The organism is Variovorax sp. Varisp46, from assembly GCF_059491885.1.
Window position 1 is genome coordinate 1,842,596 of record NZ_CP168515.1, and the last position, 56,020, is coordinate 1,898,615.

A 56,020-nucleotide genomic window follows, 5' to 3' on the forward strand; every position below is an offset into this window, starting at 1 on the left:
TACGCCTTGATACCTTGCTGCGCAGGGGCGCGTCCGGGGCACAAACCCATGCCAGCCTATCGCCGCATTAGGGAAATGCCCGCTTTTCGCAGCTTGAAAAGCCTAAAATGGGTCGCAATTGCGTACCCATAGCGCGTTTTTCATCTGTCTGTCACGCGCTTTAGCCTGGAGCTTCGTTTGAACAATCAGTGGTTTTCCAAAGTTGCCGTATGGCTCGTCATTGCCATGGTGTTGTTCACTGTGTTCAAGCAGTTCGACACCCGCGGCGGCGTCGGTTCGGGGACAGTCAGCTATTCCGAGTTCCTGGACCAGGTCCGGAACAACCAGGTCAAGAGCGCCATCATTCCTGAAGGCGCCGCCGGCGGTGAAATCGTCGCCGTCACCAACGACGATCGCAAGATCCGCACGACCGCCACGGTGCTCGACCGCGGGCTCGTGGGCGATCTGATCGACCACAACGTCAAGTTCGACGTCAAGCCGCGCGAAGAGGGCTCGCTCCTCATGACGCTGCTGGTCAGCTGGGGGCCGATGCTGCTGCTGATCGGCGTCTGGATCTACTTCATGCGACAGATGCAGGGCGGCGGCAAGGGCGGGGCGTTCAGCTTCGGCAAGAGCAAGGCCCGCATGATGGACGAGAACAACAACACGGTCACTTTTGCCGACGTCGCGGGCTGCGACGAGGCCAAGGAAGAGGTCCGTGAAGTGGTCGACTTCCTGAAAGACCCGCAGCGCTTCCAGAAGCTCGGCGGCCGCATTCCGCGTGGTCTGCTGCTGGTCGGTCCCCCAGGCACCGGCAAGACGCTGCTGGCCAAGTCGATCGCCGGTGAAGCCAAGGTGCCTTTCTTCTCGATCTCGGGTTCCGACTTCGTTGAAATGTTCGTCGGCGTCGGCGCCGCCCGTGTCCGCGACATGTTCGAGAACGCCAAGAAGAACGCGCCCTGCATCATCTTCATCGACGAAATCGATGCGGTGGGCCGTCAGCGCGGCGCCGGTCTCGGCGGCGGCAACGACGAGCGGGAGCAAACCCTCAACCAGATGCTGGTCGAGATGGACGGTTTCGAAACCAACCTCGGCGTGATCGTGGTGGCTGCCACCAACCGCCCCGACATCCTGGACGCCGCTTTGCTGCGTCCCGGCCGCTTCGACCGCCAGGTCTACGTCACGCTGCCCGACATCCGCGGCCGCGAGCAGATCCTCGGCGTGCACATGCGCAAGGTCCCGCTGGGCCAGGACGTGAACCCGAGCGTGATCGCCCGCGGCACGCCCGGCATGTCGGGTGCCGACCTGGCCAACCTCTGCAACGAAGCCGCCCTGATGGCCGCACGCCGCAATGCGCGCGTGGTCGAGATGCAGGACTTCGAGAAGGCCAAGGACAAGATCTTCATGGGCCCCGAGCGCAAGAGCATGGTCATGCCCGAGGAAGAGCGCCGCAACACGGCCTACCACGAGTCCGGCCACGCCCTCATCGGCAAGCTGCTGCCCAAGTGCGACCCGGTCCACAAGGTCACGATCATTCCGCGCGGCCGTGCCCTCGGCGTGACCATGAGCCTGCCTTCGCAGGACCGCTACAGCTACGACCGTGAATACATGCTCAACCAGATCAGCATGCTGTTCGGCGGCCGCATCGCCGAGGAAGTGTTCATGCACCAGATGACCACGGGCGCCAGCAACGACTTCGAGCGCGCGACCTCCATTGCCCGCGACATGGTCACGCGCTACGGCATGACCGATGCGCTGGGCCCGATGGTCTACGCCGAGAACGAAGGCGAAGTGTTTCTGGGCCGCTCGGTCACCAAGACCACGAACATGAGCGAACAGACCATGGAAAAGGTCGACAGCGAGGTGCGCCGCATCATCGACGAGCAGTACGCCCTGGCGCGTCGCCTGATCGAAGAGAACAGCGACAAGATGCACGCCATGGCCAAGGCGCTGCTCGAATGGGAAACCATCGACAGCGAACAGCTCGACGACATCATGGCCGGCCGTGCGCCGCGCCCGCCCAAGGATTGGACGCCGCGCATCCCGCCCTCGGGCAGTGGCGGCAGCGGCGGCACGCCGGCGGTCAATCCCGACCCGGCGCCCACTGCGGCTTGAAGTGGACTTGGCAGCAAGCAACAACGGGGCCTCTGGCCCCGTTTTCCATGGAGAGGTCTGGCAGACCTCACGCTTTCGCATCGACCTCGCGCAGCCGCGCGTGATGGGCATCGTCAACGTCACGCCCGACTCCTTCTCCGATGGCGGTGCCCACGCTTCCACCGGCAGCGCGCTGAAGCACTGCGAGCAGCTGCTGAAGGAGGGCGCCGACATCCTCGACGTCGGCGGTGAATCGACCCGCCCAGGGAGCCCCGCGGTGCCGCTCGAGGCCGAGCTGGCACGCGTGCTGCCCGTGGTGCGCGAGGCAGTGAAGCTGAACGCGCCGATCTCCATCGACACCTACAAGCCCGAGGTCATGCGTGCCGTGCTCGATCTGGGCGCTGACATCGTCAACGACATCTGGGCGCTGCGCCAGCCGGGCGCGCGCGAAGCCGTCTCGGCGCACCCTTCGTGCGGCATCTGCCTGATGCACATGCATCGGGACCCGCAGACCATGCAGGCCGTGCCCATGGCGGGCGACGTGATCCCGGCAGTGCTGTCTTTCCTCGGGGAGCAGGCGCAACTTCTTCGTGCGGCGGGAGTCGATTCTTCGCGCATCATGCTCGACCCCGGCGTTGGGTTCGGCAAGACCGTGATGCAGAATTTCGCCTTGCTGGCGCGCCAGCGCGAGTTGCTCGCCGGCGGTTACCCGCTGCTGCTGGGCTGGTCGCGCAAGTCGTCCATCGGCGCCGTCACGGGCATCGAGGCGGCGGGCGAGCGCATGGTACCCAGCGTCGCCGCGGCGGTGCTGGCCGTGGACCGCGGCGCGGCCGTGGTGCGCGTGCATGACGTGCGCGACACAGTGGCCGCCCTCGCCGTGTGGCGAGCAATGAAGGCGGCACAAGAACCACAACAAAGAAAAGAGGAAACCACATGACCCGCAAATATTTCGGCACCGACGGCATCCGCGGCACTGTCGGCCAGGCGCCCATCACGCCCGATTTCGTGCTGCGCCTCGCACATGCCGTGGGCCGCGTGCTCAAGAGAACCCAGGCGCGTCCCACGGTGCTGATCGGCAAGGACACGCGCATCTCGGGCTACATGCTTGAGTCGGCGCTCGAGTCGGGCTTCAATTCGGCGGGCGTCGATGTGGTGCTGCTCGGCCCGTTGCCGACGCCCGGCGTGGCGTACCTCACGCGCGCCCAGCGCGCGAGCCTGGGCGTGGTGATCAGCGCGAGCCACAACGCCTACCCCGATAACGGCATCAAGTTCTTCAGCGCGCAGGGCACCAAGCTCGACGACGCCTGGGAACTGGCTGTCGAGGCGGCATTGGAGGAAGCGCCGGTATGGGCAGCCTCCGCCGACCTGGGCAAGGCTCGCCGCCTCAACGACGCGCCGGGGCGCTACATCGAGTTCTGCAAGAGCACCTTCGCCAACGACCTGACCCTGCGCGACATGAAGCTGGTCGTCGACGCGGCGCACGGCGCGGCGTATCAGGTCGCGCCCAACGTGTTCCACGAACTGGGTGCGGAGGTCAGCAGCATCGGCGTTTCGCCCGACGGGCTCAACATCAACAAGGGCTTCGGCGCCACGCATCCACAGGCCTTGGTGACCGCGGTGACGACGCAGCAGGCCGACTATGGCATCGCCCTCGACGGCGACGCCGACCGCCTGCAGCTGGTGGATGCCAGCGGGCGCCTGTTCAATGGCGACGAGCTGCTCTACCTCATGGTGGCCGAGCGCATCGCGCGCGGCGAGAAGCCGGCGGGCGTGGTCGGCACGCTCATGACCAACAAGGCCGTCGAAGTGGCGCTGCGCGGGCAGGGCATCGAGTTCGTGCGTGCCAAGGTCGGCGACCGCTACGTGCTCGAAGAGCTGGACAAGCGCGGCTGGCTGCTGGGCGGCGAAGGTTCCGGCCATCTGCTGGCGCTCGATCGCCACACCACGGGCGATGGCATCGTGAGCGCGCTGCAGGTGCTGCAGGCCTGCGTGCGCAGCGGCAAGACAGTGGCGCAGCTGCTCGAAGGCGTCACGCTGTTCCCGCAGACGCTGATCAACGTGCGCCTGTCTCCGGACCAGGACTGGAAGTCCAACAAGGCGCTCGCGAGCGAAACCCAGCGCATCGAGGCGGAACTTGGCGACAGCGGCCGCGTGCTGATCCGTGCGAGCGGCACCGAGCCGCTGGTGCGGGTGATGGTCGAGGCGCGCGATGCGGCACAAGCCGACTCGTACGCCCAGCGCCTGGCGGCCACGCTGGGCTGACCGGCGCGCATCGCATGTCGACGCCTGGCCACGCCGCGATCGCGACCCTGATCGCCGACTATCGCAATCCCGCGCACGCCGAGGCTGTCGTGTCTCTGCTGGACAGCTATGCCCGCGATCCGGCTGGTGGCGGCACGCCGCTCGACGCGGCCGTGCGCGAAGCCTTGCCTGCGGCGCTGGCAGCGCGCCCGCAGGCCTTCAGCGTGCTGGCCTACGACGGTGAGCGGGCCGTGGGCCTCATCAACTGCATCGAAGGCTTCTCGACCTTTGCCTGCAAGCCGCTGGTGAACGTGCACGATGTGGTCGTGCTGGCCGGCCATCGCGGGCAGCGCGTGGCGCAGAAGATGTTCGCTCAGGTGGAGCAGGAGGCGCGCAGGCGCGGCGCCTGCAAGCTCACGCTCGAAGTGCTGTCGGGCAACGCGCCCGCGCTGCGCGCCTATGAACGCGACGGGTTCGTGAGCTATCAGCTCGATCCGGCGTTCGGCAGGGCCGTCTTCCTGCAGAAGAAGCTCTGAAAAGAAAAAGGGCCGAGGCGTACCTGTCGCCGTCGGCCCTTATCCCAACCCTCTCCCCCCGGGGAAGAGGGGGCAAGTCAGATCAGAAACGTGTTACCGGCATTTCGGCATCGCCCGCCTTGGTCGGGGCGTACTTGCCCAGCTCCCACTTGGCGATTGCATTGCGGTGCACTTCGTCCGGGCCGTCCGCAAAGCGCAGCGTGCGCGCACCGGCATAGGCGGCCGCAAGCGGGAAGTCGTCGCACATGCCGCCGCCGCCGTGGACCTGCATGGCCCAGTCGATCACCTGGCAGGCCATCGACGGCGCGACCACCTTGATCATGGCGATCTCGTTCTTGGCGACCTTGTTGCCGGCCACGTCCATCAGCCAGGCGGCCTTCAGCGTGAGCAAGCGAGCCATGTCGATCTTGCAACGGGCTTCGGCGATGCGTTCCTGCGTCACGGTCTGCGAGGCCACGGTCTTGCCGAAGGCCACGCGCGACGAGGCGCGCTTGCACATCAGTTCGAGCGCGCGCTCGGCCAGGCCGATCAGGCGCATGCAGTGGTGGATGCGTCCAGGGCCGAGGCGGCCCTGGGCGATTTCGAAGCCACGGCCTTCGCCGAGCAGAATGTTGTTGACGGGCACGCGCACGTTCTCGAAGTACATCTCGACGTGGCCGTGCGGCGCATCGTCGTAGCCCATCACGTTCAGTGGGCGCACGATGCGGATGCCCTTGGCATCGGCCGGCACGATGACCATGCTCTGCTGCGAGTGGCGCGGCGCATCGGGGTCGCTCTTGCCCATGGTGATGAAGACGGCGCAGCGCGGGTCGGCCGCACCCGAAATCCACCATTTGTGACCGTTGATCACGTATTCGTCGCCCTGGCGTTCGATGCGCGTGGCGATGTTGGTGGCATCGCTCGATGCCACTTCGGGCTCGGTCATCGCGAAGGCCGAGCGAATCTGACCTTCGAGCAGCGGCTTGAGCCAGCGGGCCTTGATTTCTTCCGAGCCGTAGCGCGCGATGGTCTCCATGTTGCCGGTGTCGGGCGCCGAGCAGTTGAAGGCTTCGCTCGCCCATGGCACCGCGCCCATGATCTCGGCCAGCGGGGCGTATTCCTGGTTGGTCAGCCCCGCGCCCTCATAGCCCGAGGCGGCGGCGCTGTCGACCGGCAGGAACAGGTTCCACAGGCCCTGGGCCTTGGCCTTTTCCTTGAGCTTCTCGACGGTCTTGAGAGCCGACCAGCGCTTGCCGGCGACCGTGTTGGCGGCCAGTTCGGCGTGGTACTCGGCTTCGGCCGGATAGATGTGGTCGTCCATGAATGCCTGGACGCGTTTCTGCAGGTCTTTGGTCTTGGCCGAGTATTCGAAATCCATCTTCGTCTCCTGGTGGGTGTGGGGCGGCTTATGCCTTTTGGGCAAACTGCCAGGCCATTTCGGCCATGGGGCGGGCGCCGCGGGCCGAAGCCACGGCTTGCTCGCTCGACGCGGTGCCGGCCTCGACCCGCTTGGCAATGCCTTGCAGGATCGCGGCCATGCGGAACAGGTTGTAGGCCTGGTAGAAATTCCAGTCGGGCGCCAGCGCCTCGGGTGTGCTGATGCGGGTGCGTTCGCAATAACGGCGGATGTATTCGCTCTCGGTGGGAATCCCCAGCGCGGCGACGTCCACACCGCCGATGCCGCGGCCCGTGGCGGGCGGCATGTGCCAGGACATGCAGTGGTAGCTGAAGTCCGCCAGCGGGTGGCCCAGCGTGGAGAGTTCCCAGTCGAGCACCGCGATGATCCGCGGCTCGGTGGCGTGGAACATCACGTTGTCGAGGCGATAGTCGCCATGGACGATCGACACCTTGCTCTCGTCGCGCGCGCTCGCCGGCATGTGGGCGGGCAGCCAGTCGATCAGGCGCTCCATGGCCTCGATGGGCTGGGAGAGTTCGCCTGCGCTGTCGGCCGAGGCCTTGTACTGCTTGCTCCAGCGGCCGATCTGGCGCTCGAAGTAGTTGCCGGGCTTGCCGTAGTCGGCCAGGCCGCGGGCGGTGAAGTCGACCGTGTGCAGCGCCGCGATGACGCGGTTCATCTCGTCGTAGTGGGCCGCGCGTTCGGCATTGCTGAAGCCGGGCAGCGACTGGTCCCACAGCACGCGGCCCTGCATGAACTCCATGACGTAGAAGGCGCGGCCGATGATGGCCTCGTCTTCGCACAGGCAGTACATGCGTGGCACGGGCACATCGGTGCCGGCCAGGCCGCTCATCACCTTGAACTCGCGCTCTACCGCGTGGGCCGAGGGCAGCAGCTTGGCGACCGGACCCGGCTTGGCGCGCATCACATAGCTTTGCGACGGCGTGACGAGCTTGTAGGTCGGGTTCGACTGGCCGCCCTTGAACATCTCGACCGCGAGCGGACCCTTGAACCCCTCGAGGTTCTTCTCGAGCCAGGCCGCGAGCGCGTCGACGTCGAAAGCGTGCTGTTGCGAGACGGCACGGGTGCCGATGAAGTTGGAGAAGTCCTGGCTCATGTCTGCGTCTGGCTTTTCAGTTCTCGGCTTCGGAAATGCGCCTCAAGGCTGCGCGGTCCAGCACGACCAGGCCGCCCTGTTCGATGCGGATGCTGCCCTCGCGCTCCATGGTCTTGAGTTCCTGGTTGACCCGCTGGCGCGATGCGCCCAGCAGCTGCGCCAGCTCTTCCTGCGCCAGCTGCAGGCCGATGCGCATCTGGTTGCCGTCTTCCAGGTTCGGCACGCCGTAGCTGCGCACGAGGTGAATGAGCTGCTTGGCCAGCCGTGCCCGCAGGGGCAGGGTGTTGAGGTCTTCCACCAGCCCGAACAGCGTGCGGATGCGGCGTGCCTGCAGCCGCATCAGCGCCTCGTACAACTCCACGTGCGAGGCCAGGATCTTCTGGAAGTCGGCGCGCGCCACGCACAGGATCGTGGTGTCGCCGTGCGAGTAGGAATCGTGCGTGCGCCGGTCCCCGTCGAACATCGCCACGTCGCCGAACCAGATGCCCGGCTCCACGTAGGTCAGCGTCACCTGCTTGCCGGAGACGGCCGTCGAACTCACGCGCACCGCGCCCTTGGCACAGGCGATCCAGTGTTCGGGAGGATCGCCGCGGGCAGCGATCAGGTCGCCGTCCTTGTAGCGTTTGACGAAGGCGCATCGGAGGATGTCGTGCCGTAGCGATGGAGATAGGGAAGAAAACCAGCGACCACTATTGATCGCTTCACGTTCTTCGATGGTAAGAATGGGGTCGTCCATTGGTCTGTCCTCTCGGCGACTGGAATGCTGGTGGGTGTCACGGGAGCGACGCCGTTTGGCGTTACTCGTACTGCGGCGGCTTCTTTTCGAGGAACGCGGCGATGCCGATGCCTGCGTTCGCATGGTGCAGGTTGCGCACGAAGTGGTCGCGCTCCTGCGAGAGCTGCGTGGCCAGCGTGGCGCCTCGCGCCTCGCTGAGCAGTTCCTTGATGCTGGCCAGCGAGTTCGGCGCGCGTGCATTGAGCTTCGCGGCCAGCGCCAGCGCACCTGCGAGCGCCTGGCCGTTTTCCGTGAGTTCGTTGACCAGGCCGAGCGCATGCAGACGCGGTGCGCCGATGCGCTCGCCGTTCATGAGCCATTCGCTCGCCAGCTGGCGCGGCAACTGCTGTCCCAGGTGCCAGCTCAGGCCGCCGTCGGGCGACAGCGCCACGTTGCTGTACGAGGCCGCGAACACCGCGTCACGGGCCGACACGACGAAGTCGCAAGCCAGCGCGAGCGAGAAGCCGGCACCGGCAGCCGCGCCTTCGACCGCTGCGATGACCGGCTTGGGAAAGGTGCGGATCGAATCGATCCAGTTGTGCAGGCCCTCGATGCTCTCGGCCTGCACCGAGCGGTCGAGCTGCCGGTTGGCCAGCAGCCGCTGCAGCGAGCCGCCGGCGCAGAACCATGCACCTTCGCCCACGATGACGACACTGCGGATCTCGGCGCTGTTCTCGGCGCCGTTGAGCGCCTCGATGCCCGCGGCATAGATTTCCGGACCCAGTGCGTTGCGCTGGGTGGGATTTGCGATCGTCAGCACCATGGTGCTGCCTTCGCTTGTGCTCTTGAGTTCGGCGGTCATGTCTGTCTATTCTTCTTCGTGCAGCAGGCTCAGGCCCAACGCGCCGCGGCGGCGCAGCCACGGGCTCGGGCGATAGCGCGGATCACCGTACACCGTCTGCAGGTTGAACAGCACTTCGAGCATGTTGGTCGGACCGTAGAGATTGCCCATGGCGAGCGGGCCGCGCGGATAGCCGAGTCCCAGCTGCACCGCGGTCTCGAGGTCGGCCGGCGTGCACACGCGCTGCTGGCACATGTCGGTGGCGATGTTGACGATGGTGCCGATCACGCGTTGCGTGACGAAGCCGCCGCTGTCGCGGATCACGCTCACGGCCTTGCCATCGCGCGCGAAGAGGGCGTGCGCGGCATCGCGGACGTCGCGGCGCGTCGCAGGGTTGGTGGCGAGTACGCGGCGCTTGGTAGCGTCGTCGTCGATGAGCATGTCGATGCCGACAGTGCGCGTGGCGTCCAGGCGCTCGACCGCTGCGACCGTGGTCACGTCGAAGCCCAGCGGCGCCACCAGGATCAGCGAATGCGGCGCGGCCGCGGCGCCGCTGTCGATCTGCGCGCCCAGCGTGTTCACCAGGCGCAGCAGCTCGGCGCGGCGTGCTGCGCGCGGAGACACCCAGACCGAAGGCGTGCCCTCGACCACCGGCGCAGGGGCCTCGGGCGCCTGCTGCATCACGCCGTCGGTGTAGCGGTAGAAGCCTTCGTTGGTCTTGCGGCCCAGGGCACCCGCAGCCAGCCGCTGCGCGGTGATCACGCTCGGTCGAAAGCGCGGCTCCTCGAAATACTGGTGGTAGATCGACTCCATCACTGGATGCGACACGTCGAGAGCCGTCAGGTCCAGCAGCTCGAACGGGCCCAGGCGAAAGCCCGCCTGGTCCTTGAGGATGCGGTCGATGGTCGCAAAGTCGGTCACTCCTTCGCCGACGATGCGCAGCGCCTCGGTGCCATAGCCGCGGCCCGCGTGGTTGACGATGAAGCCCGGCGTGTCCTGTGCCTGCACGGCGCTGTGGCCCATCTGCACCGCGTAGCCGGCCAGTTGCTTGCAGACTTCGGGCGCGGTCTTGAAGCCCGCGACCACCTCGACCACCTTCATCAACGGCACGGGGTTGAAGAAGTGGAAGCCCGCGAAGCGCTCCGGGTGCTTGAGGCCGGCGGCGATGGCCGTCACCGAGAGCGACGAGGTGTTGGTGACCAGCGTGGCGGCCTCGCTCACCGAGCCTTCGAGCTCGCGGAACAGCTTGCGCTTGACTTCGAGGTCTTCGATGACCGCTTCGATCACCAGGTCGCAGCCGGCCAGAGCCTGGATGCTGTCGATCGCCTTGACGCGGGCGATCTGGGCATCGCGCGTGGCGGCGTCGATCTTGTTCTTCTCGTGCAGCTTGTTCCATTGCGCAACGAGGGCCTCGCGGCCGCGCTCGGCGGCGCCTGCGAAACTGTCGAGCAGCAGCACTTCGCTGCCTGCCTGGGCGGCGATCTGTGCGATGCCGCGACCCATGGCGCCTGCGCCGATGACGCCGATTCGGGTGTAGTTCACTGTCATTTGCTGGAGATTGATGCTGTCGAAGACTCTGATTTTGCAGCCCCGTGCGGGTGGGGCGTGACGGGTTTAACGCGGGGGCGCGCTTTCAGGCCGCGCGGCGGCTGCGATCGATGGCCACGCTGAGCGATATGGCGACCAGCAACAGGCCAAAACCGACCCAGCTCATCCATGCCCCGGCATCGTTGGCAAGCAGCCAGCCGCCGACCGCGGCGCCCACGGCCTGCCCGGTATAGATGCCGGAGCTGTTGAGCGCCACGGAGCCTGGTGCGAGGGCCGGCGCCAGACCCACCAGACGGGCCTGCTGGGCCGAGTTGGCGGAGAAGCAGCCCAACCCCCACGGAACGAGCACGACAGCCAGCCAGGCGAGGGTGGAGGCCAGCGGCCACAGCAGCAGGCTCGAGGCGATCAGCACGGTGGTAATCAGCACCATGCGGCCGGCGCCCACACGGTCGATGAAGCGGCTGACCACCATGTTGCCGACCAGCCCGCAGGCGCCGAACAGCGCCCACATCACGCTCAGCGTGGTGGCGTCCGCGCCGAAGCCCTGCTTGAGGACCGGGCCGAAATAACTGAACAGCACGAACTGGCCGGCCCCCTGCAGCGCCGTGACCGAAACGATGCCCATCAGCACCGGGCTGCGCAGCACGCGCGACCATGCTTCGGCGGTCAGAGCGGCGGGGCGGACGCCGTTCGGCAAGGTGAGCCAGACCGCTGTCGCGCTTGCGACACTGAGCGCCGCAATGGCCAGGAAGGCCATGCGCCAGCCCAGGTGGCCGCCGATCAGCGCGCCGATGGGCAGGCCCAGCACCGAGGCCATGGACCAGCCCAGGAAGACGAAAGTGACGGCGCGTCCGCGCTGCTCCGGCGGCACCAGCATGCCGGCGCAGGCCGCGGCCTGGGGCGTGAAGATGGCTGGAGCGACCACCGTGAGCATGCGCACCGGCAGCAGGGCGCCGAAGCTCGGCATCAGCGCGCAGAGGATGTGGCCCGCGGCGTACCAGAGCAGGCTGAGCGCCAGCAATTGGCGGCGGTCCCAGCCCGCGACCGCCGCAGCCAGCAGCGGTGCGCCGACGCACATCACTGCCGCTGCGGCCGTGATCAGCTGGCCCGCGGTGGCGGCCGTGACCGAAAGGGAGGTGCTGATTTCATTGAGCGTGCCGGGCACCACCATCACGCCCGTGCCGATCACGAAATTGCCGGCGAGCAGCGCCCAGAGCGCACCCTGGGGCGCCGGCCGGTTCACCGGCGAACCTGCAGCGCGCCGGGATTCACGATGTTCGTCGGGTTGCCGTTGATGTAGCTCACCACGTTGTCGAACGCCTGACCGAAGTAGCTCTCGTAGCTCTCCTGCTCGACGTAGCCGATGTGCGGCGTACAGATGCAGTTCTCGAGCCGCAGCAGCGCATGGCCTTGCAGCGGCGGCTCGCTCTCGAACACGTCGATGGCGGCCAGCCCGGGGCGGCCGCGGTTGAGTGCGGCGAGCAGGGCGTCGGCTTCGACCAGTTCGGCGCGCGAAGTGTTGACGAACAGCGCCGTCGGCTTCATGCGCGAGAGATCTTCCAGCGTGATGAGGCCGTTGGTCTCTTCGTTGAGCCGCAGATGCACCGACAGCACGTCGGCCGCGGCAAAGAACTCGTGGCGGTTCTGTGCGACCTGGAAGCCGTCGGAGCGGGCCTTGGCGCAACTGGCTTCACGGCCCCAGATCACGACCTGCATCCCGAAAGCCTGTCCATAGCGCGCCACCAGTTGGCCGATGCGGCCATAACCCCAGATGCACAGCGTCTTGCCCTTGAGCACCGAGCCGATCCCGAAGTTGGGCGGCATCGAGGCCGACTTGAGCCCCGACTGCTGCCACGCGCCGTGCTTGAGGTTGCTGATGTACTGCGGCAGCCGGCGCATGGCGGCCATGATGAGCGCCCAGGTGAGCTCGGCAGGCGCCTGCGGCGAGCCCGAGCCCTCCGCGACCGCGACGCCACGTTCCGTGCAGGCAGTAACGTCGATGTGCCCGGCGACACGCCCCGTCTGCGAGATGAGCTTGAGCTTCGGCAGCTTTTCGATCAGCTGGCGCGAGATCTGGGTGCGCTCGCGGATCAGCACGATCACGTCGGCATCCTTGAGGCGAACCGAAAGCTGCCCGATACCCTTCACCGTATTGGTATAGACCTTGGCCGCGTACGCGTCCAGCTTGGCGGCGCAGCGCAGTTTGCGCACGGCGTCCTGGTAATCGTCGAGGATCACAATGTTCATGGCGTGCCATTGTGCCTCGCAGCATTGGAATGTCGTGCCAGTGAACGTTTGGATACCCACCCCACAGCCGCTCGCAGGGGTGTTCTGGCTCAGTGAAGGCGGGTCGAACGAGGGGCCGCGGCCGCGGTCTCGGCGGTTTCGAGTGCGGCCAGCCGGTCGAGTTCGGCGCAGACATCGGCCATGCGGCCCGAGATCACGACGCGGTTGCTGCGCTGCTGGCCCATGCCGTCGACCACGCGAACCACGCGCAACGGACGCGCCGGCGCGGTGCTGGCTGCTGCGGGCGTTGCACCGCCGCCGGCGCGGGCGGTGCAGGCAGGGCGCACCGCCACGTAGCGAAGTCCGGTCGAGGATTCGGCAGCGTCGATGCGATCCCTGCGGCGAGGACGGTGTGCCGGCATCAGGCGGCTGGCCAGCGATTGCAGCGGCATCCAGAAATCAGCGATGGCGAGGAGGGCGATTCCCATGTGAACTCCAAAAAAGTATGAGGTTGAACACAGGCAGGATTTCTTGAGTCGGCTGCGACAGGGTGATGGCGACTCTTCGCCATACGCCCGCCACCTGTCGCTGCCGGATGGGGTGCTGCAAAAAGCAGGCCGCGGGGCCTACATCAGCATGGTGTTGCGGATGAGCCCGACCGCGAGGCCTTCGATTTCGAAGGGCTCGCCGGGCTGGACGATGATGGTCGGGTAGTCGGGGTTCTCGGCGTGCAGCTCGATGACCTGCTTGTTGCGCTTCAGGCGCTTGACGGTCACTTCGTCGCCCAGGCGCGCAACCACGATCTGGCCATTGCGCGCTTCCTTGGTGGCCTGCACCGCGAGCAGGTCGCCGTCCATGATGCCGGCGTCGCGCATCGACATGCCGCGCACCTTGAGCAGGTAGTCGGGCTGGCGCTGGAACAGCGTGTGCTCGACGTAGTAGGTCTGGTCGACGTGCTCCTGCGCGAGGATGGGCGAGCCGGCTGCGACGCGGCCGATGAGCGGCAATGCCAGTTGGGCCATGCCGGGCAGCGAGAGCGAGAACTGGCCACCTTCGCGGTGGCGTGTTTCATTGAGCGAACGCAGGGCGTCGCCCTTGAGGCGGATGCCGCGCGAGGTGCCGCTCACGAGCTCGATGACACCCTTGCGCGCCAGCGCCTGCAAATGCTCTTCGGCGGCGTTGGCCGACTTGAACCCGAGCTCGGTGGCGATTTCGGCGCGCGTGGGCGGCGCACCGGTGCGTGCTATGGCGCTCTGGATCAGGTCCAGGATCTGCTGCTGGCGGGCTGTAAGCTTCACGGCGAACTGCATATGTGGTTCCTTGCGGCACTGGCTAGATATCCAGTAGCTGTATTTTTAACCAGTTTTTAAAAGTTGACAAGCTATGGTCAATTCCTCTTCGCCTGAATCGCGCCGCCGTGTCGTGGTTTTGGGCACGGGCGGCACCATTGCCGGCCGGGCCGCCAGCAGCGGCGACAACATCGGCTACACCGCGGGACAGGTCGGCGTGGCCGACCTGTTGGGCGGCATCGAGGCGCCCGAGGGCGTGTTGCTGGAAGCGGAGCAGGTCGCGCAGGTGGACAGCAAGGACATGTCGTTCGCCATCTGGCAGCAACTGGCCCGGCGCAGTGCACACTGGCTGGCGCAGGCCGACGTGGCAGGCGTCGTGATCACGCACGGCACCGACACGCTCGAAGAGACCGCATTCTTCCTGCACTCGGTGCTGGCGCCCTCCAAGCCCGTGGTACTGACCTGCGCGATGCGCCCGGCGACCGCGCTGGCGCCCGACGGACCACAGAACGTGCGCGACGCCATCAGCGTTGCCGCGACGCAGGGTGCGCGAGGCGTAGCGGTGGTGTGCGCCGGCACGATCCACAGCGGCATCGACATCCAGAAGGTGCACACCTATCGGCCTGACGCCTTTGCTTCAGGTGATGCTGGGCCCGTCGGTTATGTCGAGGAAGGGGAGGTTCGCCTTGTCCGGTCTTGGCCGGAAGGCGCTGCATCACACGCGTCGAAGGTCTTCCTGGAGGCTGCGGTTCAGTGGCCCCGCGTCGAGATCGTCACGAGCCATGCCGGCGCCAGCGGTGCTGTGATCGATGCGCTGCTGCAGTTCGGCGGTGCCGATCCCGTACGAGGACTGGTGCTTGCCGCCACTGGCAACGGCACCCTGCACCACGCGCTGGAAGCGGCTGCGCTCAAGGCGCAGGACGCAGGCGTTGCGGTTGTTCGCGCCACGCGTTGCGCCAACGGGCGCATCCTGCCGAAGGCCGGGGACGAGCTACGCGATGCCGGCGCATTGACGCCCGTGAAGGCGCGCATCGCGCTGATCCTGGAACTGCTGGGGTGAAAGCAAAACCGCCCCGTACAGGGGCGGGTTGGGAGGATCAGCTGTTCAGGGCAGCCAATGCACGTTGCGTGATCTCGTCCACCGTGCCCACACCCTTGATGGCGCGGTATTTCGGGGCGGCGGCCGGGTCGGCCTTGGCCCAGGCCGAGTAGTAGTCGACCAGCGGACGCGTCTGCTGGCTGTACACGTCGAGCCGTTTGCGCACGGTCTCTTCCTTGTCGTCCTCGCGCTGAATCAGTTCCTCGCCGGTCACGTCGTCCTTGCCTTCAACCTTGGGCGGATTGAACTTGACGTGATAGGTGCGGCCCGAGGCCGGGTGCGAGCGGCGGCCGCTCATGCGTTCGATGATGTCGCCGAAGGGCACGTCGATCTCGAGCACGTAGTCGAGCTTGACGCCCGCTGCCTTCATGGCGTCGGCCTGGGGAATGGTGCGGGGGAAGCCGTCGAACAGGAAGCCGCCGGCGCAATCGGGTTGAGCAATGCGTTCCTTCACGAGATTGATGATCAGGTCATCGCTGACCAGTGCGCCGGCGTCCATGACGGCCTTGGCCTGCAGGCCGAGCGGCGTGCCGGCCTTGACGGCGGCGCGTAGCATGTCGCCGGTCGAGATTTGGGGAATGCTGTATTTCTGGCAGATGAAAGCCGCTTGCGTGCCTTTGCCCGCCCCGGGCGCGCCCAGCAAAATTAGTCTCATGGTTTCCTCGGACGGTTCTTGGATTTTGTGTCGCACCAAGCGTCGGCCCCAGGGCTGGGCTAGGCGGAGTTGCTTCGAGGATAGCACGCGTGCCCGCGAAGAATTTCCGCTGCCGGGCAGGCTGCAGAGCGTCTCAGGCGGGGGGCGCGGCGGCAAAGACGGCACGCACGCGCGCCAGATCTTCGGGCGTGTCGATGCCCGGTCCGGGGGCGACATGGCTCACATGCACCGCGATGCGATGGCCGTGCCATAGCGCGCGCAGCTGTTCGAGTGCTTCGGTGGCCTCGACAGGCGCCGGCGGCAGCGACGGAAACTTCCGCACGAAGCCCGCGCGATAGCCGTAGATGCCGATGTGGCGCAGCGGGGCGGGCGTGGGCAGCACCGCGGGCGCCGCGCCGTTTGCGGAGCCGTCGCGCCACCACGGGATCGGTGCGCGGCTGAAGTACATGGCGTTGCCTTGCGTGTCGAGCACGGCCTTCACCACGTTGGGGTTCATGAAGTCGCCGATCGAGTCGATCTCGTGGGCCGCTGTGCTCATCGCTGCTTCCGCATGGGTGGCCAGCGTTGATGCCACGGCGTCGATCAGCGCGGGATCGATCAGTGGCTCGTCGCCCTGTACGTTGACAACGATGTCGTCGCCGTCCAGGCCAAGCTGCTCACAGGCTTCGGCCAGCCGGTCGGTGCCGCTGGGGTGGTCCTGGCGCGTCAGGATGGCTTCGACGCCGTGCGCCTTGCACGCCGCAACGATCGAAGGATCGTCGCCGGCGACCACCACGCGCGCCGCGCTGGATTCGCCGGCGCGCTGCGCCACGCGCACCACCATGGGCAAGCCAGCGATGTCGGCCAGCGGTTTGTTGGGAAGCCGTGTCGACGCCAGGCGCGCCGGCACCAGAACGGTGAAGCTCACAGCCCGAGCTCTTCGTCGGAGAGCGTGCGCGCTTCGTTCTCGAGCAGCACTGGAATGCCGTCGCGCACCGGATAGGCGAGGCGCGCGCTGCGCGAGCAGAGCTCCTGCTTCTCGGGGTTCCAGGTCAGCGGACCCTTGGTGACGGGGCAGACGAGCAGTTCAAGCAGCTTGGTATCCATCGAGCGATGATAGCTTTGCGTCGAGTGCGGTGAAGAATTCCGGCGAGGGCGCGAAGTGCAATGGCACTGCCAGCGCATCGGGCGCCTTGCGCCACACCTTGACGGCATCTTTTTCCGTGCAGACGATGGTGCGTCCGGTGGCGGCAGGGCGCTGCCAACTCCCGAAGTCAAAGTGGTCGGGCAGTGCGATGGTTTCGGCGAGCATCAGGCCGCGTGCGCGCAGCATGTCGAAGAAGGCCTCCGGCCGCGCAATGGCTGCCAGTGCCACCAGGGGCCGGCCTGCAAGGGTTGCCAGGGGCACGCGTTGTCCACCGCCGGTCAAGGCGTCGTATGCGAGCGCGCGGGTGGCGGTGTAGCCGCCGGCGAACGCGGGCCGTGCGCCGCTGTGCAACACCAGATCGCATGGCCGCGGCCAGGCTTCGCGCAACGGGCCTGCAGGCAGTCGCCAGCCGTTGCCGATGCCGCGGTCGTCGAACACGCAGATCTCGATATCGCGACCCAGTGCCAGATGCTGCAGGCCGTCGTCGCTCACGACGACCTGCGTGGCCGGGTGGCTGGCGAGCAGGGCGCGCGCCGCATCGATGCGTTTGCGCGCCACGAACACCGGCGCCTTCGTGGCATGGTGAATCAGCGCAGGTTCGTCGCCGACATCCTGTGGATCGCTGTCGCCGAGCACCTCGCGGCAATCGTCGGTGCGCCGGCCGTAGCCGCGCGACACCACGCCGACCGTCATTCCTCGCGCCTGCAGATGCTGGACGACGGCCATCACGACCGGTGTTTTCCCCGCTCCACCTGCGATCACGTTGCCGACCACGATCACCGGGACGGGCACCCGCTCGGTCCGCAGCCATCCCAGCCGATAGAGCCAGCCCCGCACCGCGAAGAGCGCGGCATAAAGCAACGACAATGGCCACAGCAGGCAAGCCAGCGGGCCTCGGCGCAGCCAGGCACGCTGCAGCCGCGAGGCGGACGGCGAACCCGCCTTGCTGCTGCTGCGGCCGTCGGAAGGCACTTAGTGCCCGGCTTGTGCCGTCGACTGGGCGGCGAAGGTGATCTGCATCATGCCGGCGCGGCGGGCGGCCTCCATCACCGTCACCACGGCCTGGTGCGGGCTGGTCGCGTCGGCGCTGATGATCACCACGCTGTCCTTGCCGCCGGTGGCCGCGGCGGCGAGGGCTGCCGTCACGGTTTCCACGCTGCGGTCGGCCACCGGGCTCTTGTTGATCGAGTAGCGGCCGTCGGCCGATACCGCCACGATCACTTCCTTCGGATAGTCACGCTGCGCGTCGACGTCTGCCGTCGGCAGCCTCAGCTGCATTTCGGTGAACTTGCTGTAGGTGGTCGACAGCATCAGGAAGATGAGGATCACCAGCAGCACGTCGATGAACGGGATCAGGTTGATCTCCGGCTCGTCGCGCGCACCATGGCGGAACTGCATGCGGGCGCGGGTCATGACAAGCCTCCGCCGGGCCGCCCCAAGGAGGCGGCGGCCCCCTCGGGGGGCAGCGCAGCACACGCAGTGGCAAGCGTGGGGGTCATCATTTGCGCAGCGCGTTCAGGTGGCGGGCGAAGCGCTCGCCGGACAGTTCGAGGTTCAGCAGGTATTCGTCGACGCGGCTGCGGAAGTAGCGCCAGAAGATCAGCGTCGGAATGGCCACGATCAGGCCGAAGGCCGTGTTGTAGAGCGCGATCGAGATGCCGTGCGCCAGCTGGGCAGGGTTGCCCGAGCCGACAGCGCCGCTGCCCGGCGACTGCGAGCCGAAGATCTCGATCATGCCGATCACCGTGCCCAGCAACCCCAGCAGCGGGGCTGCCGAGGCGATGGTGGCCAGCGCCGGCAGGTAGCGCTCCAGCTTGTGCGCCACCGTGCGGCCCGAGGCCTCCATGGCGGCACGCAGATCGTCTTCGGTACAGCGCGGGTTGGCGTTCAGCGCACGCAGGCCGGCGGCCAGCACCTGGCCGAGCATCGAGTTGCGTTCAAGTTTGGTCACGATGTCCGGGCCGGGAATGGCCCCGTGCGACACGGTGATGGTTTCGTCGAGCAGCTTCGGCGGAAGTACCCTCACGGTCTTCAGACTCGTGAAACGTTCTATAACCAGCGCGAGCGCAATAACCGAACAAGCGAGCAAGGGCCAGATTGGCCAACCCGCGGCAACTATGATGGAAAACAAGAAAAAATCCTCCGGCCCGTAGACTGCAAATGCGCGGCGATTATCCACTGAGCCCACCATCGGCACGCACCTTGTTTTTGTGTCGGCAAGGACGCACAGATTCTGTGGATAACTTTGTGATTAACCTGCTACGCAACTCGTCCGGGCCCGCATGGGGCGGCCTTTCTGCTAGAACGACTGAATTTTGAGCAGCACTTTTTTTAATGAAATCAATGGCTTGCACGAGAAATCGTGCGTTTGCCTCGCTCCAGGGGCTGACGCGGGGCCGCATGCGGCCTGTTGTGGACGAGTGGCATCTGGCCGAGCGTGCATTCTGTGAACTTGCGTGAATCGAACTCCGCGCCGGGGCCGCGCGTCTGGGCCGTCGGCGCGTTGTGCCGGGCGGTGGCCGACGCACTCGACGCGCGCTTCAATCCGGTCGCGGTGCGGGGCGAAATTTCCGGCTTCTCGCGAGCCTCAAGCGGACATTGTTACTTCTCGCTCAAGGACGAGTCCGGCCAGCTGCGCTGCGCGATGTTCCGCCGCGCTGCCGGTTTGCTCGACTTTTCGCCGCGCGATGGCGATCAGGTCGAAGTGCGTGGGCGCCTTGCGGTGTATGAGCCTCGCGGCGATCTGCAACTGGTGGTCGAGAGCTTGCGGAGGGCCGGGCAGGGTGCCCTGTTCGAGCAGTTCATGCAGCGCAAGGCTCGCCTGGAAGCCGAAGGCCTGTTCGATCCGGCGCGCAAGCGGGCGTTGCCGGCCATGCCGCGGGCGGTCGGCATTGTCACGTCGTTGGGCGCAGCGGCCTTGCACGATGTAGTGACGGCGCTGCGAAGGCGTGTTCCGCACATCCCGGTCGTGCTCGCGCCGGCGGCAGTGCAGGGAGTCGGCGCACCAGCCGAGCTGGTGCGGGCGTTGCAGTCGCTCTACCGCCTCGAACCTGCCGTCGACGTGATCCTGCTGGTGCGTGGCGGTGGCTCCATTGAAGACCTTTGGGCTTTCAACGACGAGACGCTGGCGCGCACCATCGTGCAGAGCCCGGTGCCGCTGATCAGCGGCGTGGGCCACGAAACCGACTTCACCATCGCCGATTTCTGCGCCGACCTGCGCGCGCCCACGCCCACGGCCGCGGCAGAACTGGTGAGCGCGCCACGCGACCTGTGGCTCGGTGCACTCGATCTGCTCGACGAGCGGCTCGGCGATGCGCTGGATGGGCGCCTCGACGCGCTCGGGCAGCGCATCGACCAAGCCGCGGGACGCCTGGGCCGCCCCTCGAACCTCGTGGCGCGGCAGCAGCTCCGATTGGCGCATCATGCGCAGCGCCTGCGGTATGCGGTGCTGTCGAGACGGGAGCGCCTGTCGCAGACGCCTCGGTCGATCGCGGCCGACTTTCCCTTGCGGCTGGGGCGCGCACTGGTTCAGCGTCGCGAGCGCCTGGAACGCATGGCCTTGCGTTTGCGGCTGCTCGACCCCGCCCTGGTCTTGCAACGCGGCTATGCGTGGCTGACCGACACAGACGGTCATGCGATCGTCAGCGCAACGCAACTGGCGGCGGGTGACGCCGTCAAGGCGCGGCTTGCCGATGGCGAAGTCGACCTGACCGTCACGCCGGGCGATGCAACGGGCACACGTCCGACGCTGCCTCGGTAATTACTTCCTAGAATCGCTGATTCCTACAACCAACCCGCGAGAAAAAAATCATGGAACATGTGCTCCCACCCCTGCCTTACGCCCTCGACGCACTGGCGCCCGAGTATTCGAAGGAAACCCTCGAATACCACTACGGCAAGCACCACAACGCCTACGTGGTGAACCTCAACAACCTGCAGAAGGGCACCGAGTTCGAATCGATGACGCTCGAGGAGATCGTCAAGAAGTCCAGCGGCGGTATCTACAACAACGCCGCACAGATCTGGAACCACACCTTCTTCTGGAACTGCATGAAGCCCCAGGGCGGCGGCGCTCCGACCGGTGCCCTGGCCAAGGCCATCGACGCCAAGTGGGGCAGCTACGACGCGTTCAAGGAAGCCTTCGTGAAGTCGGCCGTGGGCAACTTCGGCTCGGGCTGGACGTGGCTGGTGAAGAAGGCCGACGGCTCACTGGACATCGTGAACATGGGCGCCGCGGGCACGCCGCTGACCACCGGCGACACCCCGGTGCTGACGGTGGACGTGTGGGAACACGCCTACTACATCGACTACCGCAACCTGCGCCCGAAGTTCGTCGAGACCTTCCTGGCCAAGCTGGCGAACTGGGACTTCGCGGCGAAGAACTTCGGCTGAACCCGGGTTTCTCCAGCAAAAAGCCGACCCATGGGTCGGCTTTTTTGAGGGCTTGAGACGGCAGATGCTCAGCGCTTGCCGGCTGCGAACAATTCGCCGCCGAGCTTGGCTCCCTTCTTGATGTTCTTCTTGGCGAACCAGCCCTGGTTCATTTCGAGCACGTAGCGCACCGGCTCCAGCGAGCAATGCGAGTTCTCGGTCATGGGCTGCATGTCGACCAGGTTGACGATGCGGCCGTCCTCGGCCACGAACGCAGCGGTCAGCGGCAGGATCGTGTTGCGCATCCAGAAGCATTGCGTTGCAGGCTGCTCGAACACGAAGATCATGCCTTCAGCCTGCGGCATTTCCTTGCGGAACATCAGGCCGATTTCGCGTTGCAGGGGCGTTTGCGCGATCTGCGCGTCGATCTTGTACAGGCCGACCGACAACTGCGTGCGTGGCAGGTCGGTCTGGGGTTGCTGCTGGGCATGAGCCGGCATCAAGAAGGACGCAGACACGAGGAGCAGGGCGGCGAGACGCTGGAACATCGGGGACAACTCTTTCAGAGCGGGGCGAAGCCCAGCCCGTAACCAATAAAAATGCCCGCTGATGCGGGCATTGCCGGTGAGCTGGAAAGCTTACACCTTCTTGGCGGCAGCCGTGTGGGCCTTGGCCACGTGGCGAACCTTGTGCTTCTTGGCAGCGGCGTGCTTCTTGGCGGGCGCGTGCTTGGCCATCTTGGGAGCGGCTGCGGCGGGAGCGGCCGCGGGTTCGGCTTGTTGAGCGAAAGCACCGACGGCGAAGAGACCGGCGACCAGGGCTGCGAGCAGCTTGTTCATGAACATATCCTTTGAAATTCGTTGATCTGGATTGCCCTCCCTGCGGAAGGTAGACATTCAACGAAAGCCGTTTCGCGCGGTTGACAGCCACGCAGCTCCCTTGATCAAAAAAAAAGCGCTCGGAAGAGCGCTTTTTTTTGGGAGGCAGGCCGAATTACTGCGGGGTGCCGCCTTGGGTCGACTTGCGCTTGATGCTGCCGTCCTTGTTGCGACGACGCTGGTCGCGGGTTTCAGCGCGCTTCTCGCCAGAGGCAGCAGCCTTGTCGGCACCGATGGCGCCGCCTTCGGGCGTCTTGGCTTCGTCGCCGCCAGCAGCCTTGACCTGGCCAGCGGGCTTGGCAGCCTTCTTGGCTTCGGCACGTTGCTGCGACTTGCTGTTGGTGGCGTTACCTTGTTCGGGCGTCGTACCGGCCGGGTTTTGGGCGTAGGCGCCAGCGGCGAACAGGCCAGCGATCATGACTGCGAGAATTTTGCTCATTGATGATTCCTCTATCGAGAATTGGTTGGAAACGCCTCCCGGCGAGCAGAAGGTCAGCCACTAACGAGCCCATTGGCTCGCCGGTTGACAAACGCTTGCTGATGGGCTGCGTCTAAAATGTACAGCGATTTGTTCACAGTCTGTACAGCGAATCCACGCCGTGTCTGAATTCGCTGACAGTCGTCAAAAATTACGTCAATTCCGGAGCCATCCCCTCTCATGACCAGTTACCAGCACATCAAAGTCCCGACCGACGGCCAGAAGATCACGGTCAACGCCGACAACTCGCTCAATGTGCCTGACCAACCGGTGATTCCCTTCATCGAAGGCGACGGCACTGGCCTGGACATCACCCCGGTGATGTTGAAAGTGGTGGATGCGGCGGTGGCCAAGGCCTACGGCGGCAAGAAAAAGATCCACTGGATGGAGGTCTATGCCGGCGAGAAGTCGACCAAGGTCTACGGTCCCGACGTCTGGCTCCCCGAGGAAACGCTGCACGCCGTGCGTGACTATGTGGTTTCCATCAAGGGCCCGCTGACCACGCCCGTCGGCGGCGGCATCCGCTCGCTGAACGTCGCGCTGCGCCAGGAACTCGACCTTTATGTCTGCCTGCGTCCCATCCAGTACTTCGAGGGCGTACCCAGCCCGGTGCGCGAGCCGCACAAGACCAACATGGTGATCTTCCGCGAGAACTCGGAAGACATCTACGCCGGCATCGAGTTCGAAGCCGAGAGCGACAAGGCGAAGAAGCTCATCAAGTTCCTGCAGGACGAAATGGGCGTCAAGAAGATCCGCTTCCCCAATACCTCGGGCATCGGCGTCAAGCCTGTGTCGAGGGAAGGTACCGAGCGTCTCGTGCGAAAGGCGTTCCAGTACGCCATCGACAACGACAAGCCCAGCGTCACCCTGGTGCACAAGGGCAACATCATGAAGTTCACCGAAGGTGGCTTCCGTGACTGGGGCTACGGCCTCGCCGCCAAGGAATTCGGCGCCGAACTGATCGACGGCGGGCCATGGATGAAGTTCAAGAACCCGAAGACGGGCAAGGAAATCACCGTCAAGGACAGTATCGCCGACGCCTTCCTTCAGCAGATCCTGCTGCGTCCTGCCGAGTACAGCGTGATCGCCACGCTCAATCTCAACGGCGACTACGTGTCCGACGCACTGGCCGCGCAGGTCGGCGGCATCGGTATCGCCCCGGGCGCGAACCTGAGCGACACCGTCGCCATGTTCGAAGCCACCCACGGCACGGCACCCAAGTACGCTGGCAAGGACTATGTGAACCCCGGTTCCGAAATCCTCTCGGCTGAAATGATGCTGCGCCACATGGGCTGGAAGGAAGCCGCCGACCTCATCATCAGCTCGATGGAGAAATCGATCGCCAGCAAGAAAGTCACCTATGACTTCGCGCGCCTGATGGACGGCGCCACGCAGGTGAGCTGCTCGGGATTCGGGCAGGTGATGATCGATCACATGTAATTGCCATGGTTGCTCGTCGATGCCTGCCGGCGTCGAGCATCAAGCCCCTGAGCTGCCGAAAGGCGTTCAGGGGCTTTTTCATTCATGTGCTCGCCTGAGCTCGTTTCCTGGCGAATTCTCCGGAAATTCCGTCGTCATTCACGGTGCAAGACCCTTGATTTGTCGAATACACGTCACCAAGTCTTCCTGCGCCGGCACGGCGCTTGCACGCTCTATAGAATCATTTTCATGGCAACGAGAATTCCAAAAACTCCCAGCACCCCCCCGGCCCAAAAACCGGCCGGGGATGACGGGGATTCGGTCGTCCTGGAGCGCCGGCCGCAAAAAACCGCGCCGCCCCAGATGTACCAGGTGGTGATGCTGAACGACGACTACACGCCAATGGAGTTCGTGATCGTCGTGCTGCAGGAATATTTCAGCAAGGATCGCGAAACCGCGACTCAGATCATGCTCAAGATCCACCTCGATGGCCGAGGCGTCTGTGGGGTTTATTCCCGCGACATGGCGGCCACCAAGGTCAACCAGGTGATGGAAGCCGCACAGCAGGCCGGGCATCCACTCCAATGCGTCAGTGAACCTGTTGCATGAACCAGTTGAATTGCGCAAGCTCCAACCCATCTGAGAACTTATTTACAGCAAGGCAAAAGGAAATCACATGATTGCCCAAGAACTGGAAGTCAGCTTGCACATGGCCTTCGTCGAGGCCCGGCAGCAGCGCCACGAGTTCATCACCGTGGAGCATCTGCTGCTCGCTTTGCTGGACAACCCGAGCGCCGCGGAAGTTCTGCGTGCCTGCTCGGCCAACGTCGACGACCTGCGGGCGTCGCTCACCAACTTCATCAAGGACAACACGCCCCAGGTGGCGGGTACCGACGATGTAGACACCCAGCCCACGCTGGGTTTCCAGCGCGTGATCCAGCGCGCCATCATGCATGTGCAGTCCACCGGCAACGGCAAGAAGGAAGTCACCGGCGCCAACGTGCTGGTCGCGATCTTCGGCGAGAAGGACTCGCACGCTGTGTACTACCTGCACCAGCAGGGCGTCACCCGCCTCGACGTGGTCAACTTCATTGCCCATGGCATCAAGAAGAGCGATCCGCCGGAAGCCGTCAAGGGCAGCGGTGAAGCGCCTTCGGGCGAGGGCGAGGAAGGCGGCGGCGAACGCAACGAGAAGGCATCGCCGCTCGAGCAGTTCACGCAGAACCTCAACCAGATGGCCAAGGACGGCAAGATCGATCCGCTGATCGGCCGCGAGTACGAGGTCGAGCGCGTCATCCAGATCCTGTGCCGCCGGCGCAAGAACAACCCGCTGCTGGTGGGTGAAGCTGGCGTGGGCAAGACCGCCATCGCCGAGGGCCTGGCATGGCGCATCACGCAGGGCGACGTGCCGGAGATCCTGGCCGAGTCGAACGTGTTTTCGCTCGACATGGGCGCGCTGCTGGCCGGCACCAAGTACCGCGGCGATTTCGAGCAGCGCCTGAAGGGCGTGCTCAAGTCGCTCAAGGACAAGCCGAACGCCATCCTGTTCATCGACGAAATCCACACCCTGATCGGTGCGGGCGCGGCTTCGGGCGGCACGCTCGATGCGTCGAACCTGCTGAAGCCGGCGCTTTCCAGCGGCCAGCTGAAGTGCATCGGCGCGACCACCTTCACGGAATACCGCGGCATCTTCGAGAAAGACGCGGCGCTGTCGCGCCGTTTCCAGAAGGTCGACGTGGTCGAGCCGTCGGTGCAGGAAACCGTCGACATCCTGAAGGGCCTGAAGTCGCGCTTCGAGGAGCACCATGGCGTGAAGTACGCGGTGGCGGCCCTGCAGGCTGCGGCCGAGCTCAGCGCCAAGTACATCAATGACCGCCATCTGCCCGACAAGGCGATCGACGTCATCGACGAAGCCGGTGCTGCTCAGCGCATCCTGCCGCCGAGCAAGCGCAAGAAGACCATCAGCAAGACGGAAGTCGAGGAAATCGTCGCGAAGATCGCGCGCATTCCCCCGGCCAACGTCAGCAACGACGACCGCGGCAAGCTGCAGACCATCGAGCGCGACCTCAAGAGCGTGGTGTTCGGCCAGGACAAGGCGCTCGAAGTGCTGGCCTCCGCGGTCAAGATGGCGCGTTCCGGCCTGGGCAAGGGTGACAAGCCGATCGGCTCGTTCCTGTTCTCCGGTCCCACGGGCGTCGGCAAGACCGAAGCCGCGAAGCAGCTCGCCTACATCATGGGCATCGAGCTGATCCGCTTCGACATGTCGGAGTACATGGAGCGCCATGCGGTGAGCCGCCTGATCGGCGCGCCTCCGGGCTACGTCGGGTTCGACCAGGGTGGCCTGCTGACCGAAGCCGTCACGAAGAAGCCGCACTCGGTGCTGCTGCTCGACGAAATCGAGAAGGCGCACCCGGACATCTTCAACGTGCTGCTGCAGGTCATGGACCATGGCACGCTGACCGACAACAACGGGCGCAAGGCCGACTTCCGCAACGTCATCATCATCATGACGACGAATGCGGGCGCCGAGACCATGAACAAGGCGACCATCGGCTTCACCAACCCGCGCCAGGCGGGCGACGAAATGGGCGACATCAAGCGCCTGTTCTCGCCCGAATTCCGCAACCGGCTGGATGCCATCGTCAACTTCAAGGCGCTCGACGAGAACATCATCCTGCGCGTGGTCGACAAGTTCCTGCTCCAGTTGGAAACGCAGCTCAGCGAGAAGAAGGTGGAAGTCACCTTCAGCGACAAGTTGCGCAAGCATCTGGCGAAGAAGGGCTTCGATCCGTTGATGGGCGCGCGCCCGATGCAGCGCCTGATCCAGGACACGATCCGTCGTGCACTGGCCGACGAACTGCTGTTCGGTCGCCTGACCGACGGCGGCCGCCTCGAAGTCGACCTCGACGACAAGGACGAAGTGCTGCTCGACATCCAGCCGCTTCCGAAGAAGGAGGGCAAGCAGAAGCCCGAAGCAGAGGAAGCAGCAGCAGGGTGAGCCCACTGCGGTTCCAGGAATGAAGTCAAAGGCCGGTAGCATCGCCACCGGCCTTTTTCTTTTGGGCCAGCCACATCGCACAGCCATTCCAACCGCTTTTTCGCCTTGATCCTCCCAGAACTCAGCCACGAATGGAAAACCGGCCTCTCCCTCGCGTGGAGCGGCTACATCGCAGTGCTGTCGATCTGGATCGTGATGCAGAAGCGCGCGCCGGTGTCCACCATGAGCTGGATCCTGTCGCTCGCGCTGCTGCCGTTCGCGGGCTTCGTCATCTACTACTTCCTCGGGCCGCAGCGCCTGCGAAAGCAGCGGCTCAAGCGCCTGCGCAGCCGCGCCAGCGCCTTCGCCCAGGCCGACGTGGCGCGGCTGCGCGATGCGGCGCAGAACGCCCCGCCGGCCCTGCAGCAGATGGCGAAGCTCGGCACGGCGACCTGCGGGCTGCCGGTGTCGAGCGCGGTCGATGTCGAATTGCTCTCGGGCGGGGCGCGCACCTTCGATGCGATCTTCGAGGCCGTGCGCGCCGCACGGAACCACGTCCACCTCGAGTACTACATCTTCGAGCCCGACAGGATCGGCACCGCGCTGCGCGACCTGCTGGTCGAGCGCGCGAAGCAGGGCGTGACGGTGCGCCTGCTGATCGATGCATTGGGCTCCAAGCGCGTCGGCCGCAAGTTCATGGCGCCGCTGCACGAGGCGGGCGTCAAGGTGGCGCTGTTCCACGACACCAAGATCGGCCGCCGCCTGCGCCCCGTGACCAACTACCGCACGCACCGCAAGATCGTGGTGTGCGACGGTCGCGTGGGCTTCACGGGCGGCGTGAACATCACCGATGAGGAAGACAAGCGCACCCGGCCCGATGCGTACCACGACGTGCACCTGCGCATCGAGGGCAGCGCCGTGCGCTGGCTGCAGACCACTTTCCTCGAAGATTGGACCTACGCCACCGGCGAAGACCCGCGTGGCATGGACGACGCGATGAGCGCGATGCTGCCGCAGCTCGAAGCCGGCGATATCCCGGTGCAGATCGTCACCAGCGGCCCCGACAACGCGATGGAGGCCATCCACCGCATGCACGTCGAGGCCATCCATTCGGCCACGCACCGCGCGTGGCTCACCACGCCGTACTTCGTGCCGGGCGAGCCCGCGCTGATGGCGCTGACCAGCGCCGCGCTGCGCGGCGTCGATGTGCGGCTGCTGGTGCCGCGCCGCAGCGACTCGGCCATCGTGAGTGCGGCGGCGCGCTCATATTTCGACGAGCTGATCGCCGCCGGCGTGAAGGTCTGGGAGTACAAGGCGCGCATGCTGCACTCCAAGACCCTGGTGGTCGATGACCACTGCGCGATGATCGGCACCGCGAATTTCGACAACCGCAGCTTCCGCCTCAACTTCGAGGTGTGCGCGGTGGTTTATGGTCCGGAACTGGCCCGGCCGCTGGCGGCGCAGTTCGAGACCGACCTGCACAGTTCCGGCGCGGTGCGCGCCCACCGGCCACAGAATTTCTGGATTCGCCTCGGCGATGCGATTGCGCGCCTGTTTTCACCCTTGCTCTGAATGAACCACACCTTTCTCTGGCACGACTACGAAACCTTCGGCGCGGTGCCGCGCCGCGACCGGCCCTCGCAGTTCGCGGCCATCCGCACCGACGCCGAACTCAACGAAGTCGGCGAGCCGCTGATGATCTATTGCAAGCCCGCGCCGGACTACCTGCCCAGCCCCGAGGCCTGCCTCATCACCGGCATCACGCCGCAGGTATGCCTGGAACGCGGCATTCCCGAGCATGAATTCGCCGCGCACATCGAGCGCGCCTTCTCGCAGCCCGGCACCATCGGCGTGGGCTACAACACCATCCGCTTTGACGACGAGGTCACGCGCTTCCTGTTCTGGCGCAACCTGATCGACCCGTACGCGCGCGAATGGCAGAACGATTGCGGCCGCTGGGACCTGCTCGACGTGGTCCGCCTCACCTATGCGCTGCGCCCCGACGGCATCGAATGGCCGAAGAAGGAAGACGGCAAGCCCAGCTTCAAGCTCGAGGACCTGGCGCGCGCCAACGGCCTGCTGCACGAATCGGCGCACGATGCGCTATCCGACGTGCGTGCCACCATCGCGTTGGCCCGGCTGATCCGCGACAGGCAACCCAAGCTGTTCGACTTCGCCTTCGGCCTGCACAGGAAGGACCGCGTCGCCAGCGAACTCGGCCTGCCCGCGATGCGCGAGACGGCAAAGCCCTTCCTGCACGTGTCGGGCATGTTCCCGGTCGAGCGCGGCTGCCTGGCTGTGATGTGGCCGCTGGCCAGCCATCCCACCAACAAGAACGAACTGCTGGCCTGGGACCTGGCCCACGACCCGAGCGAGCTGCGCGACATCGACGTCGAGACCCTGCGGCTGCGCCTCTTCACCCGCACGGCCGACCTGCCCGAAGGTGTCGTGCGTCTACCCTTGAAGGGCATCCACCTCAACAAGTCGCCGATGGTGGTCGGCAACCTGCGCACGCTCGCGCCGGCCATGGCGGGGCGCTGGGGCGTCGATCTCGACACTGCCATGCGCCACGCCGCGATCGCACGCGACCTGCCCGACATGAGCGCCATCTGGTCGCAGGTCTACGCCCGGCCCAAGGAGGCAACGCCCGACGTCGACGAAGACCTCTACGGCGGCTTCGTCGGCAACGCCGACCGCCGGCGCCTGAACCAGCTGCGCAACCTGTCGCCCGAAGAGCTGGCCAAGGACCGCACCGGCTTCGACGACGGCCGGCTCGACGAGATTCTTTTCCGCTATCGCGCACGCAACTGGCCGGAACTGCTGAACGAAGACGAAAACGAGCGCTGGGAAGCTCTGCGCGTGGCCAAGCTCTTCAAGGGCGAGGGCGGGGCGCGCACCATCGAGATGCTGTTCAGCGAGGTTGACGCGCTCTCCGAGAACGCCGACGAGCGCGGAGAGGAAATCCTCGGCGCGCTATACGAATATGCCGAGGCCATCGCGCCCGAGGCCTGAGCATGCCGGCTGCGCCATCGGCGCGTATACGAGCATCTCGCCCGGCGCGCTGCTCTAGAGCTTGATGCCGGCGGCCTTGACCGTCGGCCCCAGCACATCGACCTGTTCCTTGACGAAGCCGTTGAATGCGGCCACCGATTCCGGCTTGGCGACGATGCCCAGCTCGGTCAGCTTCTTCTGGATTTCGGGCATCACGAGCACTTCGTTGCAGGCGGCATTGAGCCGGGTCACAACGTCCGTCGGCAGCTTGGCGGGGCCCGACAGGCCGAAGAAGTTCTCGAGCACCAGCTTCGGTTGATGCAGCTCGACCATCGTCGGCACATCGGGCATCAGCGGCGAGCGCTGCGCGCCCGTCACCGCGAGCGGCACCAGCTGGCCGCTCTTGAAGAAGGGCACGTACGAGGTGATGACGTCGATGCCCACTGGAATGGTGTTGGCGATCAGGTCGGTGCTCATCGGTGCACCGCCGCGGTAGGGCACGTGCACCATGTTGAGCCCGGTGATCTTCTTCAGCAGCTCGCCGTGGATGTGACCGATGGAGCCCGGGCCGCCCGAGCCGAAGTCCAGGTGACCTTCCTTGCGCGCCATCGCCTCCAGGTCGGCATAGCTCTTCAGGCCCGACTGCTTGCTCGCCATGATCACCAGCGGCGCGGCACCCAGGTAGGCCACGTGGGTGAAGCCCGTCACCGGGTCGTAGGGCTGCTTGTCGAGCGTGAACGGTCCGAGCGCGATCGGCGTGGTGTTCGAGAGCATCAGCGTGTAGCCGTCGGCGGTCGAAGACGACACCTGCGCGCCGCCGATGGTGCCGCCGGCCCCCGGCTTGTTGTCGACGACCACGGGCTGCCCGAGCTTCTTCGCGAGCTGCTCCGCCATCACGCGCGCCAGCACGTCGCTGGAGCCGCCCGGCGGAAAGGTCACGATGATCTTGATCGACCTGTCGGGCCATTGTGCGAAGGCGGGAAGGGCGGCCGAGGCGACGCCTGCGGCAAGAATCTGCAGTGCGCCGCGGCGCGTGGGATGAAGGTGGGGCATGGCGTTCTCCGCTGACGGACAAGAATGAGGCCTTTAGCAGGAATCGGGCCGCCGGCTTATGCTGGCCGGATGCCCGCCACCCCAGCCGCGCACAATGCGCTCACCGACTTCGCCACGCGCCACCGCAAGCTCTTCGTGCTCACCGGCGCGGGCTGCAGCACCGATTCGGGCATTCCCGACTACCGCGACGTGGATGGCGAATGGAAGCGCCCGTCACCCGTCACCTACCAGGCCTTCATGGGCGAGGAATCCACGCGAAAGCGCTACTGGGCGCGCAGCCTGATCGGCTGGCCGACCATGGCGGGAGCGCGGCCCGGCGCAGCGCACCGCGCATTGGCGAAGCTGGGCGACGCAGGCCGCGTCGGCCTGCTGCTCACGCAGAACGTCGATGGCCTGCATGAAGCCGCGGGCAGCCGGGGCGCCATCGACCTGCACGGGCGCATCGACACCGTGCGCTGCATGGGCTGCGAGCGGCGCACGCCGCGCTCCGGATTGCAGCTCGAACTGCGACAGCGTAACCCCCGCTGGGCCGAGCTGGAGGCCCGCGCCGCGCCGGACGGCGACGCCGACCTCGAAGGCCGCGATTTCTCCAACTTCGACGTACCCGCCTGCTCGCACTGCGGCGGCCTGCTCAAGCCCGACGTGGTGTTCTTCGGCGAGAGCGTGCCCAAGGAGCGCGTCACCGCCGCCTTCGCCGCGCTGGAAGAGGCTGATGCAGTGCTCGTGGCCGGTTCGTCGCTGATGGTCTATTCGGGCTTCCGCTTCGTGCAGGCGGCGGCCGCGGCGGGCAAGCCGGTGGCGGCGGTGAACCTGGGGCGCACGCGAGCCGATGCGCTGCTTTCGCTGAAGGTCGAGCGCCCCGTCGGCGAGGCGCTGACGGCGCTGGCGCAGCAGCTTGCCTAGCTCCGGCTGGACGTGCCGATCAGGGAGCGGACGAAAGCATCCACCGCCGCGGTGTAGGCGCCGGGCAGCCCCAGTTCGGAATTGATCTGTGCATGCGAAAGATCTTCCGGGGCCACTTCTGCACGGCCACCGGTTGCGGCGATGCGCGCCGCGAACTGCCGGGCCTGCGTGCATGAGCCGTCGCGGCGCTGGGTGGAGCACACCAGCAGCATCGGCGGCGCGCCGGGCGCAAGGGCATCGGTGGGCGACACGGTGCGCCAGAAGGCGGGATCGTTGCCGAACACGCGATCGTAGAAGGGCATGTGGCGGCGCTGCATTAGTTGGACCGTGTCCAGCGCGGCGCTGTCGAGTGCCACGGCGCCGAGCCAGGGGCGGGCACCTTGTTGCCGGGCGATGGAAGGCGATGCGCTGAGCAATGCGACAAGGTGCGCGCCGGCCGAATGGCCCATGAGCACGAAGCGGCCGGCATCGCCGCCCCACGACGGCGCGTTCGCCTGCGCGGTGGCGACGGCACGTGCCACGTCCTGCGCCTGCTGCATCACGTCGACCTGCGGCACGAAGCGGTAGCTCACCGAAACGAGGATGAAGCCTTGTCCGCGCACCCAGTGTTCGATCTTCTGGTTCACCACCGACGCGGCCGCCTTGTCGCCGAACATCCAGGCCCCGCCGTGGACCATCACGAGCACCGGTGTACCTCGCTGCACGTTCGGCGGCAGGTAGACATCCATGCGCTGGCGCGGATCGGGGCCGTAGGGCTGGTTGGCCAGCAAGCGCACGCTGGCGGGCGGTGCGGCCGTTTCGGCGCCGGGCTGCTGCGCGATGGCCGGCGAGAACGTCAGCGCCAGCAGCCAGGCCGCGCAGATCCCTGCAAGACGTTTCATGAGAGGGCTTCCGGTGAACCGATGAAGGCCGGATTTTCGCGCTGCAGCCCTGTCGCCGGGCTGACCGTTGCACTCAACCGGCGTGCTTCGGCGCCATCCAGCTCGTCGATGCATCCCGGCCCGCGAGGTGCAGGCTGGCCGTGGCAGCAGGCGTTTCGGCCAGCAGACGGCCCTTGCGGAACACCTTGAGCCGCGCGGCGCGCAGCCGGATCGCCTCGACCGCATCGCGCGCCTGCAGAAGCACGAAGCTCGCATCGCAACCCGCCTCGATGCCGTAGCCCTGCAGGTGCATCACGCGCGCCGCATTGGTCGTTACCGCCTCGAAGCACTGGCGGATGCCGGCCTGGCTCGTCATCTGCGCCACGTGCAAGCCCATGTGCGCCACTTCGAGCATGTCGCCCGAGCCCATGCCGTACCACGGGTCCATCACGCAGTCGTGGCCGAAGGCGACGTTGACGCCGGCGGCCATCAGCTCGGGCACGCGCGTCATGCCGCGGCGCTTGGGGTAGGTGTCGTGGCGGCCCTGCAGCGTGATGTTGATGAGCGGATTGGCGACGACGGCCACGCCGCTCTGCGCGATCAGCGGCAGCAGCTTGCTCACGTAGTAGTTGTCCATCGAGTGCATGGAGGTGCAGTGCGAGCCCGTCACGCGGCCCTGCATGCCGAGGCGCTGCGCCTCGAAGGCCAGCGTCTCGATGTGGCGCGAGAGCGGGTCGTCCGACTCGTCGCAATGCATGTCGACCAGCTTGCCGCGTTGGGCGGCGATCTCGCACAGAAGCTTCACGCTGGCCGCGCCATCGGCCATGGTGCGCTCGAAATGCGGAATGCCGCCGACCACGTCCACGCCCTTGTCGAGCGCGCGCTCCAGGTTCTCGACGCCGCTGCGCGAGCGCAGCACTCCGTCCTGCGGGAAGGCGACCAGCTGCAGGTCGAGGTAGGGCGCGACCTTGCGCTTGACTTCGAGCAGCGCATCGACCGCGAGCAGGCTCGGGTCGCTGGTGTCGACGTGAGAGCGAACGGCCAGCAGCCCCTTGGCCACGGCCCAGTCGCAATAGGCCAGGGCGCGCTCGATGAGCGCGTCGGCCGTGAGCAGCGGCTTCAGCTCGCCCCACAGTGCGATGCCTTCGAGCAGCGTGCCGCTTTCGTTGACGCGCGGCAGGCCGTAGCTCAGCGTGGCGTCCATGTGGAAATGCGGGTCGACGAAATGGGGCGCGAGCAGCAGGCCCTGCGCATCGAGCTTCTCGTGCGCCGGTGCATCGAGGCCTGCGGTGACTTCGGCGATGCGCCCGCCCTGCACGGCGATCGACATGCCGGTGCGGCCGTCGGGGAGCGTAGCGTTGGTGATGAGGAGGTCGAGCATCGTGGTGGGTCTCTGGCAGCCGGGCGACGAAGGCCCGATGGATATCGGATTGCCGCTATTTTCCTTCGGCATTGCGCCGCAGTGTCAGCGATGTCAACGCAGCGAGTGCGCCGAGCGCGGCAGTGGCCAGAAATGCCGCCCGGCAACCCTGCAGCTGGCGTGGACCGTAGCCCAGCATCTGCTGGAGCACGATAGAGATGAAGAAGGTCGATGCCGTCATATTGCCGATGTGCTCGGCTATGCCACGCCGAGCAACTTCATCGCGATGTGCAAGCGCAGCTTCGGGGATTCGCCGGCGCGCTATTTCGCGCAGCGCGGCGAATCGCGCTAACCGGCGAGCCGGGAAGTCAGCGCATGCGCTGTCCCCGATAGCGGTACTGTCCCGCCGCCGGCCCGACCTCGATGGTCACGCGGCGCAGCTTGTCGTCATGCCCGGACGTCGCCTTCGCCGTCACCACGATGCCGCGCGGCGTGGCGCGGCAGGTGAGGTCGGTGAGCGCGATCTCGGCATGGTCGTTGTCGAGTTCGGCAATCGCTACCGTGTGTTCGGCATGCAGGCCGCCATTGGCATCGCGCGCCATCCACTGCACATAGAGGAAGGACTGCGCGTACTGGTCGGCATGGATGACGCGGTACGTGCCCTGATGGGTCTTGCCCCAGGTGCCGCACAGCTGTACCCAGCTGACCGAATCGGGCGTCTTGAAGGTGTCGTAGCTGTAGTCGCTGCCCAGTGCGTTCGCGCCTGTGCCGGCAAACGTCAACAGCGCGCCAAGCAGCGTTGCAGCGGTTGTTTTCACCATCAGCGTTCCCCTTTGCGATAGGGCTTCATCAGCGCCTGCGGATAGCTGGCCTTGCGCGCCACCAGCACCAGCGCCAGGATCGACAGCAGGTACGGCAGCATCAGGTACAGCTGGTAGGGCAGCATGGCATCGCCCGATTGTTGCAGCCGCAGCTGCAGCGCGTCGAAGAAGGCGAACAGCAGCGCGCCGACCAGCGCCTTGCCCGGACGCCACGAGGCGAACACCACCAGCGCCACGCAGATCCAGCCGCGGCCGTTCACCATGTTGAAGAAGAAGGCATTGAAGGCAGACAGCGTGAGGAACGAGCCGGCCACGCCCATCAGCGCCGAGCCCGCGACGATGGCGCCCGTGCGCGTGGCCGCAACCGACACGCCCTGGCTCTCGGCCGCCTGCGGGTTCTCGCCGACCATGCGCAGCGCGAGGCCGAGCGGCGTGCGGTACAGCACCCAGCCGATGATGGGCACCAGCAGCAGCGCGAACAGCGTGAGCGCGGTCTGGGCATTGAGGATCGGAATGGGCAGCCAGTCCATCGGCGCAAAGGGCGTGATGGTCGGCGGTGTGTTCACCTTTGGAAAACTCACGCGGTAGCCGAAGTAGCTGAGCGCGGTCGCCAGCAGCGTGATGCCCAGCCCCGAGACATGCTGCGAGAGCGCCAGGCCTACGGTAAGAAAGGCGTGCAGCAGCCCGAACACCAGGCCCGTCAGCGCGGCCACGCCCACGCCGACCCACAGCGGCGCGCCTGCATACACCGCGAGCCAGCCGGTGAAAGCGCCCGCGACCATGATTCCTTCGATGCCGAGGTTGAGCACGCCCGCGCGCTCGCACAGCAGCACGCCGAGCGTGCCCAGAATCAGCGGCGTGGCGATGCGCAGCACCGCGACCCAGAAAGCCGGGTTGGCGAGGATGTCGAGCAGGTCGGTCATGCTGTATTCCTCGCTCCCCTTCCGGGGGAGGACTGGGGTGGGGGCAAGATCGGGAAGGGACATGCTGTCATTTGAATCGCACCCGGTATTGCGTCAGCAGCGTTGCCACGAGCACCGCGATCAGCGAGGCGGCGACGATCACGTCCGCAATGTAGGTCGGCACGCCGACCGCGCGGCTCATGGTGTCGGCGCCGACCAGCACGCCCGCCACGAACACGCCGGCCGCGATCACGCCCAGCGGATGCAGCCCCGCCAGCATCGCGATCACGATGCCCGTGTAGCCGTAGCCCGGCGACATGTCGAGCGTGACGTAGCTCGTGCGGCCCGCCACCTCGATCGCGCCCGCCAGCCCGGCCAGCGCGCCCGAGAGCAGCGCCACCATCACCACGGTGCGCGTCACCGGCACGCCGGCGAAGGCCGCGGCGCGCGCATTCGCGCCCACGGCGCGAATGTCGAAACCCAGCACCGTGTACTTGAAGACAGCCCACACCGTCACGGCGAGCGACACGGCCCACAGCAGTCCAGTGTGCACGCGCGTCTGCGCGATGAGCTTGCCCAGTTCGAGGTCGGACTGCAGCGACACGCTCTGCGGCCAGCCCATGGCGCTCGGGTCTTTCATCGGCCCGTCGAGCAGCGCCGAGACGCCGAGCAGAACGATGAAGTTGATCAGCAACGTGGTGACGACCTCGTCCACGCCCAGCCGGTTCTTCATGAGCGCCGGGCCCAGCAGCATCAGTGCGCCCGCGATGGCGGCAGCCAGCATCATCAGCGGAAACAGCAGCCAAGGCGACAGCTCGAAACCGGTGCCGCCATGCATACCGCCCACCGCCACGGCGGCCAGCGCGCCAGCGTAAAGCTGGCCCTCGGCGCCGATGTTGAACAGCCGCGCCTTGAATGCGACCGTGGCCGCCAGCCCGGTGAGGATCAGCGGGATCGCGCGCGTCAGCGTTTCGCTCCACGCGAACACCGAGCCGAAGCCGCCCTGCAGAAGCAGCGCATAGGTGCGACCGACCGGAGCGCCGGCCCACAGCACCAGCAGCGCACTGACCGCCATGGTGAAGACGACCGCGCCGATGGGGGCAAGCACCAATGCGGCGCGCGAGGTCTCGTGGCGTCGTTCGAGCCGCATCATGTTGCGGCTCCTTTGGATCGAGGCGCCGTCGCGCCGGCCATGGCCAGCCCGATGGCTTCACGCGTCCACGCGGTGGCCGGGCGGGCTTCGCCCAGGCGGCCGCCATGCATCACGGCCACGCGGTCGCCGAGCGCGAGCACTTCGTCGAGGTCATCGGAGATCAGCAGCACGGCCGCGCCTGCGTCGCGTGCTGCAATCAGTTGCTGCTGCACATAGGCCACCGCGCCGATGTCGAGGCCCCAGGTCGGCTGGTGCGCGACGATCAGGCGCGGCGCGCGGTTCGGGTGCTTCCTGTTGTCGTCGCCTTTGGCCGCTTCGGGCTGCTCAGGCGCGAGCAGTGCACGCCCCAGGATCAGTTTCTGCATGTTCCCGCCGGAGAGAGAACGGGCCGGGGCCATCAGGCCGGCGCCGCGCACGTCGAATGCCTTCTCGATGCGCCGCGCATGCAGCCGGGTGGCGGTGCGTTTCACGAGCCACGACCAGTGCGAGAACACCGGGCTGCGCAGCCGTTCCGACACCGCGTTCTCCCACACCGGCAGATCACCGACCACGCCGACGGCATGCCGGTCTTCCGGAATGCGCGCGACGCCGCGCTGCACCAGCCGGGCCGGCGAGGGCGGCAATGCGCGGCCCATGAATTGGGCGGTGCCAGAGATGGCGCGGCGCGTGCCGCTCAGCAACTCGGCGAGCGCGACCTGGCCGTTGCCGGAGACCCCCGCAATGGCGGTGATCTCGCCCGCGCGCAGCGTCAGCGATACCTCGCGAAGGCCGGCCGAATGGTCCTGCCCGCCGTCCTTGTCCGATACGGTGCTCACGTGATCGAGCACACAGACCGCATCGCCCACTGATCTGGCCGGCCGCCGCTGCGGCGCCTCGACCGCATGCCCGACCATCCACAGCGCGAGCTGCGCCTGCGTGGTGTCGGCGGTGCGCGCCTCGGCTACCAGCTTGCCGCCGCGCAGCACGGCCACGCGGTGCGACACGCGCAGCACCTCGCCGAGCTTGTGGCTGATGAAGATGACCGACAAGCCCTGCGCCACCATCTGCGCGAGCGTGGCGAACAACGCCTCGCTTTCCTGCGGCGTGAGCACGGCGGTCGGCTCGTCGAGGATCAGGATGCGCGCGCCGCGGTACAGCGCCTTGAGGATTTCCACGCGCTGGCGCTCGCCGACCGAGAGGCTGCCGATCTGCACATCAGGCTGCACCGGCAGGCCGAAGCGCCGGGCCACCTCGAGCAGCCTGGTGCGTGCGGCGGCGCGGCGCGACACGGGGAGCCACAGCGGCTCGGTGCCCATCATCACGTTGTCGAGCACGCTGAGGTTGTCGGCCAGCGTGAAATGCTGGTGCACCATGCCCACGCCGGCGGCGAGCGCGGCCTTCGGGTTGCCCGGCGGCAGCGGTGCACCGAAGACTTCGATGCTGCCTTCGTCGGCGACGTAGTGGCCGAACAGGATGGACATCAGCGTCGATTTGCCGGCGCCGTTCTCCCCAAGCAGCGCGAGCACCTCGCCGGCCTGCAGGTCGAGGGAGATGGCGTCGTTGGCGACGAGGGAGCCGAAGCGCTTGGTGATGCCTTCGAGGCGGAGAACGGTCGTGGTGTTCATGAAGGCCTTGCTCTTTCCCCCGGGAAGGGAGGGAGAGGACGCGGGATCACTTCCACGCAGCGAGGAACGCGAGCATGACCTTTGCGGAGTTGTCCGCCGCAATGCCCATGAAGGTGCCCATCTCGTTCTCGCCGTCGCCGCCGCCCGCGAGGTCGCTGAGCGAGCGGAAGGCGATGTAGGGCACGCCATTGGCATAGGCGACCATGCCCACGGCCGCAGTTTCCATGTCGAGCACGTTGGCCTGGAAGGTCTTGTAGGTGTATTCGCGGTAGGCCTTGTTGTCCATGAAGGCCTGGCCCGAGACGCCGTTGCCGCCGACCACCAGCTGCGGCTTGCGCGGCAGGCACTTGCCGGCGCTGCAGTTGGCAAGGTCTACGCTGCGGATGCCACGCGCCACGTCGAGCATCTTCGGGTCGGCCTCGAACCAGAACTTGCGCTGGATCTCGGGGCGCGCCGCCGATCGCACCTCGACCGGGCGCGGGAACATCATGCCGAAGTTCGGCCGCGTGGCGTCGGTGATGAAGGGCGGCGCCGTGTACTTGCCGGGTGCGGTTTCGCGCGCCATCAGCACCTCGAGGTACTGGCCCCACTGGGCCGGCACCGTGACGTCGCCGACGTGCAACGACGGATTCACGCCGCCCGCGATGCCGCTGAACACGATGTTCGTGACACGGAATCGGTCGAGCACGAGCTGCGTGTTCATCGTCGCGTTCGTCATGCTGATGCCCGACAGGAACAGCACCACGGGCTTGCCTTCGAGCGTGCCGGTGGTGAATTCCACGCCGTTCACGCTGTACTTCACCGGGCCTTGCAGGCGCGTCAGCAGCAGCTTGAGCTCGGGTTCGAAGGCCGAGAGCACCGCGATGCGCGGCGTGCTGTCCAGGCGCGTGCTGCTGTCGGTGCTGACGACAGCGGGCGACCTGTAGACGCCGACGCAACCCGAGAGCACGAGGCCGAGCGTGGCGGCAAGCACCGGACCCCGCAGGCGTTGCAGCAATGAAGTGTGGTGGGTCGTCATGAGTTGGTGGGTGGTAGTGCAGGGCGATGCGCGGCATCGGGCGTGGCGATCCAGGCCTGCAGCGCGGGAGCACGCGGGTGCTTTGGCGCCAGGCCGACGAAGGTGGTGTAGGCGGCGAGCGCCTTGGCGTCGTTGCCGGCCTGCAGCTGCGCATCGCCGAGGTTCAGGTAGGCGAGGGCACGGCTGCCGTCCATGTCGATGGCCTGCTCGAACCAGCGCGCAGCCTCGACCGGCTTGCCGCGCTTGAAGTACAGGAAGCCGAGGTTGTTGGCCGCCAGCGCGAAGCGCGGCTGCTGCTTGAGCGCCTCGGTGAAGGCGGCTTCGGCCTCCTCGTAGCGGCGCTCGCGGTACAGCTGCAGCCCGCGGTCGTTGGCGCGCTGGGCCGCCACGCGCGGCGGCAGCGGCGCGGCGGCCGGCATCGTCAGCCTGGCCTCGGCGCCGTCCAGGTTCTTCACCACCACCTCGATGGCGGCGGCGGCCTTGGGCGTCGCCGCGGCGGCATGCACGGCCTGCTCGTTGGCCTCGTCGATGCGCTTGTTGACCTGGCTGGCCGAGGCATCGAGCTGCACGACGTCGCCGCTGAGGCCTTCGCGCTCGGTCGGCAGTGCGAACACGAACTCGCCGCCCTCCGAGCCCGGCAGGCTGCCGAAGGCAGGCGTCTGCCGCGCGATGGCCGAGACGGCAGGCGCCACGTAGGCTGCGAGCTCGGTGCTGGTGATGACGCCGTCGCCATTGAGGTCGGCCTTGCCCGACAGCGCCTGCAGCACCGTCCAGGTGAAGACCGAATGGCCGCCGGGGCCGTCGTCTGCCACCTGCTGGTCGGCGCCGCCGGCGGTGATCATCTGGCGGCCGATGCGGCGCGCGTTGTCGCTCAGGAAGTTCTTGCTGCCGCGCGGCCCGCCGCCCCGCGTGAGGCCCAGGCCCGAGTAGCAGGCGTCCACCATGAACAACACGTGCTTGGCCGACAGCGCCTCGGCCACTTCCTGCAGCTGCGGCATGGAGATGGCGTCGGCCGCCAGGTCGTCGAGCGACGCATCGACCGGGATGATGTAGCCGACGTCGCGCCCGCTCGCGAGCTTGCGGGTGCTGCCATGGCCGGCGAAGAACACCAGCACGCGGTCGTCGCGTTTCACGCGCTTGCTGTCGGTCAGCTTGTCGTTGAGCGTGCGCAGGATGTTGGCGCGCGTGGCATCGCCGTCGTACAGCGCCGTGACGTTCTCGGGCTTGAAGCCGAAGCGCGTGACCAGCGCCTGTTCCATGGCCTTGCCGTCGAGCACCGCGTGATGCAGACCGGGCCACCTGGCGTACTTGTCGATGCCGATCACCAGCGCGTAGCTTTCGCGGTAGAGCGTGTCGCCGGCAGCGGCGGCGGCAATGCCGTCGTCCGGTGCCGCGCGCTTGGGCGCATTGACGACGAACTTGCCGTCGCGCCAGGTGGCGAAGCGGTAGCCGTCGGCCACCAGCTGGTCGAGTACCGTCGGCAGCGCCTGCACGGTGCGGCCCTGGATGTCGTGGAACAGGATCACGCCGTGCTTGGCCTTGTCGACCTCGGCCAGCACGCGGTCGGCGATCGACTTGGGCACCGGGTCGGCCCAGTCCATGGAGTCGACGGTCCACATCATCGAGCGCAGCTTGAGCGCCTCGACCGTGCTGAGCTTGTCTTCGTTGCGCGCGCCGTAGGGAAAGCGGAACAGCGTGGATTGCGGGCGGCCGGTGACGTCGAGCAAGGCCTCGGTTTCGGTGGCCTCGGTGCGCACCGCGTCGTCGCTCATCTTCGCCATCATGCCGTGGCTGAAGCTGTGGTTCGCCAGCACATGCCCCGCGGCCAGCACGCGCTTGGCCACAGCGCCGTTGGCGCCGAGCTGGGCCTTGCCCTGGGCATCGAGCTTGCCGAGGTTCTGGCCGAGCTCGAAGAAGATGGCCGGCGCGTCGTAGCGCTTGAGGATCTCGAGGATCTCGTCCGTGTGCTTGGCGTGCGGGCCGTCGTCGAAGGTCAGCACCACGGTCTTTGGGGGCAGCGAGGTGCCGAAGATCTCGCGCGAATCAGCGGCGCTTTCCTTGGCACCACCCGCGGGCTGGGTGTAGGGGACGATGGCGCCGAAGTCCTTGAGGATCTTCTCGCGCGAATAGATGCCCTGGAGCTTGGCCACGTAGTCGGCCCATTTTTCCCGCTTGGGCTCGATGCCGCGCTGCGCGAAGCGGCCGAACACGTCCTTCAGTTCACGGTCGTAGGCCTGCTCGATCTCGGCGAGCACGACCAGGTCTTCGCTGGCGCGGCGGCCGAGCTTGAGGCCGGACAGCGACTGCGCCTGGCCGTAGCGCGTGCTCAGCTCACCGAGGAATTCCTTGAACGCGAGGCGGTCGGCATCGAACCAGCTCGGCTCGCTTTCGATGCGGTCCAGCAGCGCGTTCAATGCGGGCACCGTGGCCGGGTCGGATTCCTCGCCGGCCTGGGCGACCAGTGCACGCTGGCGCTCCTGCATGTCATGGAACAGCAGTTGCCCAACCGCGCCGACCGCGCGCTTCTCGGCCGCGTCGAGCGTGCGCTCGCCGGTCATCAGCACGATCATCTGCCGGTGGGCGGCGAGCAGGGCATCGGCACGCTCCTGCAGCTGGGGCGGGATGCCGACCGGCGACGCGGCCACTGGGGGTGCTGCCGCCGATGCGGCCATCGCAGGAGGCGTGGCCGCCGCGGCGGGCGCCGCCGCAGCCACGGGTTGCTCACGCTGGCACGCGGCGAGGCCGAGCGCCAAGGCCACGACAGCCACGGCCTGGCTTGCGGTCTGCCACCGCACACGATTCATTTGCATTCGACGATGCCTACTTTGCGGTGGACTTGGGCTGGCTGTCGTCCACCTTCACCGTGAACTTGCCCGACAGGATGTCGGCCTGCCTGGCCTTCACCTTGGCGACGATGTCTGCCGGCACCTTCTTCTCGAAGGTGCCCAGCGGCGCGAGCTCGGAGCCCTTGTGCTTCATCTGTGCGTACACGCCGTAGTCCTCGGCCACGAACTTGCCTTCCTTCACGAGCTTGATCGCGCGGTCGGCAGCGGGCTCGAAGTTCCACAGGGCGGAGGCTACCACCGTGTCGGGGTACTGGCCTTGCGTGTCGATCACGTTGCCGATGGCGAGCTTGCCCTTTTCCTTGGCCGCGTCCGAAACGCCGAAGCGCTCGGCGTACATCACGTCCGCGCCCTTGTCGATCATGGCGAAGGCTGCTTCCTTGGCCTTCGGTGGGTCGAACCAGCTGTTGATGAAGCTCACGCTGAACTCCACCTTCGGGTTCGTTTCCCTGGCGCCTGCCATGAAGGCGTTCATCAGGCGGTTGACCTCGGGAATCGGAAAGCCGCCGACCATGCCGATGCGGTTGCTCTTCGTCATGCCGCCCGCGACCATGCCGCTCAGGTAGGCCGGCTCCTGGATGTAGTTGTCGAACACGCTGAAGTTGGGTGCCTGCGGCTTGAGCGACGAGCCCATCAGGAAGGCCACCTTGGGAAAGTCCTTGGCCACCTTGCGCGCAGCCGCCTCCACGCCGAACACCTCGCCCAGGATCAGCTGGTTGCCGCCGGTGGCGTACTCGCGCATCACGCGTTCGTAGTCGGCGTTGCTGACGTTCTCGGTGGCCTTGTATTCGATCTCGCCGCGCGCCTCGGCCGCCTTCAGCGCCTTGTGGATGCGGCCCACCCATTGCTGCTCGAACGGCACGGTGTACACCGCCGCCACCTTGAGCTTGGCCTGTGCGAACGCCAGGCCGGGCGCGCCCGCCGCAAGCGCTGCGGCGATGGCGACGGAACGAATGATCAACTGACGGCGTGCTGTCACGGTGCTTCTCCTCGGTCTATGAAAAAAACGTGGCCTCGATGGCGCATCTGTTCGGGGCACACCGCGGAACCGGCTTTGCCGGGCCGCTGGTGTTGCCCCCGGTAGGGGGAAGGCGAAGCGACACGAAGTGCGCGCAGCCTGGGGGCGAGCCTTACTTCGTGCCGAAGATCCGGTCGCCCGCGTCGCCGAGGCCGGGCAGGATGTAGCCGTGGCTGTTCAGCTCGCGGTCGATCGCGGCCGTGTAGATCGGCACGTCCGGATGGGCCTTCTGCATGGTTGCGACGCCTTCGGGGCAGGTCAGCAGGCAGACGAACTTGATCGACTTGGGGTTCAGCTCTTTCAGGCGCTCGACTGCGGCCACGGCCGAGTTGCCGGTGGCCAGCATCGGGTCGACCACGATCACGTCGCGGTTCTCCATCTCGCCCGGCATCTTGAAGTAGTACTCCACGGCCGTCAGCGTCTTGGGGTCGCGGTACAGGCCGATGTGGCCGACGCGCGCGCCCGGCACCACGGTCAGCATGCCGTCCAGGATGCCGGTGCCGGCACGCAGGATCGACACCAGCACCAGCTTCTTGCCGTCGATGACCTTGGCCTGCATGGTCTCGAGCGGGGTCTCGACCTCGATGTCCTGCATCGGCATGTCGCGCGTGACCTCGTAGGCCATGAGCATGCTGATTTCATTGAGGAGCCGGCGGAAGCTGTTGGTGGACGCGTCCTTGCGGCGCATCAGGGTGAGCTTGTGCTGGACGAGGGGGTGGTTGACGAGGTGGACGTTGCTCATTGGAATTTTTTCTATCGTTGCTGAAAACCGGGAGTCTAGAAGACAGTGCCGTCGCTCTCGATCAGCAGAGGCGGAGCACCGTCACGCAAGCGCTGTGCCAGAGCCCGGCCCGCCGCCCAGGTGCCGCCTTCCAGAACGCAGGCCAGCGGCAATTCTTCCTCGGTGCGGTCGAGCACCTTGCGCACGCGCGGTGCCACCTCGTCGAGCAGCGCCACCGTGAGAGCGCGCCATTCGACGATGAACTCGTCGCCCACCTTCCAGCGGCGCTCGAGGAAGGCGGGGTCCTTCGGCACGATCACGCCGCTGTCGATCAGCAGGCCGCCGTTGCGGTACTCGGGCAGGGCCGTGAGCGCGTCGAGGTGCCGCACCTTCACTCCGGCCCACTCGAAGGGCTCGAGCAGCGAGTACGTGAGCCACTGCGAAAGCTTGTGGAAGGGCATCCAGCCATTGGTGAGGCCGGGTCCGCGCACCGCGCTGTGCCGCCAGCAGTCGCCCAGCGCAAGCGCCGGGTCGCCCGAGCCGATGCCGCCTGCACTGTCGCTGCCGTCGGCGGCAATGCTGTCGACCGCGCTGGCCGCCGGCCAGATGCGCGAGAGCGTCTCCAGCAGCAGCGAAAGAATCTGGTGCGCGGTGATCTCGGCGGTGGGCGGCGTGGCGGCGCCGAAGGGCGCCACGAGGGCGTCGAACATGCCGGCGGGGCGGCCGTCCTCGCCGAAGGTCTCGGGCTGCTCGCTCATCGCTTCGCCAAGCCGGCGCAGCAGCACCGCGCGGCCCGCGAGGCCCACCAGCGGATTGACTTCGCTGACCTGGAACGCGTCGCCGAGCCGGTCGGTGACGAGGCCGCGCAGGCCGGCCGCATCGGCCTGGCAGGGATGGTCGGGGTTCGACGAGAAAAGTCCGCTGGTGAAGGCGTGGAAGCTCGCCACGCCCAGCCCTTCGGAACGCGTGAAGCGCGCGCCCGTGGCCGGCTCGGTGTAGCCCCAGTCGGGGCCTGCGCCGGCGTCGAGCAGCACGCTCACCAGCACGAGGTCGATGTGCGCGCGGGCGCGCTGCCGTGCATCGATGCGCGGACCGAGCAACTCGTCCAGCTGCTTCAGCCGGTCGGCGCCCCCCGCCTCGAAATGGCGCCAGCGGCTGTGGTATGGGATGGTGTCCCACGGATAACGCTCGCGCGTGACCTCCGCGACGGTGCGTGCGGCGTCTTCGAGCGTGTCGTCGCCGCCGAGGCGGAACCACTGCGATTCGCCCCGGCGCGCGCGCGCCAGCAGGGCGCCCGCGCGCTGCCGGATGGCGGCTGTGGTGCGCAGCAGGCTGGCAGCGCCGGCAGGGTGCGCGGTGTCGGCCGTGAATTCGATGGACGGGTCGATCTCGCCCGCGCCGCCCGGCGGCAAGCTGCCCGATCCGTCGACCGGCATGTTGTCGAATTGGTCGTGACTGTTGCTCATTCGGCGAGTCCCCGGCCTTTGGCCTTCTTGAGTTCGTCGGCGTCCGGCACCGGGCCGGGCGTGAAATAGCCGGCGGCCATCTTCGCGTCCATCTCGACGCGGGCGTCCGCTGGAATCAGCTCGTCGGGAATGTTCACCCGCTCGCCGATCTCGATGCCCGAGCCGGTGATCGCGTCGAACTTCATGTTGCTCATCGACACGAGCCGATGGATCTTCTTGATGCCGAGCCAGTGGAAGACGTCGGGCATCAGCTCCTGGAAGCGCATGTCCTGCACCCCGGCCACGCACTCGGTGCGCGCGAAGTACTGGTCGGCCGTGTCGCCGCCGACCTGGCGCTTGCGCGCGTTGTAGACCAGGAACTTGGTGACCTCGCCGAGCGCGCGGCCTTCCTTGCGCGAGTAGGCGATCAGGCCGACACCACCGCGCTGCGCACCCTGGATGCACTCCTCGATGGCGTGCGTGAGGTAGGGCCGGCAGGTGCAGATGTCGGAGCCGAACACGTCGGAGCCGTTGCACTCGTCATGGATGCGCGCGGTGAGCTCAACGTCGGGATTGGCCAGGTCGCGCGGATTGCCGAAGATGTAGAGCGTCTGCCCACCGATGGGCGGCAGGAACACTTCGAGGTCGGAGCGCGTGACCAGCTCGGGGTACATGCCGCCAGTCTCTTCGAACAGCGTGCGGCGCAGGTCGGTCTCGGAGCAGCCGAAGCGCCGCGCCACCTCGGGCAGGTACCACACGGGTTCGATGGCGGCCTTGGTGACCATCGCGGCGCCACCGGCGGTGAGGAACTTGCCATCGGCCTTGAGGCGGCCGCTCTGCAGCGCCTCGATCACCTCGGGCAGGATCACGTGGGCCTTCGTGATCGCGATGGTCGGGCGGATGTCGTAGCCCGCCGCGAGTTCTGCAGAAAACACATCGGCCACCAGTGCGCCCCACGGGTCGAGCGACACGATGCGGCCCGGATCGCTCCACTGCGGATACGGGCCGATCACGTCGGTCGGCGCGGTGTTGGTCAGGTCGGCTTTGTGCTCGCGCTTGAGCGCCCCTGCCGCCACCGCCAACGCGCGGTACACGCTGTATGAACCGCTGTGCGTGCCGATGACGTTGCGGTGCGCGCGCTTGGTGGTGGTGCCGACGACCGGCCCTCGTTCGGTGGCGGTGGCCGCGCCCCACTGGATGGGCAGGGCGCCGAAGCCGCCCGCGTGCGAGGTAAGCCGGATGTGGCCGGTCGACGTCGAGGGATGGAGCGGGGGGAGGGGCGTGACGCCGCCGGGGACGGAAGGGATCGTTGTACTGTCTGCAGACATTGGAGGCCCTCAAAAAACACAATGTACCGATGGCGTGTGGCGCTTGCAAGCGGATGGCTTGGGCACAATCAGCCGGAATCTTTTTTCGACACGGCTGTAACCGGCCGGCCCGATGGCACGAAACACAATAAGCAGCAGGGTGAACCCGAGCGACGCGGAAGCGGCGCTGCGCAGCCTGTTCCTTCGCGGCCTCGACGGCGACGCGAAGGCCTACCGCGACTTCCTGCAGCGACTCAGCGCGCACCTGCGCGCCTTTCTGGGCAAGCGCCTCTTTGGCTGGCCCGATGAAGTGGAAGACCTCGTCCAGGAATGCCTGCTCGCCATGCACAACCAGCGCCACACCTACCAGAGCGACCAGCCGCTGACGGCCTGGGTGCATGCGATTGCGCGCTACAAGATGATCGACCTGCTGCGCGCCAAGTCGGTTCGCGAAGACCTGCATGACCCGCTGGACGACGACCTGGCTGTGTTCACCGAATCGGCCGAGGAGGCCAGCGATGCGAAGCGCGACCTCGGCGGCCTGCTCGAAACCCTGCCCGAGCGCCAGCGCCTGCCGATCGTGCACGTGAAGATCGAAGGCCTGTCGGTGGCGGAAACCGCGAGCCTGACCGGCATGTCGGAGTCGGCCGTGAAGGTCGGTATCCACCGCGGGCTCAAGGCGCTGGCGGCGCGGTGCGGCAGCAATTGGGGAAGTGCGGCATGAAGACCGACGATCTCGTCGCGATGCTGGCGAATGGCGAGGTGGCCGCGCCGCGCCGCCGCGCCGGCCGGCGCATCGGGCTGGCGGTGCTGCTGGGCCTGCCGCTCTCGTTCGCGATCCTGTTCGCCGGGTATGGCGTGCGGTACGACATCGTGCAGGCCATGTTCTGGCCGATGTTCTGGGTCAAGGTGCTGTTCCCGCTGTGCATCGCAGCGGCCGGCTTCGTGGCCGTGGAGCGGCTTGCGCGGCCGGGTGTGGCGCCGCGGCGCGCCTGGGTCGGCGCGGCGCTGCCGGTGCTCGGGGTGTGGGTGCTGGCGGTGGTCGCCTGGTTCACCCTGCCGATGGAAGCGCGCATGCCCTCTCTGATGGGGCAGTCATGGCGCATCTGCGCGCTGAGCATCGGGCTGATGGCGCTGCCGGTGTTCGCGGCCACGCTGGTGGCGCTCAAGGGGATGGCGCCCACGCGGCCGGCGCTGGCGGGGGCCGCGGCCGGGGCGCTGGCCGGAGGCGTTGGTGCCGCGATCTATGCGCTGCACTGCATGGAACTCACCGCGCCGTTTCTCGCAGTCTGGTACGTGAGCGGGATCGCGGTGCCGGTGCTGGCTGGCGCCGCGCTGGGGCCGCGCCTGCTGCGCTGGTAGGCGGCCCCCGAGGGGGCATCCTCAGCGCTTCTTGCTGCCGAAGATCCCGCCCAGCACCCCGCGCAGGATCTCCTTGCCTACCGAGGTGCCCATCGTGCGCACCGCCGACTTGGCCATGGTCTGCACCAGCCCGTCGTGCTTCGCGCCGCGCGGTCCAGTGGTGCCGAAGAGCATGTCGTTGAGCATGCCGCCCATGCCGGAGCCGGACGATTCGGCCGCGGGCTTGCCACCCGCGCCAACCGCGGGCGCGTCGGGTGCGCTCTCGGCGCGGCCCTTGAGCTTTTCGTAGGCCGATTCGCGGTCCACCGTCTTCTCGTAGACGCCCGCGACCAGCGAGCCCGCGACCAGCGCCTTGCGCTGGTCGGGCGTGATCGGGCCGAGCTGGCTGCCCGGCGGCAGCACGAATACGCGTTCGGTCACGCTCGGGCGGCCCTTTTCGTCGAGGAAGCTCACGAGCGCCTCGCCGACCGCGAGTTCGGTGATGGCGGTTTCGATGTCGAGGCCCGGCTTCTGGCGCATGGTGCTGGCGGCCGCCTTCACGGCCTTCTGGTCGCGCGGGGTGAAAGCGCGCAGCGCGTGCTGCACGCGGTTGCCCAACTGGGCCAGCACCGTATCGGGAATGTCCAGCGGGTTCTGCGTGACGAAATACACGCCCACGCCCTTGGAGCGCACCAGGCGCACCACCAGCTCGATGCGTTCCACCAGCGCCTTGGGCGCCTCGTTGAACAGCAGGTGGGCCTCGTCGAAGAAGAAGGCCAGCTTGGGCTGCTCGGGATCGCCGATTTCGGGTAGCTGCTCGAACAGCTCCGACAGCATCCACAGCAGGAAGGTGGCGTACAGGCGCGGCGAGTTCATGAGCTTGTCGGCCGCGAGGACGTTGATGACCCCCTTGCCGCCCACGGTCTGCATGAAGTCGGCGATGTTGAGCATCGGCTCCCCGAAGAACTTGTCGCCGCCCTGGGTCTCGATCTGCAGCAGGCCGCGCTGGATGGCACCCACGCTGGCGGCGCTGATGTTGCCGTACTGGGTGGTGAACTGGCTCGCGTTCTCGCCCACGTACTGCAGCATGGCGCGCAGGTCTTTCAGGTCGAGCAGCAGCAGGCCGTTGTCGTCGGCGATCTTGAACACCAGGTTCAGCACGCCGGCCTGTGTTTCGTTCAGGTCGAGCATGCGGGCCAGCAGCAGCGGGCCCATGTCGGAGATGGTGGCGCGCACCGGATGGCCCTGTTCGCCGAACACATCCCACAGCGTGACGGGGCAGGCGGAGGGCTCGGGCAGATCGATGCCGCGTTCTTTCAGCGTGGCGGCCAGCTTGTCGCCGATAGTGCCCTTTTGGCTGACGCCCGTCAGGTCGCCCTTGACGTCGGCCATGAACACCGGCACGCCGATGCTGGACAGCTTCTCCGCGATGGTCTGCAGGGTGACGGTCTTGCCGGTGCCGGTGGCGCCGGTGATCAGGCCGTGGCGGTTGGCCAGGCTGGGGAGAAGATTGCACTCGATGGCTTCATGCCGTGCGATCAGAAGGGGGTCGGCCATGGGGCGCTCCGGGTCGTATCGAAGCGGGTAGTCTAGGGCCTGTGCACCCTGTGCAAGGGGGTCGCGAAGTTCGCCACAGCCAGCCCCTTTTCGAAGCAACGCGACCCCCTTGCACAGGGCGAACAGGCCCTAAGCGGCCCTCCTATAATCCACGACCCGCACGATAGTTCAGGCAAAAGTTTCAGGAGGTTTTTTTGTCATCGACTGCTCAGCCCCCCATTCCCGCCACTGGCGATGCCTCCGAACAGTCGCCGATCGAAAAAGAGCTGGCCGTGCTGCTCGTGAGCGCGCTGAATCTCGAAGTGGCCCCCGAGGACATCGTGCCGACCGAACCGCTCTATGGCGAAGGCCTGGGACTCGACTCCATCGACATCCTCGAAGTGGCGCTCGAAGTCTCGCGCCGCTATGGGTTCCAACTGCGTTCGGACGACGAACGCAACCAGCAGATTTTTCAGTCGCTGCGCACGCTCGCGACCCACGTCGCCCAGCATCGCGTAGCTTCCTGATCCCATGTCGCGATGGCGAATAGCACTCCTGTTGGTGGTGGGGGTTGCATATGCCGGCCTCTCTCACTGGATGACGCTGTTCCACGCCACGGAGCCATGGGCGGTGGTGGTGTTGCTCGGCCCGCTCTGGCTCGCCGCCATGGGCCTGGCCGCCAGCTGGTTCGGCCGCTGGGGCCTTGCCGCCGTGGCCGTGCTGGGCATTGGCGGTTTTTCGCTCGTCTTCCTTGGTGAGGCGGGCGATCCCAACCGGCTGTACGTGCTGCAGCACGTGGCCATCAACGCAGCCCTGTGCGGCTGGTTCGGCTCGACACTGCGCGGCCGCGGCCTGCCGCTGATCACCCAGTTCGCGCAGCGCGTGCATCCGCTCAAGGGCCACATGCTGGCCTACACCACGCAGCTCACGCGCATCTGGACCGGCTTCTTCGCACTGACGGTGCTGGCGTCGATCCTTATCTACCTGACACGGCCGTTCTCCGAGTGGTCGCTGTTCGCCAATGTGCTGTCGCCGGTGATGGTGACGCTGCTGTTCGTCGGCGAACACCTGCTGCGCTACCGGCTGCATCCCGAATTCGAACGCACGCGCCTCGTGGATGCGGTGCGCGCGTTCTACGGCACATCGTCGGTGGACACCAGCCCCGGCGGCCAATGACACAGGCGCTGCCAGCGTGACGACAGACCTTCGCTTCCTGCCACTGCTCGCGAACCGAGACCCCGACGCCCCCCTGGCGTGGCGCGCCGGTGTCCCCGTGAGCGCGCGGCAATTCCTGGCCGACGTGGCCCGCTTCGCACCTGGGCTTCCGGGCGAGGGGCCGGCCGTCAATCTCTGTGCTGACCGATACGCCTTCGCCGTGAGCCTGGGCGCGGCGCTGGTGCGCGGCCATGCCAGCCTGCTGCCGCCCGACGCGCGGCCCGACACGCTCGCGCGCCTGCTCGAATCCGGCGGCCCGCATCTTTTTGCGCTCACCGATGACCCGAAGCTGCAGGCCCCGGGCATGCAGCGCGTGCTGTTCGAAAACCGCGCGAGTCCTGGCGGCGGTGCCGATGCCGATAGCGCGGTGCCCGCGATCGACGCGGCCATGCACGCAGCCAGCCTGCTCACCTCGGGCTCGACCGGCGTGCCGCAACCGCACGCCAAGACCTGGCGCACGCTGGTGGGCGACGTGGCGGTGGCCGTCAAGCGCCTGTGCCGGGTGCTGGAGCGTCCCTCGCTCGAAGGCCTCACGCTGGTCGCGACCGTGCCAGTGCAGCACAGCTACGGGCTCGAATCGTCGGTGCTGCTCGCAATGCTCGGCGGCGCAGCATTCGAAAGCGGCCGGCCGTTCTTTCCGGCTGATGTCGCGAAAACTCTGGCCTCGGTGCCGCGGCCCCGCGCGCTGGTCACCACGCCGTTCCATCTCAAGACATTGCTGCTCTCGGGGATCGAACTGCCGCCGGTCGACCTTATTTTGTCGGCCACCGCGCCGCTGTCGCCGCAGCTTGCGCAGCAGGCCGAGCAGGCCATGGGTGGCGTGCTGCTCGAAATCTACGGCAGCACCGAGTCGGGCCAGGTTGCCACGCGCCGCACCACCGACAGTGAAATCTGGGAGACCTTCGGCGAGATTCGCGTGCACGCCGAGCCCGCGGCCGACGGAGGCCCCGAGCGCTTCATCTTCAGCGGCGATTTCATGCCCGAGCCCACGCCGATGGCCGACGTGCTCGAACTGCTGGACGAACGCCGCTTCCGCCTGTTCGGCCGCGCCAATGACCTGATCCACGTGGCGGGCCGGCGCAGCTCGCTGGCGCACCTGAACTTTCATCTCAACAGCATCCCCGGCGTGGACGACGGCGCCTTCTGGCTGCCCGACGAGGTAGCCGACGGGGTCGTGCGGCCGGTGGCCTTCGTGGTCGCGCCCGAGCTCTCGGCGGGCGACATCATCGCGGCCCTGCGGCAGCGGCTCGAACCCGTGTTCGTGCCGCGCAGGGTGGTGCAGGTCAAGGCGTTCCCACGCGAAGGCACGGGCAAGCTCACAGTGCGTGCGCTGCGCGAATTCGCGCTGGCGCAACTCGCCGAAGACGACACACCAGTGCAGATGGCGCACATGGTGCCGGCGGATCACCCCGTATTCGCCGGCCATTTTCCCGGCCAGCCCCTGCTGCCTGGCGCGCTGGTGCTGGCCGAGGTCATGGAGTCGATCCGGCGCGTGCCGGCCCTGGTGGCGCGGCTGGGCGCACATCCCACGCTCGCCGCGGCGAAGTTCCTGTCGCCGGTGCGCCCGGGCGCTGCGCTATCGATCGAATTGCACCCGGAGGCCGGACCCGGCCGCGGCGTACGTTTCGACGTTCGCTGCGACGGCGTGGTGACCGTCACCGGCCGCTGGACGGCCGTGCAAGAGTCCGCGTGATGAAACACGCCGACGTTGAAGCGCGCGCCTTGAAAGAGGCTGCCCGGGCAGGGGAGGCGGCCCCGAATGGCGAGCGCGGTGAAAGTGGGGGCTGGGCGCATGCGCCAGAGCGCAGCAACATGCTTGCGCTGCGTTTCATCGTCGGGATGGCGCTGGTGTGCGGGCGCCACGTCACGCGCCTGCTGCTGCCGCCCATCGCGCTCTACTTCCTGCTGTTCGCACCGGCGCAGCGCCGGCACATCAAGCGCTATCTGTTCAGGGCCATCGGCCCGCAGGCGGGTTGGGTCGACGGTTTCCGCCTACTGTACGCCTTCGCTTCGACAGTGCTCGACCGCGTCTACTTCCTGCGCGGGCGCATGGACCTGTTCAAGGTCAGCATCGAGGGCAACGTGTCGATCGAGTCGGAGATCGCACAAGGGCGGGGCGCCTTCCTGCTCGGCGCCCACGTCGGCAGCTTCGAGGCGCTGGGCGCCTGCAAGCAGCAGACGCACCAGCGCAACCTGCGCCTGGCGATGCTGATGTACCCGGACAACGCGCAGCGCATCACGGCCATCCTCAACGCCATTGCGGTGCCTGAACTGCGGCCGCACGTCATCGCGCTGGGCCGGCCGCATTCGATGCTCGAACTGCGCGACTGGCTCGACGGCGGCGGCCTGGGCGGCATGCTGGCCGACCGTACGCTGCCGGGCAGCGAAGACCAGCCCGCGCACCAGCGCGGCAACAACATCGTGCTGCCATTCCTCGGGCAGCCGGCGGTTTTCAACGACGGACCCTTCCGGCTGGCGGCTCTGCTGCGCCGCAAGGTGTTCTTCATGGCCGGGCTCTACGGCGGTGGTGCCCGCTACGATGTCCGGTTCGACCCGCTGGCCGACTTCGGCGAGGCGGTCTGCAGCCCCGCGGAGCGCGAAATGCGCATCCGCGCGGCCGTCGAAGCCTATGTGGCACGCCTGGAAGCGCTGTGCCGCGCGTATCCCTACAACTGGTTCAATTTCCATGATTTCTGGCTCGAAGATGCGGCTTGACTGGCTTTGCAGGGCATGCGTGCTCGCGCTGGCCTTCTGCGCCGTGCCAGCCTGGGCGGCGTTCGACCTGCCCGAGCTGATGACGCTGCTGGCCAAGCAGAAGAGCGGGGAGGCTCGCTTCACCGAACAACGCTTCGTGCACGGCCTCGAAGGCCCGCTCGACGCCAGCGGCACGCTGAGCTTCGATGCACCCGACAAGCTGGTGCGCCGCACGCTGTCGCCGCGCATCGAGACCATGGCTGTCGAGGGCAACACGCTGACGCTTTCGCGCGGCGGCCGCACCCGCACGCTGGCGCTGGACAGCATGCCCGAGCTGCTCGGCCTGGTAGAGGCCATGCGCGGCACCCTCACCGGCGACGGCGCCACGCTGCAGCGCTATTTCCGCAGCACCGTGTCGGGCTCGGCTGCCAAGTGGACGCTCGACCTCGTCCCGATGGACAGCCGATTGGCCGCGCAGGTGCGCAGCATGCGCATCAGCGGCCGCGCGAGCGACGTGCTGGGGCTCGAGATGGAGTTCGTCGGCGGTGACCGCTCGGTCATGAACATCACACCGGGCAACGCGGCTCCATCCAGCGCGCCCGGACGCACCACGCCGTGATGCCGCAACAGCAGGCAGGCGGTCCGCCGGGCTGGCGGCGCAGAGCGGTCGTGCTGCTGGCGTGGCTGCTGGTGCTGCTGTGCGGTGCCGTCGTCATTGCGCGCACGCAGATCGGCGCGGATCTCTCCGCCTTCCTTCCCAAGAGCCCGGACGTGCGCCAGCGCGTGCTGATCGAGCAGCTGCAAAGCGGCGTCGCCTCGCGCACGCTGATGCTGGGCATCGAGGGCGGCAGCACCGAGCAGCGTGCCGCCGTATCGCGTGCTGTCGCCAAAGACATGCGCGAGAGCAAGCTGTTCGATCTGGTCCAGAACGGCGACGTCGGCGACTGGAGCGAGGCGGGAGCCTGGGTGCTGCAGCACCGCTACCAGCTGTCGCCAGGCGTAGTGCCCGGGCAGTTCACCGCCGAGGGTCTGCGCGACGCCATCAACGAAACCCTGTCGATGCTTGGCACGCCGGCCGGCAACGTGATCAAGCCGTTTCTCGACCGCGACCCGACCGGCGAGACACAGCGCATTGCGATGGAGCTGGTGCCCGCCAGCGCGCCGCGCAGCGAAGACGGCGTGTGGATGTCGCGCGCCGCGCCGCGCGCGCTGATGATCGCCACCACGCGCGCCGCCGGCAGCGACCTCGACGCGCAGGCCGTGGCCATCGCACGCGTGCACGCCGCCTACGAGGCCGCGACGCGCGGCATGGGCGCAACGGCACCCAAGCTGCTGCTGAGCGGGCCGCCGGTGTTCTCGGTGATGAGCCGCGACAAGATCAAGACCGAAGCGATCCATCTCGCGGTGGTGGGCGGCATCGTCATGGGGGGGCTGCTGTTGCTGGCGTTCGCCTCGCCGCGTGCGCTGGTCATCGCCTTCCTGCCCGTGGCCACGGGCGTGGTGATCGGCACGGCGAGCGTGAGCCTCGTGTTCGGTTCGGTGCACGGCCTCACGCTGGGCTTCGGCAGCACGCTGATCGGCGAGACGGTCGACTACGCCATCTACTACCTCATTCAGGCGCGGGGCGCGGCCGTGGCTGGCACCGGCTGGCAGCGCTGGCGCGATCTGAACTGGCCGACCGTGCGGCTCGGCCTGCTGACCTCGGTGTGCGGCTTTGCGGCGCTGGTGTTCTCGGGCTTTCCGGGACTGGCGCAGCTGGGCGTCTTCTCCATCGCCGGCCTCGTCGCGGCCGCGCTGGCCACGCGCTACGTGCTGCCGGTGCTGGCGCCCGATGGCGCCACCGGCATGGGCATGCGCAGGTACATGGCGCAAATGGCCGGCGCGCTGGTGCGCGGCCTGCCGCGCCTGCGCTGGCCGCTGGCGGCGCTGGGCGTGGCCGCGCTGGCGCTGGTGCTGTGGCAGGGCGGTCACCTGTGGCGCGCCGACCTGGGCGCGATGAGTCCGGTGCCCAAGGCGGCCCAGCAGCTCGACGAGATGCTGCGCAACGACATCGGCGCGAGCGATGGCGGCGTGCTGGTGGTTGCCTACGGCGACGACGAACAGGCCGCCCTGCGCAACACCGAGGCGGCCGCGGCGCGGCTCGATGCGCTGGTGGAGCAGGGCGAACTCGTCGGCTACGAAACCGTGACGCGCGTGCTGCCGAGCGTGGCGGTGCAGACGGCGCGCATCGCGAGCCTGCCGAACGCCGAAACGCTGCGCGCCAATCTGGCC

The 56,020-nt window shown here is 67.1% G+C and carries 54 protein-coding genes and 1 pseudogene (2 of these 55 cut by a window edge); 23 read left to right on the forward strand and 32 right to left on the reverse strand.

The features are described from left to right. From ACEN9N_RS08680 to ACEN9N_RS08700, 5 genes are all read left to right on the forward strand, one after another. Window positions 1-10, forward strand: partial view of an RlmE family RNA methyltransferase gene (locus ACEN9N_RS08680; RefSeq protein WP_042674023.1) — the end only. The gene continues 659 nt to the left of window position 1, outside the view; 10 of the gene's 669 nt are visible here — the last part of the coding sequence; its start codon lies beyond the left edge, outside the window; it ends in the stop codon at window positions 8-10. 167 nt (window positions 11-177) lie between these two features. Further along, window positions 178-2,094: an ATP-dependent zinc metalloprotease FtsH gene (gene ftsH / locus ACEN9N_RS08685; RefSeq protein ID WP_056592692.1), complete on the forward strand. Its 1,917-nt coding sequence runs from the start codon at window positions 178-180 to the stop codon at window positions 2,092-2,094. A gap of 103 nt (window positions 2,095-2,197) precedes the next feature. Next, window positions 2,198-3,010 (forward strand): dihydropteroate synthase, encoded by an 813-nt coding sequence (gene folP, locus ACEN9N_RS08690; protein WP_495656362.1) that lies wholly within the window; start codon window positions 2,198-2,200, stop codon window positions 3,008-3,010. Beyond that, complete coding sequence (glmM, locus tag ACEN9N_RS08695) at window positions 3,007-4,335, forward strand: phosphoglucosamine mutase (protein WP_007836960.1); 1,329 nt, start codon at window positions 3,007-3,009, stop codon at window positions 4,333-4,335. The genes folP and glmM overlap by 4 nt, the downstream gene beginning before the upstream one ends. A 14-nt stretch (window positions 4,336-4,349) precedes the next feature. Beyond that, a complete protein-coding gene (locus ACEN9N_RS08700; protein ID WP_413315788.1) occupies window positions 4,350-4,850 on the forward strand; it encodes a GNAT family N-acetyltransferase in 501 nt (166 codons plus the stop codon). An 82-nt stretch (window positions 4,851-4,932) separates the two neighbouring features. Here ACEN9N_RS08700 and ACEN9N_RS08705 read toward each other — a convergent pair whose 3' ends face one another. The 9 genes from ACEN9N_RS08705 to lexA all read right to left on the reverse strand — a co-directional run bounded on the left by ACEN9N_RS08705 (window position 4,933) and on the right by lexA (window position 13,982). Further along, window positions 4,933-6,207, reverse strand: coding sequence for an acyl-CoA dehydrogenase family protein (locus tag ACEN9N_RS08705; RefSeq protein ID WP_056592700.1), 1,275 nt, complete (start codon window positions 6,205-6,207; stop codon window positions 4,933-4,935). Window positions 6,208-6,235: 28 nt separating this feature from the next. Beyond that, entirely contained in the window at window positions 6,236-7,342 is a 1,107-nt protein-coding gene (locus ACEN9N_RS08710; protein ID WP_413315789.1) for a phosphotransferase, read from the reverse strand. 16 nt (window positions 7,343-7,358) lie between these two features. After that, entirely contained in the window at window positions 7,359-8,078 is a 720-nt protein-coding gene (locus tag ACEN9N_RS08715; protein ID WP_007836955.1) for a Crp/Fnr family transcriptional regulator, read from the reverse strand. Between the two features lie 61 nt (window positions 8,079-8,139). After that, window positions 8,140-8,919 carry an oxepin-CoA hydrolase, alternative type gene (locus tag ACEN9N_RS08720; RefSeq protein WP_413315790.1) on the reverse strand — a complete coding sequence of 260 codons (780 nt, stop codon included), beginning with the start codon at window positions 8,917-8,919 and terminating at the stop codon, window positions 8,140-8,142. 6 nt (window positions 8,920-8,925) lie between these two features. After that, the gene (locus ACEN9N_RS08725) at window positions 8,926-10,446 is read right to left on the reverse strand and encodes a 3-hydroxyacyl-CoA dehydrogenase (protein WP_007836953.1); all 1,521 of its coding nucleotides are present in this window, start codon (window positions 10,444-10,446) and stop codon (window positions 8,926-8,928) included. Between the two features lie 85 nt (window positions 10,447-10,531). Then, complete coding sequence (locus ACEN9N_RS08730) at window positions 10,532-11,689, reverse strand: MFS transporter (RefSeq protein WP_056592713.1); 1,158 nt, start codon at window positions 11,687-11,689, stop codon at window positions 10,532-10,534. After that, on the reverse strand, window positions 11,686-12,693 hold the full coding sequence (locus ACEN9N_RS08735) for a D-2-hydroxyacid dehydrogenase family protein (RefSeq protein WP_007836951.1): 1,008 nt from the start codon (window positions 12,691-12,693) through the stop codon (window positions 11,686-11,688). Before ACEN9N_RS08735 ends, ACEN9N_RS08730 begins: the two co-directional genes overlap by 4 nt. An 89-nt stretch (window positions 12,694-12,782) precedes the next feature. After that, window positions 12,783-13,160, reverse strand: coding sequence for a hypothetical protein (locus tag ACEN9N_RS08740; RefSeq protein ID WP_495655870.1), 378 nt, complete (start codon window positions 13,158-13,160; stop codon window positions 12,783-12,785). A gap of 138 nt (window positions 13,161-13,298) precedes the next feature. Then, complete coding sequence (lexA, locus tag ACEN9N_RS08745) at window positions 13,299-13,982, reverse strand: transcriptional repressor LexA (RefSeq protein ID WP_495655871.1); 684 nt, start codon at window positions 13,980-13,982, stop codon at window positions 13,299-13,301. A 73-nt stretch (window positions 13,983-14,055) separates the two neighbouring features. Here lexA and ACEN9N_RS08750 point away from each other — a divergent pair, with 73 nt between their 5' ends. Beyond that, window positions 14,056-15,021: an asparaginase gene (locus ACEN9N_RS08750; RefSeq protein ID WP_495655872.1), complete on the forward strand. Its 966-nt coding sequence runs from the start codon at window positions 14,056-14,058 to the stop codon at window positions 15,019-15,021. A 37-nt stretch (window positions 15,022-15,058) separates the two neighbouring features. Here the strand turns inward: ACEN9N_RS08750 and adk are convergent, their stop codons facing one another. The 6 genes from adk to ACEN9N_RS08780 all read right to left on the reverse strand — a co-directional run bounded on the left by adk (window position 15,059) and on the right by ACEN9N_RS08780 (window position 18,972). Then, the gene (adk, locus tag ACEN9N_RS08755) at window positions 15,059-15,715 is read right to left on the reverse strand and encodes an adenylate kinase (protein ID WP_413313577.1); all 657 of its coding nucleotides are present in this window, start codon (window positions 15,713-15,715) and stop codon (window positions 15,059-15,061) included. Between the two features lie 133 nt (window positions 15,716-15,848). Next, the gene (gene kdsB, locus ACEN9N_RS08760; RefSeq protein WP_413313576.1) at window positions 15,849-16,622 is read right to left on the reverse strand and encodes a 3-deoxy-manno-octulosonate cytidylyltransferase; all 774 of its coding nucleotides are present in this window, start codon (window positions 16,620-16,622) and stop codon (window positions 15,849-15,851) included. Then, window positions 16,619-16,801, reverse strand: a complete 183-nt coding sequence (locus ACEN9N_RS08765) for a Trm112 family protein (RefSeq protein ID WP_007836935.1) — start codon at window positions 16,799-16,801, stop codon at window positions 16,619-16,621. The genes kdsB and ACEN9N_RS08765 overlap by 4 nt, the downstream gene beginning before the upstream one ends. After that, entirely contained in the window at window positions 16,782-17,813 is a 1,032-nt protein-coding gene (gene lpxK / locus ACEN9N_RS08770) for a tetraacyldisaccharide 4'-kinase (RefSeq protein WP_495655873.1), read from the reverse strand. The genes ACEN9N_RS08765 and lpxK overlap by 20 nt, the downstream gene beginning before the upstream one ends. Then, window positions 17,814-18,239 (reverse strand): ExbD/TolR family protein, encoded by a 426-nt coding sequence (locus ACEN9N_RS08775; protein WP_042674034.1) that lies wholly within the window; start codon window positions 18,237-18,239, stop codon window positions 17,814-17,816. It abuts the gene before it with no gap. Between the two features lie 100 nt (window positions 18,240-18,339). Further along, window positions 18,340-18,972: a MotA/TolQ/ExbB proton channel family protein gene (locus ACEN9N_RS08780; RefSeq protein WP_042674017.1), complete on the reverse strand. Its 633-nt coding sequence runs from the start codon at window positions 18,970-18,972 to the stop codon at window positions 18,340-18,342. A 315-nt stretch (window positions 18,973-19,287) separates the two neighbouring features. On the opposite strand from ACEN9N_RS08780, the gene xseA reads away from it, so the two are divergent. Then, complete coding sequence (gene xseA, locus ACEN9N_RS08785) at window positions 19,288-20,601, forward strand: exodeoxyribonuclease VII large subunit (protein ID WP_007836931.1); 1,314 nt, start codon at window positions 19,288-19,290, stop codon at window positions 20,599-20,601. A 50-nt stretch (window positions 20,602-20,651) separates the two neighbouring features. Next, window positions 20,652-21,233, forward strand: a complete 582-nt coding sequence (locus ACEN9N_RS08790) for a superoxide dismutase (protein WP_413313574.1) — start codon at window positions 20,652-20,654, stop codon at window positions 21,231-21,233. 68 nt (window positions 21,234-21,301) lie between these two features. On the opposite strand, the gene ACEN9N_RS08795 is transcribed toward ACEN9N_RS08790, so the two are convergent. The 3 genes from ACEN9N_RS08795 to ACEN9N_RS08805 all read right to left on the reverse strand — a co-directional run bounded on the left by ACEN9N_RS08795 (window position 21,302) and on the right by ACEN9N_RS08805 (window position 22,529). Continuing rightward, entirely contained in the window at window positions 21,302-21,760 is a 459-nt protein-coding gene (locus tag ACEN9N_RS08795; protein WP_007838821.1) for a DUF192 domain-containing protein, read from the reverse strand. 90 nt (window positions 21,761-21,850) lie between these two features. Then, window positions 21,851-22,051: a hypothetical protein gene (locus ACEN9N_RS08800; RefSeq protein ID WP_413313573.1), complete on the reverse strand. Its 201-nt coding sequence runs from the start codon at window positions 22,049-22,051 to the stop codon at window positions 21,851-21,853. 154 nt (window positions 22,052-22,205) lie between these two features. Then, window positions 22,206-22,529, reverse strand: coding sequence for a hypothetical protein (locus tag ACEN9N_RS08805; protein ID WP_007838825.1), 324 nt, complete (start codon window positions 22,527-22,529; stop codon window positions 22,206-22,208). Between the two features lie 219 nt (window positions 22,530-22,748). On the opposite strand from ACEN9N_RS08805, the gene icd reads away from it, so the two are divergent. The 5 genes from icd to sbcB all read left to right on the forward strand — a co-directional run bounded on the left by icd (window position 22,749) and on the right by sbcB (window position 29,976). Beyond that, window positions 22,749-24,008, forward strand: coding sequence for an NADP-dependent isocitrate dehydrogenase (gene icd, locus ACEN9N_RS08810; RefSeq protein ID WP_007838827.1), 1,260 nt, complete (start codon window positions 22,749-22,751; stop codon window positions 24,006-24,008). 228 nt (window positions 24,009-24,236) lie between these two features. Then, window positions 24,237-24,596, forward strand: a complete 360-nt coding sequence (clpS, locus tag ACEN9N_RS08815; RefSeq protein ID WP_042674481.1) for an ATP-dependent Clp protease adapter ClpS — start codon at window positions 24,237-24,239, stop codon at window positions 24,594-24,596. A gap of 67 nt (window positions 24,597-24,663) precedes the next feature. Further along, window positions 24,664-26,985, forward strand: a complete 2,322-nt coding sequence (gene clpA, locus ACEN9N_RS08820; protein ID WP_007838831.1) for an ATP-dependent Clp protease ATP-binding subunit ClpA — start codon at window positions 24,664-24,666, stop codon at window positions 26,983-26,985. Window positions 26,986-27,090: 105 nt separating this feature from the next. Next, entirely contained in the window at window positions 27,091-28,536 is a 1,446-nt protein-coding gene (gene cls, locus ACEN9N_RS08825) for a cardiolipin synthase (protein ID WP_007838834.1), read from the forward strand. Further along, the gene (gene sbcB / locus ACEN9N_RS08830; RefSeq protein ID WP_413313572.1) at window positions 28,537-29,976 is read left to right on the forward strand and encodes an exodeoxyribonuclease I; all 1,440 of its coding nucleotides are present in this window, start codon (window positions 28,537-28,539) and stop codon (window positions 29,974-29,976) included. It begins immediately after the preceding gene. A gap of 54 nt (window positions 29,977-30,030) precedes the next feature. Here sbcB and ACEN9N_RS08835 read toward each other — a convergent pair whose 3' ends face one another. Beyond that, a complete protein-coding gene (locus ACEN9N_RS08835; RefSeq protein WP_495655874.1) occupies window positions 30,031-31,008 on the reverse strand; it encodes a Bug family tripartite tricarboxylate transporter substrate binding protein in 978 nt (325 codons plus the stop codon). Window positions 31,009-31,077: 69 nt separating this feature from the next. Here ACEN9N_RS08835 and ACEN9N_RS08840 point away from each other — a divergent pair, with 69 nt between their 5' ends. Next, window positions 31,078-31,911, forward strand: a complete 834-nt coding sequence (locus tag ACEN9N_RS08840) for an NAD-dependent protein deacetylase (protein ID WP_413313570.1) — start codon at window positions 31,078-31,080, stop codon at window positions 31,909-31,911. On the opposite strand, the gene ACEN9N_RS08845 is transcribed toward ACEN9N_RS08840, so the two are convergent. Both ACEN9N_RS08845 and ACEN9N_RS08850 read right to left on the reverse strand, forming a co-directional pair. Next, window positions 31,908-32,792, reverse strand: a complete 885-nt coding sequence (locus ACEN9N_RS08845) for an alpha/beta hydrolase (RefSeq protein ID WP_413313569.1) — start codon at window positions 32,790-32,792, stop codon at window positions 31,908-31,910. The genes ACEN9N_RS08840 and ACEN9N_RS08845 overlap by 4 nt on opposite strands. 73 nt (window positions 32,793-32,865) lie before the next feature. Continuing rightward, window positions 32,866-34,152 carry an amidohydrolase family protein gene (locus tag ACEN9N_RS08850; protein WP_413313568.1) on the reverse strand — a complete coding sequence of 429 codons (1,287 nt, stop codon included), beginning with the start codon at window positions 34,150-34,152 and terminating at the stop codon, window positions 32,866-32,868. Window positions 34,153-34,372: 220 nt separating this feature from the next. On the opposite strand from ACEN9N_RS08850, the pseudogene ACEN9N_RS08855 reads away from it, so the two are divergent. After that, window positions 34,373-34,483 (forward strand): annotated as a pseudogene (locus tag ACEN9N_RS08855) (AraC family transcriptional regulator); the annotation flags it as partial. A 16-nt stretch (window positions 34,484-34,499) separates the two neighbouring features. Here ACEN9N_RS08855 and ACEN9N_RS08860 read toward each other — a convergent pair. From ACEN9N_RS08860 to ACEN9N_RS08905, 10 genes are all read right to left on the reverse strand, one after another. Further along, window positions 34,500-34,952, reverse strand: coding sequence for a hypothetical protein (locus tag ACEN9N_RS08860; protein ID WP_007838849.1), 453 nt, complete (start codon window positions 34,950-34,952; stop codon window positions 34,500-34,502). Further along, window positions 34,952-35,875: an ABC transporter permease gene (locus tag ACEN9N_RS08865; RefSeq protein ID WP_007838850.1), complete on the reverse strand. Its 924-nt coding sequence runs from the start codon at window positions 35,873-35,875 to the stop codon at window positions 34,952-34,954. Before ACEN9N_RS08865 ends, ACEN9N_RS08860 begins: the two co-directional genes overlap by 1 nt. Window positions 35,876-35,942: 67 nt before the next feature. Beyond that, window positions 35,943-37,004, reverse strand: coding sequence for an ABC transporter permease (locus ACEN9N_RS08870; RefSeq protein WP_413313612.1), 1,062 nt, complete (start codon window positions 37,002-37,004; stop codon window positions 35,943-35,945). After that, on the reverse strand, window positions 37,004-38,611 hold the full coding sequence (locus ACEN9N_RS08875; RefSeq protein WP_413313566.1) for an ABC transporter ATP-binding protein: 1,608 nt from the start codon (window positions 38,609-38,611) through the stop codon (window positions 37,004-37,006). Before ACEN9N_RS08875 ends, ACEN9N_RS08870 begins: the two co-directional genes overlap by 1 nt. 46 nt (window positions 38,612-38,657) lie before the next feature. Beyond that, window positions 38,658-39,629 carry a 5'-methylthioadenosine/S-adenosylhomocysteine nucleosidase gene (locus tag ACEN9N_RS08880; RefSeq protein WP_413313565.1) on the reverse strand — a complete coding sequence of 324 codons (972 nt, stop codon included), beginning with the start codon at window positions 39,627-39,629 and terminating at the stop codon, window positions 38,658-38,660. Beyond that, complete coding sequence (locus tag ACEN9N_RS08885; RefSeq protein ID WP_413313564.1) at window positions 39,626-42,439, reverse strand: polysaccharide deacetylase family protein; 2,814 nt, start codon at window positions 42,437-42,439, stop codon at window positions 39,626-39,628. Before ACEN9N_RS08885 ends, ACEN9N_RS08880 begins: the two co-directional genes overlap by 4 nt. A 10-nt stretch (window positions 42,440-42,449) precedes the next feature. Beyond that, window positions 42,450-43,451: a BMP family protein gene (locus ACEN9N_RS08890; RefSeq protein WP_495655875.1), complete on the reverse strand. Its 1,002-nt coding sequence runs from the start codon at window positions 43,449-43,451 to the stop codon at window positions 42,450-42,452. Between the two features lie 151 nt (window positions 43,452-43,602). Continuing rightward, on the reverse strand, window positions 43,603-44,232 hold the full coding sequence (gene upp, locus ACEN9N_RS08895) for a uracil phosphoribosyltransferase (protein WP_007837874.1): 630 nt from the start codon (window positions 44,230-44,232) through the stop codon (window positions 43,603-43,605). A 35-nt stretch (window positions 44,233-44,267) separates the two neighbouring features. Further along, entirely contained in the window at window positions 44,268-45,677 is a 1,410-nt protein-coding gene (locus ACEN9N_RS08900; RefSeq protein ID WP_495655876.1) for a URC4/urg3 family protein, read from the reverse strand. Further along, window positions 45,674-46,984, reverse strand: coding sequence for a GTP cyclohydrolase II (locus ACEN9N_RS08905; RefSeq protein WP_007837869.1), 1,311 nt, complete (start codon window positions 46,982-46,984; stop codon window positions 45,674-45,676). Before ACEN9N_RS08905 ends, ACEN9N_RS08900 begins: the two co-directional genes overlap by 4 nt. A 112-nt stretch (window positions 46,985-47,096) precedes the next feature. On the opposite strand from ACEN9N_RS08905, the gene ACEN9N_RS08910 reads away from it, so the two are divergent. Both ACEN9N_RS08910 and ACEN9N_RS08915 read left to right on the forward strand, forming a co-directional pair. Further along, window positions 47,097-47,687 (forward strand): sigma-70 family RNA polymerase sigma factor, encoded by a 591-nt coding sequence (locus ACEN9N_RS08910; RefSeq protein ID WP_007837861.1) that lies wholly within the window; start codon window positions 47,097-47,099, stop codon window positions 47,685-47,687. Beyond that, window positions 47,684-48,325, forward strand: coding sequence for an NrsF family protein (locus ACEN9N_RS08915; RefSeq protein WP_495655877.1), 642 nt, complete (start codon window positions 47,684-47,686; stop codon window positions 48,323-48,325). The genes ACEN9N_RS08910 and ACEN9N_RS08915 overlap by 4 nt, the downstream gene beginning before the upstream one ends. 21 nt (window positions 48,326-48,346) lie before the next feature. Here the strand turns inward: ACEN9N_RS08915 and ACEN9N_RS08920 are convergent, their stop codons facing one another. Continuing rightward, entirely contained in the window at window positions 48,347-49,861 is a 1,515-nt protein-coding gene (locus ACEN9N_RS08920; protein ID WP_495655878.1) for a helicase HerA-like domain-containing protein, read from the reverse strand. Between the two features lie 194 nt (window positions 49,862-50,055). On the opposite strand from ACEN9N_RS08920, the gene ACEN9N_RS08925 reads away from it, so the two are divergent. The 6 genes from ACEN9N_RS08925 to ACEN9N_RS08950 all read left to right on the forward strand — a co-directional run. Next, window positions 50,056-50,367 carry a phosphopantetheine-binding protein gene (locus ACEN9N_RS08925; RefSeq protein ID WP_007837856.1) on the forward strand — a complete coding sequence of 104 codons (312 nt, stop codon included), beginning with the start codon at window positions 50,056-50,058 and terminating at the stop codon, window positions 50,365-50,367. Window positions 50,368-50,437: 70 nt separating this feature from the next. Further along, the gene (locus ACEN9N_RS08930) at window positions 50,438-51,016 is read left to right on the forward strand and encodes a COG4648 family protein (RefSeq protein ID WP_235507914.1); all 579 of its coding nucleotides are present in this window, start codon (window positions 50,438-50,440) and stop codon (window positions 51,014-51,016) included. Window positions 51,017-51,032: 16 nt separating this feature from the next. Then, window positions 51,033-52,748, forward strand: coding sequence for an AMP-binding protein (locus tag ACEN9N_RS08935; RefSeq protein ID WP_495655879.1), 1,716 nt, complete (start codon window positions 51,033-51,035; stop codon window positions 52,746-52,748). Continuing rightward, window positions 52,748-53,770 (forward strand): lysophospholipid acyltransferase family protein, encoded by a 1,023-nt coding sequence (locus tag ACEN9N_RS08940; protein ID WP_007837853.1) that lies wholly within the window; start codon window positions 52,748-52,750, stop codon window positions 53,768-53,770. Before ACEN9N_RS08935 ends, ACEN9N_RS08940 begins: the two co-directional genes overlap by 1 nt. Next, a complete protein-coding gene (locus ACEN9N_RS08945; RefSeq protein ID WP_413313557.1) occupies window positions 53,742-54,368 on the forward strand; it encodes a LolA-related protein in 627 nt (208 codons plus the stop codon). The genes ACEN9N_RS08940 and ACEN9N_RS08945 overlap by 29 nt, the downstream gene beginning before the upstream one ends. Then, window positions 54,368-56,020 carry the 5' portion of an MMPL family transporter gene (locus tag ACEN9N_RS08950; protein WP_495655880.1) on the forward strand. 741 nt of this gene lie beyond the right edge of the window, so only the first 1,653 of its 2,394 coding nucleotides appear in the window; the start codon lies at window positions 54,368-54,370; the stop codon falls past the right edge of the window. The genes ACEN9N_RS08945 and ACEN9N_RS08950 overlap by 1 nt, the downstream gene beginning before the upstream one ends.

Bases quoted from the DNA above. Each gene is read 5' to 3' on its own strand.
- ACEN9N_RS08725 (WP_007836953.1), bottom strand. From the start codon at position 10,446: ATGACAGTGAACTACACCCGAATCGGCGTCATCGGCGCAGGCGCCATG.
- ACEN9N_RS08940 (WP_007837853.1), top strand. From the start codon at position 52,748: ATGAAACACGCCGACGTTGAAGCGCGCGCCTTGAAAGAGGCTGCCCGG.
- lexA (WP_495655871.1), bottom strand. From the start codon at position 13,982: ATGCAGTTCGCCGTGAAGCTTACAGCCCGCCAGCAGCAGATCCTGGAC.
- ACEN9N_RS08705 (WP_056592700.1), bottom strand. From the start codon at position 6,207: ATGGATTTCGAATACTCGGCCAAGACCAAAGACCTGCAGAAACGCGTC.
- sbcB (WP_413313572.1), top strand. From the start codon at position 28,537: ATGAACCACACCTTTCTCTGGCACGACTACGAAACCTTCGGCGCGGTG.
- ACEN9N_RS08710 (WP_413315789.1), bottom strand. From the start codon at position 7,342: ATGAGCCAGGACTTCTCCAACTTCATCGGCACCCGTGCCGTCTCGCAA.
- upp (WP_007837874.1), bottom strand. From the start codon at position 44,232: ATGAGCAACGTCCACCTCGTCAACCACCCCCTCGTCCAGCACAAGCTC.
- folP (WP_495656362.1), top strand. From the start codon at position 2,198: ATGGGCATCGTCAACGTCACGCCCGACTCCTTCTCCGATGGCGGTGCC.
- ACEN9N_RS08750 (WP_495655872.1), top strand. From the start codon at position 14,056: ATGGTCAATTCCTCTTCGCCTGAATCGCGCCGCCGTGTCGTGGTTTTG.
- glmM (WP_007836960.1), top strand. From the start codon at position 3,007: ATGACCCGCAAATATTTCGGCACCGACGGCATCCGCGGCACTGTCGGC.
- ACEN9N_RS08700 (WP_413315788.1), top strand. From the start codon at position 4,350: ATGTCGACGCCTGGCCACGCCGCGATCGCGACCCTGATCGCCGACTAT.
- ACEN9N_RS08775 (WP_042674034.1), bottom strand. From the start codon at position 18,239: ATGCAGTTCCGCCATGGTGCGCGCGACGAGCCGGAGATCAACCTGATC.
- ACEN9N_RS08735 (WP_007836951.1), bottom strand. From the start codon at position 12,693: ATGAACATTGTGATCCTCGACGATTACCAGGACGCCGTGCGCAAACTG.
- ACEN9N_RS08715 (WP_007836955.1), bottom strand. From the start codon at position 8,078: ATGGACGACCCCATTCTTACCATCGAAGAACGTGAAGCGATCAATAGT.
- ACEN9N_RS08920 (WP_495655878.1), bottom strand. From the start codon at position 49,861: ATGGCCGACCCCCTTCTGATCGCACGGCATGAAGCCATCGAGTGCAAT.
- adk (WP_413313577.1), bottom strand. From the start codon at position 15,715: ATGAGACTAATTTTGCTGGGCGCGCCCGGGGCGGGCAAAGGCACGCAA.
- clpA (WP_007838831.1), top strand. From the start codon at position 24,664: ATGATTGCCCAAGAACTGGAAGTCAGCTTGCACATGGCCTTCGTCGAG.
- ACEN9N_RS08900 (WP_495655876.1), bottom strand. From the start codon at position 45,677: ATGAGCAACAGTCACGACCAATTCGACAACATGCCGGTCGACGGATCG.
- ACEN9N_RS08795 (WP_007838821.1), bottom strand. From the start codon at position 21,760: ATGTTCCAGCGTCTCGCCGCCCTGCTCCTCGTGTCTGCGTCCTTCTTG.
- ACEN9N_RS08720 (WP_413315790.1), bottom strand. From the start codon at position 8,919: ATGACCGCCGAACTCAAGAGCACAAGCGAAGGCAGCACCATGGTGCTG.
- ACEN9N_RS08860 (WP_007838849.1), bottom strand. From the start codon at position 34,952: ATGGTGAAAACAACCGCTGCAACGCTGCTTGGCGCGCTGTTGACGTTT.
- ACEN9N_RS08880 (WP_413313565.1), bottom strand. From the start codon at position 39,629: ATGACGACCCACCACACTTCATTGCTGCAACGCCTGCGGGGTCCGGTG.
- ACEN9N_RS08885 (WP_413313564.1), bottom strand. From the start codon at position 42,439: ATGCAAATGAATCGTGTGCGGTGGCAGACCGCAAGCCAGGCCGTGGCT.
- ACEN9N_RS08870 (WP_413313612.1), bottom strand. From the start codon at position 37,004: ATGCGGCTCGAACGACGCCACGAGACCTCGCGCGCCGCATTGGTGCTT.
- ACEN9N_RS08805 (WP_007838825.1), bottom strand. From the start codon at position 22,529: ATGAGCAAAATTCTCGCAGTCATGATCGCTGGCCTGTTCGCCGCTGGC.
- icd (WP_007838827.1), top strand. From the start codon at position 22,749: ATGACCAGTTACCAGCACATCAAAGTCCCGACCGACGGCCAGAAGATC.
- ACEN9N_RS08915 (WP_495655877.1), top strand. From the start codon at position 47,684: ATGAAGACCGACGATCTCGTCGCGATGCTGGCGAATGGCGAGGTGGCC.
- ACEN9N_RS08945 (WP_413313557.1), top strand. From the start codon at position 53,742: ATGATTTCTGGCTCGAAGATGCGGCTTGACTGGCTTTGCAGGGCATGC.
- ACEN9N_RS08930 (WP_235507914.1), top strand. From the start codon at position 50,438: ATGACGCTGTTCCACGCCACGGAGCCATGGGCGGTGGTGGTGTTGCTC.
- ACEN9N_RS08865 (WP_007838850.1), bottom strand. From the start codon at position 35,875: ATGACCGACCTGCTCGACATCCTCGCCAACCCGGCTTTCTGGGTCGCG.
- ACEN9N_RS08875 (WP_413313566.1), bottom strand. From the start codon at position 38,611: ATGAACACCACGACCGTTCTCCGCCTCGAAGGCATCACCAAGCGCTTC.
- ACEN9N_RS08790 (WP_413313574.1), top strand. From the start codon at position 20,652: ATGGAACATGTGCTCCCACCCCTGCCTTACGCCCTCGACGCACTGGCG.
- ACEN9N_RS08835 (WP_495655874.1), bottom strand. From the start codon at position 31,008: ATGCCCCACCTTCATCCCACGCGCCGCGGCGCACTGCAGATTCTTGCC.
- ACEN9N_RS08740 (WP_495655870.1), bottom strand. From the start codon at position 13,160: ATGGGAATCGCCCTCCTCGCCATCGCTGATTTCTGGATGCCGCTGCAA.
- ACEN9N_RS08845 (WP_413313569.1), bottom strand. From the start codon at position 32,792: ATGAAACGTCTTGCAGGGATCTGCGCGGCCTGGCTGCTGGCGCTGACG.
- ACEN9N_RS08840 (WP_413313570.1), top strand. From the start codon at position 31,078: ATGCCCGCCACCCCAGCCGCGCACAATGCGCTCACCGACTTCGCCACG.
- ACEN9N_RS08765 (WP_007836935.1), bottom strand. From the start codon at position 16,801: ATGGATACCAAGCTGCTTGAACTGCTCGTCTGCCCCGTCACCAAGGGT.
- ACEN9N_RS08800 (WP_413313573.1), bottom strand. From the start codon at position 22,051: ATGAACAAGCTGCTCGCAGCCCTGGTCGCCGGTCTCTTCGCCGTCGGT.
- ACEN9N_RS08910 (WP_007837861.1), top strand. From the start codon at position 47,097: ATGGCACGAAACACAATAAGCAGCAGGGTGAACCCGAGCGACGCGGAA.
- ACEN9N_RS08850 (WP_413313568.1), bottom strand. From the start codon at position 34,152: ATGCTCGACCTCCTCATCACCAACGCTACGCTCCCCGACGGCCGCACC.
- clpS (WP_042674481.1), top strand. From the start codon at position 24,237: ATGGCAACGAGAATTCCAAAAACTCCCAGCACCCCCCCGGCCCAAAAA.
- ACEN9N_RS08905 (WP_007837869.1), bottom strand. From the start codon at position 46,984: ATGTCTGCAGACAGTACAACGATCCCTTCCGTCCCCGGCGGCGTCACG.